The sequence below is a fragment of the Streptococcus cristatus genome, from assembly GCF_003943815.1.
Lineage (GTDB): Bacteria > Bacillota > Bacilli > Lactobacillales > Streptococcaceae > Streptococcus > Streptococcus cristatus_F.
On record NZ_RJNA01000006.1, the window covers coordinates 57672 to 115342 of the forward strand.

The 57671-nt window shown below is 42.8% G+C and carries 55 protein-coding genes and 4 pseudogenes (2 of these 59 cut by a window edge); 10 read left to right on the forward strand and 49 right to left on the reverse strand.

What is annotated here, in order from left to right; all coding sequences use genetic code 11:
• On the reverse strand, positions 1-145 hold the beginning of the coding sequence (gene metG, locus D8872_RS05195) for a methionine--tRNA ligase (protein ID WP_125390205.1). The gene continues 1853 nt to the left of window position 1, outside the view; the window shows 145 of its 1998 coding nt (coding positions 1-145); the start codon lies at positions 143-145; the stop codon falls past the left edge of the window.
• 365 nt (positions 146-510) lie between these two features.
• Here metG and D8872_RS05200 point away from each other — a divergent pair, with 365 nt between their 5' ends.
• Positions 511-981, forward strand: a complete 471-nt coding sequence (locus D8872_RS05200; protein WP_125390206.1) for a DUF805 domain-containing protein — start codon at positions 511-513, stop codon at positions 979-981.
• A gap of 124 nt (positions 982-1105) precedes the next feature.
• Here the strand turns inward: D8872_RS05200 and D8872_RS05205 are convergent, their stop codons facing one another.
• From D8872_RS05205 to D8872_RS05365, 32 genes and pseudogenes are all read right to left on the reverse strand, one after another.
• Positions 1106-1573, reverse strand: coding sequence for a hypothetical protein (locus D8872_RS05205; RefSeq protein ID WP_260471673.1), 468 nt, complete (start codon positions 1571-1573; stop codon positions 1106-1108).
• A gap of 163 nt (positions 1574-1736) precedes the next feature.
• Positions 1737-2573, reverse strand: a complete 837-nt coding sequence (locus D8872_RS05210) for an energy-coupling factor transporter transmembrane component T family protein (protein ID WP_125390208.1) — start codon at positions 2571-2573, stop codon at positions 1737-1739.
• A pseudogene (locus D8872_RS11180) lies at positions 2566-3369 on the reverse strand (energy-coupling factor ABC transporter ATP-binding protein); the annotation flags it as partial. The pseudogene D8872_RS11180 and the gene D8872_RS05210, both read right to left, overlap by 8 nt.
• Positions 3370-3396: 27 nt before the next feature.
• Positions 3397-4251: pseudogene (locus D8872_RS11185) on the reverse strand (ATP-binding cassette domain-containing protein); the annotation flags it as partial.
• Between the two features lie 6 nt (positions 4252-4257).
• On the reverse strand, positions 4258-5019 hold the full coding sequence (locus D8872_RS05220; protein ID WP_125390210.1) for a nucleoside phosphorylase: 762 nt from the start codon (positions 5017-5019) through the stop codon (positions 4258-4260).
• Between the two features lie 614 nt (positions 5020-5633).
• A complete protein-coding gene (locus D8872_RS05230) occupies positions 5634-5993 on the reverse strand; it encodes a TfoX/Sxy family protein (RefSeq protein ID WP_125390211.1) in 360 nt (119 codons plus the stop codon).
• A gap of 9 nt (positions 5994-6002) precedes the next feature.
• A complete protein-coding gene (locus tag D8872_RS05235) occupies positions 6003-6419 on the reverse strand; it encodes a VOC family protein (RefSeq protein ID WP_125390212.1) in 417 nt (138 codons plus the stop codon).
• Positions 6420-6475: 56 nt separating this feature from the next.
• Complete coding sequence (locus D8872_RS05240; RefSeq protein ID WP_125390213.1) at positions 6476-7279, reverse strand: helix-turn-helix transcriptional regulator; 804 nt, start codon at positions 7277-7279, stop codon at positions 6476-6478.
• 158 nt (positions 7280-7437) lie between these two features.
• Positions 7438-8424, reverse strand: coding sequence for an oxygen-dependent tRNA uridine(34) hydroxylase TrhO (gene trhO, locus D8872_RS05245; protein ID WP_125390214.1), 987 nt, complete (start codon positions 8422-8424; stop codon positions 7438-7440).
• 136 nt (positions 8425-8560) lie between these two features.
• Entirely contained in the window at positions 8561-9052 is a 492-nt protein-coding gene (locus tag D8872_RS05250) for a DUF6773 family protein (RefSeq protein WP_125390215.1), read from the reverse strand.
• Positions 9053-9061: 9 nt separating this feature from the next.
• Positions 9062-9571, reverse strand: coding sequence for a CPBP family intramembrane glutamic endopeptidase (locus D8872_RS05255; protein WP_260471674.1), 510 nt, complete (start codon positions 9569-9571; stop codon positions 9062-9064).
• Between the two features lie 164 nt (positions 9572-9735).
• On the reverse strand, positions 9736-10212 hold the full coding sequence (locus tag D8872_RS05260) for a DUF6773 family protein (RefSeq protein ID WP_125390216.1): 477 nt from the start codon (positions 10210-10212) through the stop codon (positions 9736-9738).
• 44 nt (positions 10213-10256) lie between these two features.
• Entirely contained in the window at positions 10257-10751 is a 495-nt protein-coding gene (locus tag D8872_RS05265; RefSeq protein ID WP_125390257.1) for a DUF6773 family protein, read from the reverse strand.
• Between the two features lie 19 nt (positions 10752-10770).
• On the reverse strand, positions 10771-10968 hold the full coding sequence (locus tag D8872_RS05270) for a helix-turn-helix transcriptional regulator (protein WP_005591814.1): 198 nt from the start codon (positions 10966-10968) through the stop codon (positions 10771-10773).
• Positions 10952-11152, reverse strand: coding sequence for a potassium transporter (locus D8872_RS05275; RefSeq protein WP_125390217.1), 201 nt, complete (start codon positions 11150-11152; stop codon positions 10952-10954). The genes D8872_RS05270 and D8872_RS05275 overlap by 17 nt, the downstream gene beginning before the upstream one ends.
• Before the next feature lie 134 nt (positions 11153-11286).
• Positions 11287-11829 carry an ECF-type riboflavin transporter substrate-binding protein gene (locus D8872_RS05280; RefSeq protein ID WP_125390218.1) on the reverse strand — a complete coding sequence of 181 codons (543 nt, stop codon included), beginning with the start codon at positions 11827-11829 and terminating at the stop codon, positions 11287-11289.
• 10 nt (positions 11830-11839) lie between these two features.
• Positions 11840-12685, reverse strand: a complete 846-nt coding sequence (locus tag D8872_RS05285; RefSeq protein WP_125390219.1) for an SAM hydrolase/SAM-dependent halogenase family protein — start codon at positions 12683-12685, stop codon at positions 11840-11842.
• A gap of 227 nt (positions 12686-12912) precedes the next feature.
• Positions 12913-13506: an MptD family putative ECF transporter S component gene (locus tag D8872_RS05290; protein ID WP_125390220.1), complete on the reverse strand. Its 594-nt coding sequence runs from the start codon at positions 13504-13506 to the stop codon at positions 12913-12915.
• Positions 13507-14018: 512 nt separating this feature from the next.
• Positions 14019-14711, reverse strand: a complete 693-nt coding sequence (locus D8872_RS05300; protein WP_005591809.1) for a methionine ABC transporter permease — start codon at positions 14709-14711, stop codon at positions 14019-14021.
• A 1-nt stretch (position 14712) separates the two neighbouring features.
• Positions 14713-15777 carry a methionine ABC transporter ATP-binding protein gene (locus D8872_RS05305; protein WP_005591808.1) on the reverse strand — a complete coding sequence of 355 codons (1065 nt, stop codon included), beginning with the start codon at positions 15775-15777 and terminating at the stop codon, positions 14713-14715.
• On the reverse strand, positions 15767-17143 hold the full coding sequence (locus tag D8872_RS05310) for a M20/M25/M40 family metallo-hydrolase (protein ID WP_125390221.1): 1377 nt from the start codon (positions 17141-17143) through the stop codon (positions 15767-15769). The genes D8872_RS05305 and D8872_RS05310 overlap by 11 nt, the downstream gene beginning before the upstream one ends.
• Before the next feature lie 195 nt (positions 17144-17338).
• Positions 17339-18214: a MetQ/NlpA family ABC transporter substrate-binding protein gene (locus D8872_RS05315; protein WP_125390222.1), complete on the reverse strand. Its 876-nt coding sequence runs from the start codon at positions 18212-18214 to the stop codon at positions 17339-17341.
• 85 nt (positions 18215-18299) lie between these two features.
• Positions 18300-19133, reverse strand: a complete 834-nt coding sequence (locus D8872_RS05320; RefSeq protein ID WP_045500765.1) for an amino acid ABC transporter substrate-binding protein — start codon at positions 19131-19133, stop codon at positions 18300-18302.
• 204 nt (positions 19134-19337) lie between these two features.
• Positions 19338-20474, reverse strand: a complete 1137-nt coding sequence (locus tag D8872_RS05325) for an amidohydrolase (RefSeq protein ID WP_125390223.1) — start codon at positions 20472-20474, stop codon at positions 19338-19340.
• Positions 20475-20583: 109 nt separating this feature from the next.
• A complete protein-coding gene (locus D8872_RS05330; protein ID WP_185761395.1) occupies positions 20584-21678 on the reverse strand; it encodes a DUF4352 domain-containing protein in 1095 nt (364 codons plus the stop codon).
• Between the two features lie 257 nt (positions 21679-21935).
• A complete protein-coding gene (locus D8872_RS05335; protein ID WP_125390225.1) occupies positions 21936-23693 on the reverse strand; it encodes an ABC transporter ATP-binding protein in 1758 nt (585 codons plus the stop codon).
• Positions 23683-25450: pseudogene (locus tag D8872_RS05340) on the reverse strand (ABC transporter ATP-binding protein). The gene D8872_RS05335 and the pseudogene D8872_RS05340 overlap by 11 nt, the downstream one beginning before the upstream one ends.
• On the reverse strand, positions 25443-25901 hold the full coding sequence (locus tag D8872_RS05345) for a MarR family winged helix-turn-helix transcriptional regulator (RefSeq protein ID WP_005591800.1): 459 nt from the start codon (positions 25899-25901) through the stop codon (positions 25443-25445). The pseudogene D8872_RS05340 and the gene D8872_RS05345 overlap by 8 nt, the downstream one beginning before the upstream one ends.
• A gap of 240 nt (positions 25902-26141) precedes the next feature.
• Positions 26142-26711: a hypothetical protein gene (locus tag D8872_RS05350; RefSeq protein WP_125390226.1), complete on the reverse strand. Its 570-nt coding sequence runs from the start codon at positions 26709-26711 to the stop codon at positions 26142-26144.
• A 29-nt stretch (positions 26712-26740) separates the two neighbouring features.
• Complete coding sequence (locus D8872_RS05355; protein ID WP_125390227.1) at positions 26741-27151, reverse strand: peptide deformylase; 411 nt, start codon at positions 27149-27151, stop codon at positions 26741-26743.
• A gap of 80 nt (positions 27152-27231) precedes the next feature.
• A complete protein-coding gene (gene scrK, locus D8872_RS05360) occupies positions 27232-28131 on the reverse strand; it encodes a fructokinase ScrK (RefSeq protein ID WP_125390228.1) in 900 nt (299 codons plus the stop codon).
• Positions 28132-28290: 159 nt separating this feature from the next.
• Positions 28291-30303: a sucrose-specific PTS transporter subunit IIBC gene (locus tag D8872_RS05365; protein ID WP_125390229.1), complete on the reverse strand. Its 2013-nt coding sequence runs from the start codon at positions 30301-30303 to the stop codon at positions 28291-28293.
• A 199-nt stretch (positions 30304-30502) separates the two neighbouring features.
• Between D8872_RS05365 and D8872_RS05375 the strand changes: the two genes are divergently transcribed.
• Together D8872_RS05375 and D8872_RS05380 are read left to right on the forward strand one after the other, a co-directional pair.
• The gene (locus D8872_RS05375; protein WP_125390230.1) at positions 30503-31957 is read left to right on the forward strand and encodes a sucrose-6-phosphate hydrolase; all 1455 of its coding nucleotides are present in this window, start codon (positions 30503-30505) and stop codon (positions 31955-31957) included.
• Entirely contained in the window at positions 31938-32903 is a 966-nt protein-coding gene (locus D8872_RS05380; RefSeq protein WP_048764853.1) for a LacI family DNA-binding transcriptional regulator, read from the forward strand. Before D8872_RS05375 ends, D8872_RS05380 begins: the two co-directional genes overlap by 20 nt.
• 277 nt (positions 32904-33180) lie before the next feature.
• Here the strand turns inward: D8872_RS05380 and D8872_RS05390 are convergent, their stop codons facing one another.
• From D8872_RS05390 to D8872_RS05435, 11 genes and pseudogenes are all read right to left on the reverse strand, one after another.
• Positions 33181-36999, reverse strand: coding sequence for a pullulanase (locus D8872_RS05390; RefSeq protein ID WP_125390231.1), 3819 nt, complete (start codon positions 36997-36999; stop codon positions 33181-33183).
• 394 nt (positions 37000-37393) lie between these two features.
• On the reverse strand, positions 37394-37600 hold the full coding sequence (locus D8872_RS11010; protein ID WP_048764457.1) for a hypothetical protein: 207 nt from the start codon (positions 37598-37600) through the stop codon (positions 37394-37396).
• A 47-nt stretch (positions 37601-37647) separates the two neighbouring features.
• Entirely contained in the window at positions 37648-37863 is a 216-nt protein-coding gene (locus D8872_RS11015; protein ID WP_048764458.1) for a hypothetical protein, read from the reverse strand.
• Positions 37864-38088: 225 nt separating this feature from the next.
• Positions 38089-38625 (reverse strand): GNAT family N-acetyltransferase, encoded by a 537-nt coding sequence (locus D8872_RS05405; RefSeq protein ID WP_048764461.1) that lies wholly within the window; start codon positions 38623-38625, stop codon positions 38089-38091.
• Positions 38626-38653: 28 nt separating this feature from the next.
• Entirely contained in the window at positions 38654-38740 is an 87-nt protein-coding gene (locus D8872_RS11190) for a CD1845 family protein (RefSeq protein WP_221760745.1), read from the reverse strand.
• A 158-nt stretch (positions 38741-38898) separates the two neighbouring features.
• Positions 38899-39192 (reverse strand): annotated as a pseudogene (locus tag D8872_RS05410) (transposase); the annotation flags it as partial.
• Positions 39193-39846: 654 nt separating this feature from the next.
• Positions 39847-40284: a transcription antitermination factor NusB gene (gene nusB / locus D8872_RS05415; RefSeq protein ID WP_048764465.1), complete on the reverse strand. Its 438-nt coding sequence runs from the start codon at positions 40282-40284 to the stop codon at positions 39847-39849.
• Positions 40277-40666 (reverse strand): Asp23/Gls24 family envelope stress response protein, encoded by a 390-nt coding sequence (locus D8872_RS05420; RefSeq protein ID WP_045500744.1) that lies wholly within the window; start codon positions 40664-40666, stop codon positions 40277-40279. The genes nusB and D8872_RS05420 overlap by 8 nt, the downstream gene beginning before the upstream one ends.
• 30 nt (positions 40667-40696) lie before the next feature.
• Entirely contained in the window at positions 40697-41257 is a 561-nt protein-coding gene (gene efp, locus D8872_RS05425) for an elongation factor P (RefSeq protein ID WP_005591786.1), read from the reverse strand.
• A gap of 61 nt (positions 41258-41318) precedes the next feature.
• The gene (locus tag D8872_RS05430; RefSeq protein ID WP_048764469.1) at positions 41319-42380 is read right to left on the reverse strand and encodes a M24 family metallopeptidase; all 1062 of its coding nucleotides are present in this window, start codon (positions 42378-42380) and stop codon (positions 41319-41321) included.
• Positions 42381-42446: 66 nt separating this feature from the next.
• Positions 42447-43853 (reverse strand): Cof-type HAD-IIB family hydrolase, encoded by a 1407-nt coding sequence (locus tag D8872_RS05435; protein WP_125390233.1) that lies wholly within the window; start codon positions 43851-43853, stop codon positions 42447-42449.
• A gap of 66 nt (positions 43854-43919) precedes the next feature.
• Between D8872_RS05435 and D8872_RS05440 the strand changes: the two genes are divergently transcribed.
• Complete coding sequence (locus D8872_RS05440) at positions 43920-44882, forward strand: asparaginase (protein ID WP_048764472.1); 963 nt, start codon at positions 43920-43922, stop codon at positions 44880-44882.
• 315 nt (positions 44883-45197) lie between these two features.
• Here D8872_RS05440 and D8872_RS05450 read toward each other — a convergent pair whose 3' ends face one another.
• Genes D8872_RS05450 through D8872_RS05465 form a run of 4 tightly spaced genes read right to left on the reverse strand, consistent with a single transcriptional unit; the run spans position 45198 to position 49217 of the window.
• A complete protein-coding gene (locus tag D8872_RS05450) occupies positions 45198-45455 on the reverse strand; it encodes a DUF896 family protein (RefSeq protein ID WP_039975732.1) in 258 nt (85 codons plus the stop codon).
• Positions 45456-45475: 20 nt separating this feature from the next.
• Positions 45476-47515, reverse strand: a complete 2040-nt coding sequence (gene glyS / locus D8872_RS05455) for a glycine--tRNA ligase subunit beta (protein WP_048764716.1) — start codon at positions 47513-47515, stop codon at positions 45476-45478.
• 2 nt (positions 47516-47517) lie between these two features.
• Positions 47518-48435, reverse strand: a complete 918-nt coding sequence (gene glyQ / locus D8872_RS05460) for a glycine--tRNA ligase subunit alpha (RefSeq protein WP_002893545.1) — start codon at positions 48433-48435, stop codon at positions 47518-47520.
• A 20-nt stretch (positions 48436-48455) separates the two neighbouring features.
• Positions 48456-49217, reverse strand: a complete 762-nt coding sequence (locus D8872_RS05465; RefSeq protein ID WP_125390234.1) for an elongation factor Tu — start codon at positions 49215-49217, stop codon at positions 48456-48458.
• Between the two features lie 580 nt (positions 49218-49797).
• Between D8872_RS05465 and D8872_RS05470 the strand changes: the two genes are divergently transcribed.
• From D8872_RS05470 to serS, 5 genes are all read left to right on the forward strand, one after another.
• Positions 49798-50787 (forward strand): PTS sugar transporter subunit IIB, encoded by a 990-nt coding sequence (locus D8872_RS05470; RefSeq protein WP_125390235.1) that lies wholly within the window; start codon positions 49798-49800, stop codon positions 50785-50787.
• Positions 50788-50831: 44 nt separating this feature from the next.
• Positions 50832-51635 carry a PTS mannose/fructose/sorbose transporter subunit IIC gene (locus D8872_RS05475; RefSeq protein ID WP_005591779.1) on the forward strand — a complete coding sequence of 268 codons (804 nt, stop codon included), beginning with the start codon at positions 50832-50834 and terminating at the stop codon, positions 51633-51635.
• A gap of 18 nt (positions 51636-51653) precedes the next feature.
• Positions 51654-52565: a PTS system mannose/fructose/sorbose family transporter subunit IID gene (locus D8872_RS05480; protein ID WP_045500727.1), complete on the forward strand. Its 912-nt coding sequence runs from the start codon at positions 51654-51656 to the stop codon at positions 52563-52565.
• 70 nt (positions 52566-52635) lie between these two features.
• On the forward strand, positions 52636-53007 hold the full coding sequence (locus tag D8872_RS05485; RefSeq protein ID WP_048764725.1) for a DUF956 family protein: 372 nt from the start codon (positions 52636-52638) through the stop codon (positions 53005-53007).
• Positions 53008-53219: 212 nt separating this feature from the next.
• The gene (gene serS / locus D8872_RS05490; RefSeq protein ID WP_125390236.1) at positions 53220-54497 is read left to right on the forward strand and encodes a serine--tRNA ligase; all 1278 of its coding nucleotides are present in this window, start codon (positions 53220-53222) and stop codon (positions 54495-54497) included.
• Between the two features lie 280 nt (positions 54498-54777).
• Here the strand turns inward: serS and D8872_RS05495 are convergent, their stop codons facing one another.
• On the reverse strand, positions 54778-56736 hold the full coding sequence (locus tag D8872_RS05495) for a peptide ABC transporter substrate-binding protein (protein ID WP_185761397.1): 1959 nt from the start codon (positions 56734-56736) through the stop codon (positions 54778-54780).
• Positions 56737-57015: 279 nt separating this feature from the next.
• Here D8872_RS05495 and pbp3 point away from each other — a divergent pair, with 279 nt between their 5' ends.
• On the forward strand, positions 57016-57671 hold the 5' portion of the coding sequence (pbp3, locus tag D8872_RS05500; RefSeq protein ID WP_125390238.1) for a D-alanyl-D-alanine carboxypeptidase PBP3. Its footprint extends 622 nt past the window's final position; the window shows 656 of its 1278 coding nt (coding positions 1-656); its start codon is at positions 57016-57018; its stop codon lies beyond the right edge, outside the window.

The following is a 57671-nucleotide window of genomic DNA, read 5'->3' on the forward strand; positions in this document are numbered from 1 at the left end:
TCAGATAGAAAACATCATAGCCCATGAGGCGCTTGTAGCGAGCCAAGACATCACAGGCAATGGTCGTATAGGCAGACCCAATGTGGAGCTTGCCAGACGGGTAGTAAATAGGTGTCGTAATATAAAACGGTTGTTTTGTAGTCATTTTTTAATCCTTTCAAGGCTAATGAAACCTTTTTTGATAACACTTCATTATATCATATTTCCTAGCGATTGAAAGAGGGGAACTGACATTGATTTTAGGCCTTCTTCTCTTAAAATAAATAAGGACGATAGGTTTTATTCCATAGTTTCTTTCGACGATAGTAATAGTAAATAACAGCTCTATTCATCAAATCAGTTGAGAGACAAGCATCTTAGTTTGTTCATAATTCTTTTCTAGGGCTATAATAAAACACCTTGATTTAGCCATCTATTTTGTTCTGGCCAAAGATCGCTATTTCCCCAAAACTTGCCAATTCTTGCTAAATTATAGTAGACTATATAAAAAATATTTAAGGAGATTACTACATGATTGATGCATATAAAAAATTTTGGAAGGGCTATGTGGATTTCACCGGTCGCTCAACTCGCCCAGAATATTGGTGGCCAATTCTCTGCCATTTTTTAGTAATGATACTAATACTTTGTACTGCTCTTCTGATTGAGACGGTTTTGAACTCTGAGACTGGAGGAGCCTTATCTACCGCCTTTGCTGGCCTGATGGTTATCTATTACATTGCAATTCTGCTTCCCTCTCTCGCCATTCAAGTTCGACGATTGCGAGATGGTGGCTATCATTGGGCTCTTCTCTTTTTGTACTTGGTCCCACTTTTTGGCCATTTTATTCTGTTTATTTTTTATTGTCAGCCTACAAAATATGAACTTGTTAGCAATGATTCCTATAATAATACAGACTACCAAGATCAGCAATTTAGCCAAAATCCTTATCAAGAGAAGCAAAATTACCAACAAAATTTTGTAACAACTGGAAACGAGTAAAGTCCATTGAATCAAACAAAAAGCATTCTACTTTAACAGGCCTCCCGAAAAGTTAGATTTTTTATGTCTAACTCTTTGGGAGGCCAGTTAAATTCACCTGATTTTTTATGTTTGTTAGACCATGCTATTTTTCCACAGCTTCATTATAGATTCGAATCCGAGGGGCAACTTGATTTATCACATCTAAAAACTGTAATAAGTCAACATATTTTTGATCCGTATAAGGTCCAAAAGCTAGACGAATATCTTTGTTAGAACTCATTGGATTGTAATACAGATACAGGTGATGAACTTTTGCATACTTTGTTTCTTCCACTTCCTCAATCTTAATGGTCACATCAGCTAAGTCAGAAAGCATGAGAAATTGGAAATAAGCATCAACCCGTATGATGGCATCCTTGTAGAGATAGAGAGATAGGCTTTCACGCACATAACGAGAATCGCTATAAATCAGTTGAAATTCCTTTTCAAGCTCTGGAAAGTGAGAATAAAGTTCTTGACAGTATCGCAAACTCTTTTCTCTATTGACTATAGTAAGGCAAGTAAAGAGACCACTCATCGCCATCAGCAAGATGATTGAAATCAGGGCCATTCTCCCCCCAACTTCATCTGTCTGAGACAAAGCCAAGAGCAAAACGAAAGCCCCTAGACCACAAAAAACAGGAAAAACTAATTCCTTATAAAATTTAACATTTATTTTTTCTTGCACCGATTAATCCTCTCAATCCAAACCTAGCTAGTTTTCCACCTTTAGCCTATGTCCAAGGATTATAAAAGCGTCCTTGATTGACAGCAAAAAGAAGAAGGCTGAGGGCTAGTAGAAGGACGGACACCACGATTACAAGTTTGTCTAGCTTGCTGAAGGCTTGCTGGGTGTACCAGGTCCGCTTTTTGTTTTTCCCAAAGCGGCGTAGCTCCATGGCCGTCGCGATGGTGTTGATTCGCTCGAGCGAGCTGAAAATCAGGGGAATGACAATTTGCAGATTGCCCTTGACCCGCTTGCTGAGGGGAGCTTTTTGGGATAATTCTTGTCCACGCGCCTCTTGAGACATCTTGATGAGGTAAAATTCCTCCTGCAAATCTGGAATATAGCGCAGGGTCAGACTGACCGCATAGGCAATCTTATAAGAAAGGCCGATTTGATTTAGACTGGAAGCAAATTGACTGGGATGGGTGGTCATGAGAAAGATCACCGCTAGGGGAATCGTTGAGAAATACTTGAGCAAAAGATTCAAGAGATAAAAGAGTTCCTGAAGCGTGAGATTATAAGCTCCCCATCCTGTCCAGAGCAAATTCTTGGCTCCATAAATCTCCACCCCATACTGCGGGGCAAAGAGATAGACCATGAGAATATTCAGTGCTGCAAAGGTTCCCGCAAAAGCCAAAACGAAAGAAATGTCTTTCAGCCGAATCTCAGACACTCTAAATAAAATTAGAGAAGCTAGCGCCACAAGAAGGAGGAAGCGCGTATCGTAGCTCATCATGGCCGCCACCGAAACCAGGATAAAAAAGATCAGTTTGCTGGCACCAGAAAGAGCATGGAGAAAAGTCTTTCCGGCATGGTAGCCAATCAATTTCTGTTGATTAAACATGACTTTCCTCCTTTTTTCGCATGTAAAATTGAGTCAGAGCTAGCGGATCCACTCCCAGCTTCTCAGCTAGACTAAAAATTGAAGTTTCCTTTAGATTGGCCGCTGCAATCAACTCATGATCGGACAGAACCTGAGCAGGCGACTGGTCTGCTAAAATCTGACCGTCCACCACCACGATGGCCCGATCCGAATAATCCAGCATGAGCTGCATATCATGGGTAATCATAATAATCGTGTGTCCCTGCTGGTTTAGCTCATCGAGAAAGTCCATCATTTCTGTATAATGGCGCTGATCCTGACCAGCTGTTGGCTCATCCAAAAGGATAATCTCTGGATTTAACACCAATATAGAAGCAATGGTCACCCGCTTCTTCTGACCAAAAGACAGGGCTGAAATCGGCCAACTGCGGAATTCATAGAGACCACAAGTTTTGAGCACAGCATGAACCCTTTCTTCAATTTCCGCCTCTGCCAAACCACGCAACCGCAGTCCTAGAGCTACTTCATCAAAGATCATTGTGGTCGAAATCATCTGATTAGGATTTTGCAGGACATAGCCAATTCGCTCCGCTCGCTCCTTGATAGAGTCGCCCTTGATATCCTGTCCCTGCCAATGATATTGCCCTTCTGTATCAATAAAACGACAGAGAGCCTTGGCTAGCGTAGACTTGCCAGCTCCATTTTTCCCAACGATGGCTATCCGCTCACCCTTGAAAATCTTCAGACTGATATCCCGCAAAATAGGTTGATTACTCTGATAGGCAAAGGAAACATGATCGAGCTCTAAAAGAGCTTCGTGACGATTGTCAATCTGCTCTGTTTTTTGCTCGGTCAGACTCTGCGAAAGTTCAGCAAGTTCCAGCTTGGTTAAATCAGCCAGATGAGTCGCGCTTGCCACATCAAAACCAAGCTGCCGCAAGGCTGTGATATAGAGAGGTTCTCGGATTCCATTTTCTGCTAAGAGGTCCGTCTTGAGCAGATCATCCGGCGCACCGTTAAAGAGAATCTCCCCATCATTGACGAGGACAACTCGATCAACAGGTCGATAAAGAACGTCTTCCAAACGATGCTCGATAATCAGAGTTGTCGTTGCCGTCTCCCGATGAAGCTGGTCAATCAAGTCAATCGTATCCTGACCAGACTTGGGATCGAGATTGGCCAAAGGCTCATCAAACAGCAAAATTGGACTCTCATCGATCAAGACACCCGCCAGACTAACCCGCTGCTTCTGTCCGCCAGACAAGTCTTGAGGACGATGGTCCAAAAGCTGCTCTAAGTCTAGCTGCTTGGCCCAATGCAGGACTTTCTCTCGCATCAAGGGCAAGGCCACCATATCATTTTCCAGAGCAAAGGCCAGATCCTCTGCCACACTGAGCCCGATAAACTGACCATCCGTATCCTGCAAGACCGTGCTGACAAGATTTGACTTGTCATAAATACTGCTATCAAAGGCTGGCTGTCCCTTAATCAAGAGTTGTCCACTGGCCTGTCCCTTGTAAATATTGGGAATAATGCCGTTGAGACACTGACCCAAGGTTGACTTACCAGAGCCAGACGGCCCAATCAGCAGCACCTTTTCCCCCTCATAAATGGTCAGATTGATATGCTTCAAAGTCGGCTCCGACTGAGCTTGATATTGAAAACTAAAATCTTCAAATTGAATAATTGGTTTTTTCATGTTTTTCTATAAGGCCAGAGCGATCTGAATCGCCAGATTGGCCACCTTGTCTTTCTCGTCTAAGTCAGCGTGATTAGCCAGATTGCGCATGTCCCAAGCCTCCTCAGACAGATGATCCGCCGCATAAAAGAACTGGCAAACTTGAACGCCACGAAAGGCCGCTACAGCCGCTACGGCCGAGCACTCCATGTCCACACAAATAGCTCCCGCCTCTTTTCGCCTGCGCAGCTTGTCCGCAGTCTCTCGGAAAATGCCATCGGTCGTCCAGACCTTGCCTAAACTATGGGAAATCCCTCGCTGCTCAAGGAAATTTACCAGAAAATCCTGCGAGCCGACATTGACTGCTATCTCCGAACTAGCCGGCTGGTAATGATAGCTAGTCCCCTCATCACGCAAGGCTGCTGTCGGAATAATAACGGATGTTGCTTTGATATCCTCGTCCAGCACACCACAAGTCCCAAAGAGAACCAGCTTTCTCATACCAAAAGCAATCAAATCCTCCAGAATCGCCACACAAGCAGAAGCCCCAACTGGTGCATTGAAAAGAGCTAGCTCCTGTCCATCCGCAAAGACCCGATAGATAGGAATTTCAATGTTGGCCATAGAGGTCGTCGTAATCAACTCATGGTCAAAATCCGCCAGCATTCGGGCAAAGGTCTCCCGAGCAAAGCAGGACACTGCCGTCTGCGGAAAGCCTTCAATAGGCTCTATCAAATCCTCTGGATTGATGATGGCCTTACGGTTTTGATCAAACTCTTCAAGAATCATCGACTTGTTTTGTCCCTTTCTTTAGCATGAAATAGCCAGCTAATGTCCACTGACTCTATCCTACTATTGTATCATAAAAAGGCTGTCTACTGACTATCACCAGCATATTTTCTAGCTAGCCAAGGATATAGGCAGGCTCTATAGCAAGGATGGGTTCAAGCGCATTTCAAAACAAAAAAGAGATACTCATCATATTGACTATTAAATCATAATCTCTGATTTCCACCAAGCACCTTAGATATAATGTCTTCATGTTTCAAAAAATTGAATTTCTGAATTCCAATAATTACGGTGCACATCTAGAATTTTTCAGAAAAGTTTGTAGGTGCTTAATTATCTAGTATTTCTATCTAAACCAACGTGTATATACGCTGAGTACTTCTGTTCTAAAGAATTAAAATCCAAACTCAGTGTGGTTATAAACCACCTTTGCTCCCATACTTCTAAAACATGCTCCTTCTACAAAACGAACTCTGGCATTGGCATAAAATCTGTGCAACAAAATACGAAAAAACTGTATCCATGAAGAGTCTTTCCGACTGAAAGCTTCATCAATACAGATTCTGAGAATATATTTGAATTTCTAAGAAAGCAAAACTCATTCTGAGCAATTCTTACTTTTTATCATGCTGCGCCAGCTCCTGATTGTAGGACAAGGCTAACTTGATCCAGTAAGACAGTTCTTTTTGTCCTTCGCCATCTAAATCAATATAGCCATGATAAAGCCTCCCCTTCATTAACGTCACACTGGCACCATTTTTAGGCAGGACCTGCTTTTCCAGTTCCTTACCTATGCGGACCATGACAAGCTCTTGACCTCTCGAACTCACAGTAACAGACATCTTGCCTCGGATCATAAAAGCCAATCCACCAAACATCTTCTTCTCTTCTACCTCTTCTTCAAAAACATGAGGGGGAAGTTCAGTAGCTAAAATGGTACGAATCTGTTGAGCTAAAGATTTACTATATGCCATCGCTCTCCCCTATTTCATCATCACATCCCAGCCGATACCAAAACGGTCAATCAAGCGGGCATAAAACTTAGCAAAAGCTTGATTCTCTAGAGTATAGAGAATCCGTCCACCTTCAGTAAGCTTAGTCAAGAATTCATCGGCTTCTTCTCTACTATCTGGACTCAGAACCAACCATTGATTAGGCTGATGATTGCTAGGAATAGATAGGTCATTAAAAACACCTACATCTTCACCATTCAGGGTTAAGTTTTCCGTATCTAAGGCAATCCAGGCAAGCTTATCCCGTTTTTCTGCAGGAAGGTTTGCTGGGTCCATCATCTCACTGGCTCGGACAAGTCCCTTTATCTCTGTCTGAAAAAGATCTGCATAGAAACGAAAAGCTTCTTCGGCCTGACCATTAAAACTTAAAAACACGTCTAATTTCATTATTGTTCCTCCAATTTTTTATATCTGAGAATAAATCTCTAGTATCAGTTTATCAATTAGGATAAAATTTTTCTTATTCTCAATTGCGCTTGTTTGGCTAGGGAACGCATAATTAAAACTGGAAGATTAACTGTAATAGGTGGATCGCTGGGCAAGGGCCTGCGCATGCTGATTTCCTCCTGATAGATGTTATCGCCTGAAAAAGTGAGAGGCTCATCGCTGCCCCAGCGAAAGTTATGCTTCAAGACATAATTTTTAGACAGGCGTAAATCCTCCAGCAATTCACAGGCCAAAAGATAGTAGTGACCATCGGGTACATTTTCAAAAGTAAACTGCCTCTTCTGACTAAGTGCTACTCCGATAACTGGCTCTTCTTTAGGTATGCGGGTTTTAAAAAGCCCGACACAGCTGATACGAGGTTCATACCCCTCAGGATAAGATAGCGCCACGGTCAAGCGATTGCCACTTTTACAGTCGGGATCCTGATGCAACAAAGCTCCCTTCTCATCCAGCTGTTTGACCATAAAATCATAAGCCTTGGTTGATTCTTGATAATATTTTTTAGGCGAAAGTCCAGTATGCCGCTTAAAAGTATTAGAAAAACTGCCTAGACTATCATAACCAGCTTCCATAGAGGTCTCGGTCACATTTTGCCGGCCTTCTACAATCTCCTGAATCCCTTTTTCCATCTTAAGAGCTTCCGCATATTGCTTGATAGAAAAGCCCATCTTTTTCTTGAAAGTTCTGGATAGATGGGAAGGGCTATAGTGGAAATGCTGAGCCAAATCGGTCAGACTCAGCTCTTCATCTGCATGCTGACGCAAATAGGCTGCCACTTCTTCCATGATAGCTTTAGACATAGACTTGCTCCTTTCCCATTTATTTAAGCCCATTATATCACATCAAAAAGAAAGGACAAAAAAATCGAAACCTGAATAAAGAAAAGCTAAGCTGCAACTAAATAATGAAAAAACTTTAGATGCTTGAAACATCTAAAGTTTTTATCTTTACTATGCGATTACTGAGCTACCAATGTTTCCAAGCTTTCCCCAATCGCAACCAAACGCTCCACCACTTCTGCCTGGCTAAAGCCATTTTCAGCCACATAGCGGTTACGAGGGTGAACGCGACATTCGTGAGAACAGCCACGGAGGTACTTGTCTTCATTTTCTTCTGAAGTCAGGATGCGACGGTTACACTCTGGATTGCCACAGTTGACATAGCGCTCGCAAGGAGTACCGTCAAACCAGTCTTTCCCAATCACAACTGGATTGACATGGTTGATATCAACAGAGATACGCTCATCAAAGACATACATCTTGCCGTCCCAAAGCTCACCTTGAACTTCTGGATCCTTACCGTAAGTTGCGATACCGCCATGAAGCTGACCGACATCCTTGTAGCCTTCACGAACCATCCAGCCTGAAAATTTCTCACAGCGAACACCACCGGTACAGTAAACAACCACGCGCTTGTCCATGAACTTCTCTTTGTTATCACGAACCCATTGCGGTAATTCACGGAAGTTGCGGATGTCTGGACGAATGGCTCCACGGAAGTGACCTAGATCGTACTCATAGTCGTTACGAGTGTCTAGGACAACAGTGTCTTCGTCAAGAAGGGCTTCTTTAAACTCTTTTGGAGACAAGTAAGCTCCTGTCGTCTCCAGCGGGTTAATGTCATTGTCAAAGTCATTGTCTTCCAAGCCCAAGTGCACAATTTCTTTCTTGTAGCGAACAAACATTTTCTTGAAGGCTTGCTCATTTTCTTCGTCAATCTTGAACCAAAGGTCTTCCATGCCTGGAAGGCTGTGAACGTAGTCCATGTATTTTTGAGTGGTTTCATAGTCACCAGAAACCGTTCCGTTGATTCCTTCATCTGCTACTAGGATACGGCCTTTCAGACCGATAGATTTACAGAAGGCCAGATGATCAGCTGCAAATTTCTCAGCATTCTCAATCGGAACATATTTGTAGTAAAGTAGGACGCGAATATCTTTTGCCATAAGATTTCAACTCTCATTTCTCTATAAATTTTCTGAATTTTTTAATTCATCTATTTATTATAACCTGATTGAAAAAACTGGGCAAAAAATTTGTTTGGAAAATAGCAGAGCTGGAATCTCTACGCAGAGAAGCAGGTTAGCCCTCTTTCTCCAATTCTTCCAAATACTTATCGAAGCGATTCTTCTGCCACTTGCTGAGGCTCTCTAAGAAAATATTGACCAGCAGCATCAAGGGAAGATGAATGCAAAATGTAACCAAAATGACCAAAAGAAACATAGGGTGAAAAATACTATTATGATAAATAGCATGATTGAGCTGAAAATTCTGGCAAGCAATCAAAAGGGTCAGAAAGCCTGTCGCAGCCAGCACACCCCAGATAGTCAGACTGAAACTATTATAATAATTAGCCCCCAGATACTGAGCTCGACACATAAAATAAAAGCTACTGATGAGAATCAAAAGCAAGAATGGCTGATAGTGAACGACTCCCCCATTCATAGCTACAGAACCCATATATAAAGCTAAACTGCCACATAGCATGAGACTGAAACTCTCCATACCAGCCTTGTTGACCAGCTGATCTTCCCGTTCGTCTAAAATTTGACGTTTAATAAGTTTTATTTTCATTTCAAGCTCCTATACTTCTACTCCAAAAATAGTAATTAACAACATAAGAATGGCAGGAAGTCCGTTATTTAACATGTGAACTGCAATACTGACTTCCAAGCGCCGAGTTCGACAAGCCAGCAAGGTCAAAATCACAGAAGCACCGCCATAAATCACAAAAGACATGATATTGGTTGGACCATGAAAAATCGCAAAGAGCAGTCCGCCTATGATATAGCCCCAGCTTTCATAGCCTTTAAAGATTTTTTGAGGAATGATACCACGGAAAATAATTTCTTCTGCGATAGGCGCTAAAACTCCAAGCATGATGGACAATAAAATGATATCTCCTCTTCGGAACTCCTCCATCAGAGACGCCTGATTAGCCGTTGTCGCTTCTCCATGTAGCCACCGGAGTAGTACCGTCCCAAAGACAGATATGAGCAACATGCCTAAGAGGCCTAGAGCAATTCGCTTCCCATCTCCTTTTTGAAAAATTTTTCCAGATGGAGATAGGATGCCAGTTTTCTTTGCTGCCACGACAAAGACCAGTAAAATGAAGATTATCAGCAAAAGCCCAAGACCAATGGTCCATTGTTTAGGAAATTGATAAATGATTGCTACCTGCTAAAACAGCATAGGGAGGACATACAAGCCCAAAGCTAAGAAAGCGCAGCCAACCCAGATCAATCGTTTCCACCAAGTCATTCTTCATCCTCCAATTCCTGATCTAGCTTTGCCTGACCTTTACTGTTTAGATAAAGACTGATCTTGTCCATGGTCAAGCTTCCAAGCATAAACAGTATCATTGCAAGAGCCAGCTTGAGCAGATACAAAATGCTGAACATGCTGGCCAGACTTTCTCGCTGACCAAAGAAATCAATGCCTATAACAATGAGAGCAAAGACGACTCCACCGCCAAATCGCTCTGGCCATTTTTCCTCTCTCACCATATCGCGAACATCAACGCCTAGGCTTACGCGACGAAGCAAGGCATATAGACCTACTAGGGTAAGCAGAATACCCTCTGGCAGATAGGCCAGCAAGCTTAGATGGAGGATATAGGCTTTGAAAAATACAGAGATAGCTAAGAAGAGAAACATTCCTAGTACTAACTCTCCTGCAACTTTGCCGTCCAATTTTTCTGTTCGTTCATCTTTTATAACAGGCTGCTTCTTCATTTTCTTTCTCACTTTCTTATTTATAAGTTAAAGATTCATTGATTCTAATTCTCATCATTTTCTAGTTCTTGGTCCAATAAAACCTGTCTCTTCTGATAAAAATAATCGACCAACTGATCAAATATACTAGAAAAGGCAGTTATCAAAGCTAAAATAAAAATAAATTGCAAAATTGGATGATGGCGAAAGAATGGTCGAAGAGCTGAATTTCCACTCCACATCTGAACAGCCACGATTACAATTGCTAAGATAGCTCCGTTAGCCAAACGACTTCTGAAACTCCTTTGCCCAATAGATGGCTTGTAGCGTCTGATGTCAAGGCCCAACTGCCAGCTACGAATTCCAGCATAGATTTCCATCCCCAAAATAACTAGAATTTCCGGTAAGTAACCTTCTACTGGCACATGCCAAATCATGATTTTGATAAAAATAGAGATAAGGAGCAAGATAATCGCAAAAAATGCAACTTCATTTCCTAATTTTCGTTCAAGTTGTAGAGTCCGCTCGTCTGTATAGACTTTTTGTGGTTTGTCCTTCATTTTCTTTCTCACTTTCTTCCTATTCTTCCCAAAACAACTGATCCAGCGTTTTATTGAGGCATTTGCAAATGGCCAAGCATAGACTAAGACTGGGATTGTACTTGCCTGCCTCAATCAGGCCAATGGTCTGACGAGTCACACCAATGGCATCAGCCAAGTCGCCTTGAGTCATGTCATGCTCAGCCCTTGCCATTTTTAACCTAAGATTTTTTGCCATGGTCACCATCCTTTTCGTATTTCTTTTGCTCGCCTATGGCGTAGAAAGTGCAGCCAAGGACGACATTACTAAAAGCAAGTATGATAAAGGTTTGATTTTTCTGAATCATGCCAACAACTAGTAGAATTGCCGCCGATACAAGACAAATAAGCAGTATAAGCAGAGCATTCACTTTTTTATTCATATCTACGCTCCTTTCAGTTTCATAAGTCCATTATACAATATATTTTAAATAATGCAATATATAAATTACATTTTGTTTTTTATTTTGTACAAAAAAAGATTGGGACTTTCCCAATCTTGTAGTAGCTAGTTCGATTAATCTTTCTTAAGGCTACCTGAGCGAGTCTGAGTACGAGCATAGGCGCTTAGCAAAACAGTACCAATGACTGCTACTGTCACAGAATTCACCAGAATTGCCACAATACTTTGAGCAATGACTTTATTGACCGGCTCACCAGATACAATTACATCACCAATCGGCCCAATTAACCAAGCGATTGCATTGGCTCCAAACTGGATTAGGTTAAAGCGGATAATATCCTTGACTTCAAATTTGCCTTCTTCCACTTGGAAGAATTTTCTAAAGAAGCCAACTAATAGACCGAAGACCCCGCTGCCGGCAATCCAGAACCACCAAAGTCCACCACCGCTCATAGCGTCTTTAATGGCGTGGCCAATGAAGCCCATAAGGAAACCGACGATTGGTCCAAAGATAATACTAAAAAGAGCTTGCAAAGGGTATTGGAGCTGGATGCTAGTATTGGGTACAGGTGTTGGAATATTTATCATTCCGATGACCACAAATAGGGCCGCTCCAATTCCTGTTGCTACTACGTTTCTTATTGTATTATTTTTCATGTTTTCTCCTTTAATTTTCTATACGTTTAATCTCAATATGCCATTGAGCACCAACACCGACATTGTAGGCTTTGGCGAAGGAACCTTGGTTAATAGCCAAGCCCACCCGATAGAGGGAATTGATGTACAAAATCGGCTGACCAATGCGGACATCTGCAAAGGACTTGCCATAGGTCACTTGGTTTTGATAGACCAACATATCATTATTGTAGATAGTGACTTCAAAGCGGTCGCCAAAGTTGGGCTCTAAGGTACAGAACTCCTCGCGCGTAATCGAAGTCCAAAGCGAGCCAAAGCGAACATCCAAAATATCAATAGCTCCGCTGACAAAATTATCCGCCAGCCTTGTTTCGACAACAGGGATTTCAACAATTTCTTCGACACTCAACTCTGGGCCAACTTCCTCAAAACTGATGTGGCCGCTAGCCAGCTTGGCACCTGTGTAGGCATAGACATCTCGCCCATGGAAGGTATAAGAATGCTCGGTATTCTTGCGGCGATTTTCCACTTCTGAAATCTCACGAATAGCTATGATACCGACATGCTTTTTGATAAAGGACAGAGTACCATTGTCGGGAGTCACGATATATTGGTTTTTACTGGTCTTGGCAACTACGCTTTTCCGCTTGGAACCCACTCCCGGATCCACGACCGAGACAAAGGTCGTTCCCTCTGGCCAATAATCTACCGTCTGAAAGAGACGGTAACTGCCCTCAAAAATATTGTACGGGGTGATATCATGGGTCAAATGATGGATTTTCAGCGTTGGTGATTCCTCCAAAGCCACTCCAATCATAGCCGACACTGCTCCATCTACCAGACCGAAGTCCGACTGCAGCACTAATATGTTGTTCATCTTATTCCTCCCAGGCCTTGAGCCTGATATTCTCCAAGTCTTCTAATCTTACCAAAATTAGGCTCTTTTCGCTAGAGCTGGAGGCATAGGATTTTTTTATAACTGTCTATTTCTCAAAGATATAGCATGCAAGCTAGGGCATTTTTCTGGATCAAACTTATGCCAGAACAATTCCTTGAGCAAGCTAAGATAGGAAAGTCCGGCAGCTTTCATCTTGCTTAACTTTTTTATGACTGAAAATCAGCTTTTTCACTGCGTTTCTTTACCAGATATTGACCCAGCAGGCCACCAATTAAAGCACCTGCCACTACCATCACGATAAAACTAGCGATGGTCGGAAAATCCAACGGCAGCAAAATCCGATTGATGTATTCTGCTGTCTTACCACGCGCTAACAAGCTATCAATATAAGCTTGACGCGCTAGCCACATGAGGATAATAGGCCCCGAATTGACAAAAGAAAAACAAACAAAGGAAATCAGATTCAAGAATTTATTTTCGTATTTGCCCAAGCCTGCAATCGTGTCCGCCAAGAGACCGAACACCAAACCCGGCAAACCAGCAATCATAAAATGACCAGACAGGAGGAAAAAGCCTCCCATTATTAGGCCTACTAAGCTGATGGCTCCAAATTTTTTAATCTTGCTTTGCAGGCACATATAAACGTTTCCACCAAAAACTGCGGCAAATACTGGAGCATAAAGCATATTGCCAGCATTGTCAAAAAAGTGCCCTACTAGTACTCCTAGTCCGACACAGAGAAAGTAGAGCAGAGCAAAGACTCCCGTCCATTTCAACTCTTTCAGCGTTAACGATGTCATTATTGAATCCTTTCTAATTGTGAAGCTAAAACTTCATAAAACTATTGATAGCTATATCCTTGATACGTGCAAATGCGCATTTCATGCTTTGCCATCCTTCCTGCAGGAGGAAGTTCTAGCAAGGTTTGTAGATCTAGCATCCTTGATAAGCTTCCTTCCTAGGAAAACTAGTTGTTTATTAAAGCAACTTTCCTCGGCATGGGCAAAATCCAGCACTGCCAAGAAGTAATGTATTATGCTATTTTTCTATACTTAGCTTTATTTATTATAGCATTATGAAAATAGAATGTAAATTAAATTTTCAGACTTTTCAAAGGATGATAGTTGACAAAAGGAGGCTGGGACAAAAGTCCTAGCCTCTAAATTGTCTTTGGATTGTCGAGCAAGACGCAGTGGTTGAGTGGGTTCTATTACGCTGATGAAATCAGCGTAATAGAACCCACTCAACTGCGCGGAGGTGGGACGACGAAATCGAATTCTAACGAATTACCGATTTCTGTCCCACTCTCTGTCTAGCGATGGCTGATTTTTCTGGTTAAGAAATCACCCAAAAACTGGATAAAGAAGATAAGAAGCAAGAGCAAAACAGTCGCTAAAATGGTCACGTCTTGGTTGAAACGTTGATAACCGTAGGCAATCGCTACGTTCCCAAGGCCGCCTGCACCGATCGCTCCCGCCATAGCCGTTTCACCTACTAGCGAGATTAGAGTCACTGTTGTCACCCGAATCAAGTCTGGTAAGCCTTCACGCAGGTAAACGCCAATGATATCCCATGAGTTAGCCCCAACTGCCTGCGCTGCTTCAATCACACCGCGGTCTAATTCTGATAGAACCACCTGCACCTGACGGGCAAAGAAAGGGAAGACTGCCAAAGATAAGGGTACCAGAGCCGCTGTTGGACCAATCCCTGTCCCCACAATCATCCGTGTGAAAGGATTGATCAAAGCTAGGAGAATGATAAAGGGAATTGCTCGAAAGATGGACGTGACCTTATCCAAGATGAAAAAGGCTGTTTTATTTTCTAAAATACCACCTGGCGCTGTCAATACCAGGAAAAGTCCAGCGATCAAGCCTAGAATGCCACCGATCAGGAAAGAAATAATCGTCATATAAAGGGTCAGATAAATCGCTGTTCCCCAGCCAGCCTGACCAGCCCAGCCCATCTTATAGACATTGGGCAAAAATGTTTTAATCAAGTCTATCAATCTAAATTCCTCCCTTAAGCACCTTTAATTCTACGCCAGCAGCTTGCAAATTACTTTGAGCAGACGCAAGGTTTTCTGCATTTCCTGACAAAATGACTACCATCTCCCCAACAGGCACATTATCTAAAATCTCAATGTTAGCATGTAAAATATTGGCTGAAACTTGATACTGCTTGTAGATATCGTTGATAATGGCTGTATCTGTCACTGTACCAGCATACTTCAAATGCGCCAAGACAGAATCCGCTGGCAAATCTTGCACAATCTTCTGTTGATTGATTTTAACCATCGCTTCAGTGATACCTGTTGCCGTTGTGATAAAGTCTTGGGTCAATTCGTTCTGTGGATTGGTAAAAATATCCAAAACTGAGCCTTCCTCGATCAATTTCCCATTCTGCATAACAGCCACACGATTGGCAATATCTTTGACAATCTGCATTTCGTGCGTGATGAGTACAATCGTCAGCCCCAACTTTTGATTCAAATCCTGAAGCAAGGCCAAAATTTGCTTGGTTGTTTTAGGATCCAATGCCGAAGTCGCTTCATCTGAAATCAAGATTTTTGGATCATTGGCCAGAGCTCTAGCAATCGCCACGCGCTGCTTCTGCCCACCAGACAGTTGAGACGGATAATTATCCGCTCGATCTTCCAGACCAACCAGTTCTAAAAGTTTGCGAACCTTCTCCTCTTTTTCAGCAGCAGACAGAGTTGAGTGCTTCAAGGCAAACGCGACATTTTCCTTGGCCGTCATCTGAGCCATCAAATTGAAATGCTGGAAAATCATGCCAATGTCCTTGCGCTTTTCCCGCAGTTGAGCCGCATTCAGCTGGACAGTCTCCTTGTCGTATAACACTGTTCCATCCACAGTAATGCGACCAGCAGATGGCTTCTGCAAAAGATTAATAACCCGCACCAAAGTTGACTTTCCGGCACCAGAATAACCCACGATACCGTAAATATCCCCCTGATTGATATGAATAGTCACATCTTCAACTGCCTTGATGACACGATTTTTCTGCGTGAAAGTGACATCAATACGGTCTAATTTGATAATTTCATTGCTCATAACTTCTGATTAACTCCTTGATTAATTCAATATGGGTATAATAATCGGCAATCTTGACATTTTCATCGCCACCATGATCTCGACTGTTGGCATTTCCCAAGCCAAAGGCAGCCATCGGAACTTCCAAAGCCTCAAAGACTGTATGCATGGGGCCTGTTCCTGCCGAGGTCGGAAGCACCGAGACGCCTTCTGGATAAAAATCCTTAGCTAGTTCTATTACATTCAAGATAGAAGGGGCACTCATATCACTACGATAGCTCATTTCTCCCAATGTATAAGTTAATTCTACCTTATCATAGCCATTTTTGTCCAGTTGCTTGCGAATCTTGTCCAAGACATCATGGGGCTCTAAGCCCGGTACCAAACGCACTTCCATCTTGGCAGATGCATATGCCGGGAGAATGGTTTTGACTCCTTGTCCCTGATAGCCTGAACCGAATCCTTCAATGTTAATGGCTGGCTCAAAATAGAAGCGACGCAGAAATTCCTGCCTGTCCTCTTTCAAGACTGGAAGCTGGAGGCCGTAAATTTCCTTCAACTCTTCTGGTGTCTTCAGAGCGTACTGGGCAATCAAAGCCAGCTCTCGCTCATTGGGCTCCTGTACTTGTTCGTAGATGCCCTCCACTAAGATTCGACCGTCAGCACTACGCAGGCTAGAAATAGCATCCATCAAGTACCAAGAAGCTGAATTAATGACACCGCCATAGCTAGAATGGATATCGACTTCTGCACTGCGAACAGACATATCAAAGGTGACAATGCCCTTATTTCCACCAGAAATCTCTAGCTGGCCTAGATTATTACGCGTGCCCTGCTCCCAAACCAGCAAATCTGCTCCCCGCAAATGTTTCTTATGCTTGACCAGATATTTATCCAAGTCTGTCGAAGCTGACTCCTCCGCTCCCTCCATCATGAAGATGATATTGACTGGCAGCGAACCGTGCTCTCGGATATACTTACGCACCGCTGTCAAACGTGCAGTGATGTGTCCCTTGTCATCATCGACCCCGCGGCCATACATGACACCGTAGTGGACCGATAGAGTAAAGGGGTCGTTGGTCCAAGGCTGGTCATTATCGGCCGGCACTGTATCATAGTGGTGATAGAAAATGATAGTCTTGGCTTTAGGATTGTCCGACTGAAACTCTGCCAATACAAAGGGAGCCGTGTAACTGTCATCAATCATCACTTTAGCACCCGCGGCAGTGAAAATTTCTCCCAGATAGGTAGCTACCTCCTTGAGCCCAATTTGCTGGGCAAAGATAGACTTTTTAGAAATCAAGGTCCGCAACACCTCAAAATAGTGTTGGGCCACCTCGTCATTTTCAAACTTTTTAATTTGTTCACTCTCAGTTGAGAAAGGCATGTATAACTCCTACTAATCGCACTGTTTAAAGATGATCTGCTATGAGTCACGAAAGCTGCTAGCTTGTAAGTCTACAGCTCTCCATCAAAAATGGCCAAATCATCTCTGCCAATAAAAACTCTAACTAATAGCAGATAAAGGGCTGGAGAAATCCATTCCCCGCCCTTTCTATCTTCAATTATTTTCTATAAAATCTTACCAAACTGGTTGATCCATACCATCTGAAGACTCTTCAATGACTTTTTTAACTTCGTCAGTATGGTAAGCCTTGATGATTTTCTTGATGGCATCTGCCTTGTCAGATTTTTCCCAATCTTTCTTAGCAGCAATCAAGTTGTACCACAGTTTAGAATTTTCATCTGTCTTTTCTTTGTAAAGAGCGCTCTTGTAGTCAATACCAGCTTCGCGAACGAAGGTATTGTTGACAACCGCTGCATCTACAGAAGTAAGAGAAGCTGCTGTTTGAGAAGCATCCAATTCAGAAATTTTCAAGTTTTTCTTGTTTTCTTTGATGTTAGCAACAGTCGCAAGCTTCGTTGAATCCACGTCCAACTTAATCAAACCAGCTGCTTGAAGAAGGTTCAAAGCACGGCTTTCATTTGTTGGGTCATTTGGTACGGCAATGCTTCCGTTTTCTGGAATGTCTTTCACATCAGTATATTTGTTTTTGCCATCTTTAGTACCAGAGTAAAGGCGAATTGGTGCGATATACGTATCTGCTACAGACACCAAATCAGCATTGTTTTCTTTATTCCAGTTTTTCAAGTAGTAGTAGTGTTGGAAGGCATTGATGTCTACATCGCCATCGCGAACTGCTTGGTTAGGTTGAGAATAGTCTGTAAATTGGGTGAACTCCAATTTAACACCTGCTTTATCCTTATCAAGGATTTCTTGAACCTTGTTCCAACGTGCTTCTTCTGTATCGCTGAGGCTCATCACACCAACTTTTACAGTCACTGTTGCACTGTCTGCTGACTTAGCGTTTTTTGATGTTGAAGACGAGCAAGCTGCCAAACCAAATGCTGCTACAGCTAAGAGTGCTGTTGCGCCAAACCATTTTTTCAATTTCATGAGATAATCTCCTTATAAAATATATTTTTCTTAATGAAAGGGTTGTAAGTTATTTCCGATTGCCTAGGGCAAAGAAAATCAGAACTTACTTGATATCCTTGGCATCTGGCAAATAAGTGCCGCCAAAGAATTCTTTTGATAATTTTTCAAGTGTTCCATCCTCGTAGAGTTCCTTGATCCGCTTGTTCATGAAGGTTTGAAGCTCTTCTTGTCCTGAAGCAAGGATTGGATAGACATACGGTTGTTGGTCACTTGGAAGTTCAATCACTTCGACATTATCTAAACCTTGGTCTTTGATGATGGTATCTACTGTGATACGCTCAAAGATCTTGTAGTCTGAGCGGCCATCATTCAAATTAGCCAAGATTTGCTGGATTGTACCATCTGTATAGTTGATAGTTGTTGGGTTTGAACTGTGCTCTTCATTGTACTTTTCCAACTGTTTAGCTGTTGAAGTACCTTGAACAACCTCAGTAGACTTGCCTCCGATATCGTCCAGCGACTTGATATTCACTCCTTTACGAACCACCAAGACGGTTGGGTTTTTAGCGTAAGGGTTGGTATAGAGGTATTTACCAGCACGGTCTTCTGAATAACTGATGTTATTGGCACCGATTTGGTAGCGGTCACTGTCCAAGCCAGAGAAAACAGAAGCCCATTTGGTTTTGTTGAAGTTGACTTCGTACTTATCTGAACCTTTAAAGATTTCACGAAGCACTTCAATTTCGTAACCAGTTAGTTTTCCGTCCTTATCCTCATAAGAGAAAGGCTTAGTTGTTCCAACCGTTCCGACTTCAATCGTCTTTTTCTTTGTAGTACTATCTTTACTTGCAGAAGACGAGCAGGCTACAAGCAGCCCAACTGCAAGACTTCCTACCACAGCAGTGGCAGTGTATTTCAATATTTTTTTAATATTCATATCTCTATCTCCTCCTAAAGAGCATGTTTCTATCATACCAAAAGTCGAAAATCCTGACCATTATATATTTTTTATCAAGGTGATAGATTTTCTTTATCACTGATTCGATTATTCAAACTATTTGAAAATATCAAAATCTTGTTTTTCTATGATAACAAAAGAAGAGGAGCTTGCCTAGTTCTTATTTTCTATGAAAGACTATAGTTATTTCTTATAGTGTTTGAGGAGGAAGAGGGCATTTTCGACATAGTAAGGCACAGAAACCTGAAAGGCCGCATCGTCAATCGTCATGCTATCATGGTGCAGGTCAGGCGCATCTGCTGCACCATTTGAGCCGATAAAAGCAAAGACACCAGGGATTTTTTCTTGGTAAAAGGCAAAGTCTTCGCCAGCTGAAGACGGCTGAGCAGGCAGTAGCTCCCCGATATTCTGAGAATTTTTAAAAATAAGCTCGGCTAATTCTGGATCATTATAGGTCACCGGTGGAGTCTGATCCCAGACAATGGCGACCTTAGCACAGAAGTTCTCCGCCGTATTCTCCACAACACGGATAAAATCCGCCTTCAAACGCTTTTGCAAATCAGGGTCAAAACAACGAATGGTGCCTTCAAAAAAGCCATTTTGCGGCAAGACATTCCAAGTCGCCCCAGCTTCAATGTGGGTCACCGATAAAACAACTGGCTCAAAGGGCGAGACTGTCCGAGAAACCAGAGCTTGGAGATTTTGAATCATGCTGGTCAGGGTCAGCACCGTATCCACTCCCAGGTCCGGCCGAGCCGCATGGCTACTGACTCCCTCCACAGTCACCTTAAACTTCTCTACGCCTGCCATCATAGCTCCCGGCTTCAAGGCCATTTGCCCAGCTTTTAACTGGGGCATATTGTGAAAACCAATAATCGCAACTACATCATCCAGCAAGCCCGTAGCCAGAACTTGACTGGCTCCTTGGGAGGTTTCCTCAGCTGGCTGAAAAATCAATCGAATGGTTCCCTGTAAATCTTCTTCCATAGCCTTGAGCAACTCCGCCGCTCCCAGAAGACTAGTCTGATGAAAATCATGACCGCAGGCATGCATGACACCAGGATTTTGGCTAGCGTAAGGCAGACCTGTCTGCTCTAAAATGGGCAGGGCATCAATATCTGCTCTCAAGGCGATAACTGGTTCTCCCTGACCAATTTCGGCAATCAAGCCCGTCTCTAAGCCAGTGTCCAAAATTTTTATCCCCAAGTCTTGCAAATAACTTCTTAGAAAGGACGTCGTTTCATACTCTTGGCCAGACAGCTCTGGATGCTGATGGAGATAATGCCGTGTGTTTACTAATGTATCATAGAATTTTTTCATGCTAGACTCCTTTACTCTACATATCTACCCTCCAGTATAGCACAAAGCTAGGCTAGGAAACAAAATAAAATAGAGAGCAGAATGAAGCATCCGCCCTCTCATCTTGCTATTAGGATATATCGCCCTCAAAAGCTCTGACGATAGATTCATAAGAATAATCACGCTCTAGGACCCACTTGCCATCTGTTTTGACAAATTTCAACTGATAATCTCGTTCTGGCGTAAGAAGAGGACGTGAATCCATTCCAGCCATCATATCATTAGCATAGCTCTTATCGGTAGCTTTATAGACGTCACTCAGGCTTCCATATTCAGAACGATGCTTATCATAAAAATCTTGACGGTAGGTATACATGGTTTTATTTAGACTGACCGTTCTCGGTTTGATCTTGATAACGATTGAATTTGGCATGTACTGCGCTACTGTGTAATCAATTTCTGAGCGTTTGGCATTACTTTTCACATAGGCATCAATGAAAGCATTGATTTCATCATCACTAAATGGATAATCATGCAATTTACGTGTAAAATCTGCTGCAAAAGCTGCTCTATAATCTTTCTTATCTTGCTCCAAATCGCCACCTAAAACCAAATCGCCTTTGTCTTTGGAGGATTTTGTCTTTGCTTCTCCTCCCAAGAAAACAGCATTGAGGTAATCAGAAGCTAATTTCTTTGATTCGTCAACGTGATTCGGGTATTTCGCAGGATCAACTTTTAGTTTGATAGGTTCTGCTTTTTCATCGGAGCCGTAGGTTTTCTTCTCATATTGAAGTTCATATTTCTTGCCATCTTCAACTTTAAAGACCAGATTACCAGAAAGAGTCTTTCCTTCCGCTAAATCTTCATAGCTCAGTGTTTTAAAGTTTTCTTTGTCGTCATAGACTCCGACCGGCTGGATCTTCTCTCCCTCTGAATCATAAAAACCAATGTCTGAAGAGGAAATCATGATCTTATCATTTGTTTTATTTTTAATTTCCAAAGACAAGGCCAAGTATTTGGCATCAGCTGATCCGTTGCTTGGCATAATGAACTGGCCATCCTTAATCTGGATATCAACCTGCCCATTGCTGGCTGATTTTTTGACAGTCGTTTCCTGGCTTGGCTTACCAGAATGTTTTTTATTTGGACTTGGAAGCAAGGCACAGGCTGTTAAGCTCACACCTGCCACAAGCAAGGCTGTGTATTTAAATACTTTTTTCATCATTGTCTCCTTAATTTCTTAATACTGTGACTTTTCTATTTTATCATACTTGACTAAACTGGTAAATAGCGTTTGAAATTATAAATATATAAAAATGCATCCTTGCAATCTCTAAAATGACCAAACAGATCAAATGAAAATTCTAAAGTGCGGCCTTAAATAAAACATGCAAAATTTCTAACTTTCATATAAGGAATTGGTTACAAAAAGGCACAGCCTAAGCTGTGCCTTTTTTATAGTAGAATATTCCATTGCTATCCTTAAGCTACTTCACCTTCCTCAAACTGACTATTATAGAGGTCCGCATAGAAGCCATTCTGCTTCATGAGTTCATCGTGGTTGCCCTGCTCGATGATATTTCCATCGCGCATGACCAAGATAAGATCTGCATTACGGATAGTGGACAGGCGGTGAGCAATGACAAAGGAAGTCCGGCCCTCCATAAGTTTGTCCATGGCCTTTTGAATCAGTTCCTCCGTCCGCGTATCGACTGAAGAAGTTGCCTCATCCAAGATCAAGAGCGGCGCATCTTTCAGTAGAGCACGAGCGATTGTCAATAGCTGCTTCTGACCGACCGATAAGTTGACCGTGTCATCCAGCACCGTATCATAGCCCTGCGGCAGAGTCATGATAAAGTGATGAACACCGACCGCCTTTGCTGCGGCAACAACTGCTTCATCTGTCACATGCTCCTGATTATAAATCAAGTTCTCTCGGATAGTTCCTTCAAAGAGCCAGGTATCCTGCAAAACCATTGAAAAGGCATCGTGAACCTCGGAGCGTTTCATATCCTTAATATCTATACCATCAATGCTGATACGCCCTTTATCAATTTCATAGAATTTCATGAGCAGATTAACGATAGTCGTCTTACCAGCACCCGTCGGACCGACAATGGCAATCTTCTGTCCAGCTTTGGCCTGGGCTGAGAAATCATGAATAATCGTCTGGTCTGGCTTGTAGCCAAAGAAGACATCTTCAAAGGCAACATCTCCCTTGACAGCAGTAAGCTGCTGCTCTTTATGCTGCTCGTCTTCCATCTCAGGCTCAGCTAGAAATTCAAAGACACGAACTAGTGCTGCACCAGCCTGCTGCAAGACAGTGATTCCTTGGGCAATCTGTGACAAAGGCTGAGAGAAGGTCCGCACATAAACCATAAAGGCAACGATAATCCCGATGCTAATAGAACCATTAATCGCCAGAGCAGCACCGACCAAAATAACCAGCACATAGGCGAAATTACCTGTAAAGAACATGAGCGGCATCATCATGCCAGAGATAAATTGCGATTTCCAAATACTGTTATAGAGATTATGATTGAGAACTGCAAAGTGCTCCTTTGACTGTTCAATGGCATTGTAGCTGATAACAACATTATGGCCGGAGTACATTTCCTCAACATAACCGTTAACAGCAGCCAGATCGTTTTGTTGGGCAGTGAAATAGCCCTGAGACTTGCCCATGATGAGGCCGACAAAGACAAAACCAACTACAGTAGCCAAAATGGTCACCAAAGCCAAAATCCAGTTCATAAAGAACATAGTCAAAACCACAGCCACCAAAAGCAAGCTAGAAGAGATAACACCTCCCAAACTCTGGTTAAGAGATTGGCCAACCGTATCCACGTCGTTGGTCACGCGCGATAGCGTATCTCCCTGAGAATGGCCATCGAAATAGCTCAAGGGAAGCTTGTTAATTTTCTCCGCAATGGCCGTCCGCAGCCGCTTGGAGAAATACTGGACAACCGTACTGATGATAAAGGACTGACCGTAGTTGAGCAGAGCTCCGACTGCATATAGAATAGCGAGGAGAAAGGCAATCTGAGACACAGCTTTTAAATCAATATTGCTGCCCAGACCCTCTGAAATAAGATTAGTAATTTCTTTTAATTTATTTGGTCCATAAACCGTGATAATATTCGACAAGACAGCTCCCACAAATGCCAAAGCAAGAGGAAGCTGGAAACCTTTGAGATAAGGCCGCATCTGGTTAAATAATGAAAACTTCTTATTTTCCATTTTCTAATTCCTCCTTGGATAGTTGTGAGTAAGCAATTTCTTGATAAACCGCGTTATTTGCCAAAAGTTCTCGGTGGGTACCTTGACCAACCACCTTGCCAGCATCCAAGACCAAGATTTGATCCGCATCCATGATGGTAGAAATCCGCTGCGCCACGATTAGCTTGGTCATATCCCGCGTTCGCTCAGCCAGTTCCTTGCGCAAAATGCGGTCTGTCTTATAGTCTAGGGCTGAGAAGGAGTCGTCAAAGATGAGGATTTCTGGCTTACGAGCCAAGGCTCTAGCAATAGCCAAACGCTGACGCTGGCCACCAGAGAAGTTGGTCCCGCTCTGAGCCACTTCTGACTTGAGTCCCTTTTCTTTCTCTTGGACAAAGGGCTTGGCTTGTGCCAGGTCAAGAGCCTCCCACATCCCCTGCTCATCCAGCGGACTTGCTTGACTTTGACCGAAGTCCAGATTGCTCTCAATATCACCAGAGAAGAGCACCGCCTTTTGCGGGATGTAGCCGACCTTATTGCGTAGGTCTTCTAGCTGGTAATCCTGAACATTGACACCATCTACCAGAATCTCTCCTTCTGTCACATCGTAAAAACGAGGAATGAGATTGACAAGAGTAGATTTCCCCTGAACCAGTTGAGCCGATAAAGGCTACAGTATCACCAGCCTTCGCTGTAAAGCTGACATGCTCAATGACCGCTTCAGAATTCTTAGAATAGCGGAAAGACACATCTCGAAAGACCACTTCTCCCTTTCTTTCTGCTGCTGCCTTAGGCTGTTCCGGACTGGTGATAGAAGAATGCAGATCCAGCACTTCATTAATCCGGCCAGCCGATACAATGGTCCGAGGCAGGACGATAAAGAGGGCACCCATGAGCAAGAAGCCCATCACAACCTGCATAGCATAGGACATAAAGACGACCATATCACTGAAGAGTGGGAGACGCTCCTGCAGCCCAGCCTCCTGAATCAGATAAGCACCAATCCAGTAAATTGCCAGTGTCAAACCGCTAGAAATCCCCATCATAACTGGATTCATTATGGCCATCAGACGATTAATGAAGAGGTTAAGGCGAGTCACTTCATCATTAGCTGCTGCAAATTTCTCATCCTGATAATCCTCCGCATTGTAAGCCCGGACCACGCGAATCCCAGTCAGACTCTCTCTAGTGACGCTATTTAGCTTATCGACCAAACGCTGCGCCACTGTTTGCTTGGGAAAGGCCAGTGTAACCAAAACTACTGTCATCAGGATATTAACAAGAACAGCAATCAGAACAGCAATCAGCCAGTTCTCGGACTTGCCAATAATCTTGGTCATGGCCCAAATCGCCATAATCGGCCCCCTGGTCACTACCTGCAACCCCATTGTGATTAAGGTCTGCACCTGAGTAATGTCATTCGTTGTCCGAGTTAGCAGACTAGGAATCGAAAATTTCTTAATCTCCGTCTGCGAATAGTCTAGCACACGGTTGAAAATATCGCTCCGCAGACTCTGGGTAAAGCTAGCTGCTATACGAGCGGCAAAAAAGCCAACTACGATAGCTGACAGCAAACTAGCAAAGGATAAGCCAAGCATTTTCAATCCCGGTTCCCACAAATCTGCTAAAACTGTTCCCGGCGTTTGTAGTAGCTCTGTAATCGTCGAAATATAGGTCGGAACTTCTAATTCCAAATATACCGTCAGGAAGGTGAAGAGTACACTGAGAACAATCATGCTCACTTCCCTTACCGTCAGCCGTTTAAATAGCTTAATCATCTTTCCCTCCATTTTCTAAACTTTCGATATTCTGATAGAACTTGGCCATGACTTGTGAAAAAATCAACAGCTCCTGCTCAGAAACACCATTCAAAATAGATCGGTCTATTTCACCAAAAAAGTCACGGATTTTCTTCATTCTTTCCTGCGACTGCGGGGTAAGGCGGATATACTTGGCCCGCTTGTCTGTCTTGCTAACTTCCAGCTGGATAAAGCCATTCTTCTCCATCCGTTTCATTAAGTTAGAGGCAACCGATTTGGAGATATCCAACTCCTGCTCAATATCCTTGATAAGCGTGTCCTTGCCTTCTTCCGCGCGATGGGCAACAATATGCAAGACCTGTCCCTGCGGCCCAGCCATGGACTCAATTCCTTGCTCCTTGGCAAGTTTCTCTACCATGAGATGAATCTTTCGACCAAAACGCTTCATTTCTAATAAAGGCTTTTCCATCAATCCTTCCTTTCTAAATTAATTCTCATGAGAACTAATTAGTTTTCATGAGAACTATTTTACCACATGAAAAGCAGATGTCAAGAAAAAGTTTCTATGAGAACTATTTTTAAGAAAAAAAATAAACTGGAACCAAGAGTCCCAGTTCTACCAATCCAAAGGCTTTTTAATCTTAATATTTTTAACCGAAACAATAGTAGCAAATCCCTACTCTATAATAATCTTCCTCGTCATTCATTTCTATGGAAAGAGCCATTTGATATGAGGAGCAAGTTGAGAAATTTCTTGATGAAGTTCATTGAAGCTAGTATTTTTCACATCTGCCAAGTCTAAAAAGACAGCACTCTCCTCTTGATTTTTAGGATAGAAATATAAAATTCGACTGGTCGGTTCGGAAGATGTCATCCTAGGTCGAGATATATCGTATTCAATTTGCTCAATCTCCTGCCACAAGAAGTACTTCTCTCTTTTAGCAGATAAACCTCTCAGCCTTATTCCCATCTCATCCATCTCTAAAATCGGTGGTTTATGATTCGAAATATAGCCTAGAACGATCATAAAAATAGCGGTTATGCCCATTCCCCAATAGAGCGAATTGAGCATATTGTTGCTTTCTTCAGTAGTCTGCCTGCTTCTTTGGTCTTCTTTGCTGGTAGGACTCCTATGAACCAGTTGATTAGCACTATTTTGACTTGTTGACTCAAGAGAAGCCTGATCCATAGATACAAAAGCCATGATAAAAAAGATAGCAAAGAGTAAGAGAAAGCCTATGGCATAAAATGTTGCTCCATCGCGCTGGTATACTTTCATTCTATTCCTATCCTTTCCAGGTACATTTCCTATATGAGAATTCCTTCCAAATGATCCAATTCGTGCTGGCAGATTTGCGCTGGAAAATCCTCTAACGTGATGGTCTTCTTTAGCCAATTCTGATCCAGATATTCGACCGTGATTTTCTGGTAACGAATGGTTGACAGACTGCCTGTCAAGGACAGACAGCCTTCTTCCGTTTCATAAGCTCCTGATTTCTGAATGAGAACTGGATTAAACATGACCATGGGCAACATACCATACATAAAAATAATCACCCGCTTTTGGAAACCAATCATATTGGCAGCAAGACCGACACAAGACTCTCTATGCGCCAATAAGGTATCCTGCAAATCCTGAGCCAAAAATAGATCAGCTTTCGTGGCAGGGACTGATTTTTGCTGTAAAAAGAAAGGATCTTTCACAATTGCTTTTTGCATATTTCACCTCAAATGGAAGAGGCTGGATTCCCTATCTCAGCCTCCTTAGTTTATTTGAAAACTCTCAACGCCTTGTTTACTTATTTTGCATAGCGTTCGCTAATATCTTTTGCGAGGACAAAATTTCCTAGTGTAGCTGAGCCATTTCCTGCGATAGCCGGTGTGACAATGTAGTCACGCACATCTGGCACTGGCAGGTAACCATTGAGCAGGACTGTGAATTTCTCACGAACACGGTCCAGCATGTGCTGTTGCGCCATCACACCACCACCAAAGACAATGACATCTGGACGGAAGGTCACCGTTGCTTGAATAGCTGCCTGCGCAATATAGTAAGCCTGAATATCCCAGACAGAGTTATTGAGCTCGATATTTTCACCACGCACACCCGTCCGCGCTTCTAAGCTAGGACCAGCTGCTAAGCCTTCCAAACAGCCCTTGTGGAAAGGACAAACGCCATTAAAGCCTTTTTCCACATCCATTGGGTGCTGAGCTACATAATAGTGTCCCATCTCTGGATGGCCTGTACCCCCAACAAATTCACCACGTTGGATAGCACCAGCGCCAATCCCTGTTCCAATCGTATAATAAACCAGATTTTCAACGCGACCACCAGCATTGTTACGGGCTACAACTTCACCATAAGCTGAGCTGTTGACATCTGTCGTAAAGTAGATTGGCACATTCAACGCACGACGAAGCGCTCCCACGATATCTACATTGGCCCAATGTGGTTTTGGAGTTGTCGTAATGTAGCCATATGTTTTTGAATTAGGGTCAATATCAATTGGACCGAAAGAGCCGACTGCCAGACCTGCTAAATTGTCAAAACGAGAGAAAAACTCAATCGTTTTATCTAACGTTTCAATCGGCGTGGTCGTAGGAAACTGTGTTTTTTCTACAACATTAAAATTTTCATCGCCCACAGCACAGATAAATTTGGTTCCACCGGCTTCTAAACTTCCGTACAATTTTGTCATTTCAAACACCTCTTGTATTCTTTATACTCCATTATAGCATATTTCCCTATTGGAAATGGCTCTATATTTTAGATTTTCCTCTGTAAATCTTAGCACTCAAGTAAAAAACGAACAAACATAAGTTGTTCGTTTTCCTTTGTTGACTTTCTCTAGCTAAGATTAAGCTTTCACTTCAATAATCGCATCGCCTTTAGCAACAGTTCCTTCTGCTACTGGAGTCACAGAAGCGTAGTCAGCTGTGTTAGTCACGATAACCATAGTCGTGTCATCCAGACCAGCTGCTGCGATTTTAGCTGAATCAAAAGTTCCAATAATATCGCCAGCTTTGACTTTAGAACCTTGAGAAACTTTTTGATCAAATCCTTCGCCATTCATAGACACTGTGTCAATACCAACGTGGATCAGGATTTCAGCACCATTAGCTGTCTTCAAACCATAAGCATGGCCTGTCGCAAAAGCAATTATCACTTCTGCATCAGCTGGGGCGTAAACGACACCTTCAGTTGGTTTAATCGCAATTCCTTGACCCATAGCTCCGCTTGAGAAAACAGGATCATTTACATCGCTCAAAGCTACTGCACTACCAACGATTGGAGAAATGATTGTTTCATCTTGGAGAGCCGCTGGAACATTACCAGTTGTTTCTTCTTCGACAAGTTTTTCAGTTTCAGCTTTTTCTTCAGCAGTTTCTTCGTCTTTGTATCCGAACATATAAGTCAGAACAAAACTCAAACCAGTTGTCAGAACAACCATAAAGATATATTGCAACAATTGACCATTCAGGTAAAGGAGTGTACCTGGAATAATTGTGATACCGAAACTTGTACCTGCAAGCCCCATAATAGAAGCTAACCAACCACCAACAGCACCAGCACCCAGTCCAATTACAAACGGTTTAACGAAGCGCAAGTTAACCCCGAAGATAGCTGGCTCAGTAATACCCAATCCTGCAGAAAGTGCTGCTGGGAATGCAAGAGCCTTGAGTTTTTTAGATTTTGTCTTCACAGCTACAGCCAAAGTCGCACCAGCCTGAGCTGTCATAGCAGCAGTGATAATCGCATTAAATGGATCTTTCCCAGTCTGAGATACCAATTGAGATTCCAGTAAGTTGAAGATGTGATGAACACCAGTTACGACAATCAGTTGATGTACTGCACCAATAATCAAACCAGCAAGACCAAACGGAAGGCTAAGAAGGAACTCTGTACCATTCAAAACATATGACTCAACAATGTGGAAGACTGGACCAATCACAAAGAGTCCCAAAATAGACATTACAAGAAAAGTAAGGAATGGAACAAGAAGAAGGTCCAAGACATCTGGAATTTTCTTGTGCAGCCATTTTTCAAATTTCGCACCAAACAAACCTACAAAGAAGGCAGGAAGCACCGAGTTTTGGTAGCCAACCACCGGAATAAAACCAAAGAAGTAAATTGGATGAGCTTTTGTTGCTGTAACTTCGCTAGCAAATTTTAGACTTCCAAGAACATCCATATTAGCAATCTTGTCTAAAATATCCTTAGAAGGATCAACAGCAAATTTAGTAGCCTGACCAGCTACATCCCAAGCATTTGGAAGTGCTGAGTTAACCATCATTAGACCAAGAACCAAACCAATGATGGGGTTCCCGCCAAAGACTCTAAAAGCTGACCAGCAAATCAAAGCTGGGAAGAAAGCGAAGGCTGTATCAGTTAATACTACTGTATAAGTATAGAAGTCAGTCGATTTGAAAGCATCCGCTGTGGTACCAAATAAAGATAAAACTTGATCCTGAGCAATTGCTCCACGAACTCCCATGAAAAGACCTGTCGCAACAATAGCTGGGAGAATTGGTACAAATACGTCACCGAATGTACGGATGGCGCGTTGGAACCAATTCCCTTGCTTAGCAGCTTCAGCTTTCATGTCATCTTTTGATGAAGTTGGCAAGCCAAGTGCTACAACTTCGTCATAAATCTTATTAACCGTACCAGTACCAAAAATGATTTGATATTGGCCTGAGTTAAAGAAAGCTCCCTGAACTTTTTCTAGATTCTCGACAGTATTTTTGTCGATCTTTCCTTCATCTTTAACCATGACGCGCAGACGAGTCGCACAGTGGGCTACACTGTTAACGTTCTCACGTCCACCCAAGGCTTCGATGACCTTTTTTGCAATTTCAGTATTGTTCATTTGCAAAAATCTCCTTATAAAAATATTGTAAAACTTTTTGAAAGCGATTTTATCACCTTTACGAATATTATTTTACCATGATTCAGAGATATGTCAAGCGTTTTGCAGAAAAAATATTTTTTTACTGTTAAATGTTGATTTTTCAGCAGAAAACGTTTACTATAGTAATAAGAAATAATATGATTCGGAGGACAAAAGATTGGCTTGGACGACTGAAAAACGCTACAAACGCTATGAAGACTGGACTCAGGAAGAGGTGCAGCAGATCAAAGAAAACATCGCTAAATCTCCTTGGCGGGCCAGCTATCATGTGGAGCCTCAGACAGGTCTGCTCAATGACCCCAATGGTTTTTCTTATTTTGATGGCAAGTGGGTGGTTTTCTACCAAAACTTTCCTTTCGGGGCAGCCCACGGTCTTAAATGCTGGGTTCAATTAGAAAGTGATGACCTAGTTCACTTCACTGAAACCGGCCTTCAGGTGCTGCCAGATACTGCTTTGGACAGCCACGGCGCCTACTCAGGCTCTGCCATGCAGTTCGGTGACAATCTCTTTCTCTTCTACACCGGCAATGTTCGTGATGAGAATTGGGTGCGTCATCCTTATCAAATCGGTGCCTTGCTAGATAAATCAGGCAAGCTCGAAAAAATCGACAAGGTCTTGATTGAGCAGCCTGCTGAAGCGACCGACCACTTCCGCGATCCCCAGATTTTCAACTACAAAGGACAATTCTATGCTATCGTTGGAGGACAAAATCTAGACAAGCAAGGTTATGTTAAGCTTTACAAGGCTGTTGATAATGACTATACCAAGTGGGAAGTCGTCGGCGATTTAGACTTCGCCAATGACAAGACAGCCTATATGATGGAGTGTCCTAATCTAGTCTTTATCAACGACCAACCAGTCCTGCTCTATTGCCCTCAAGGTTTGTCTAAGGACGTGCTGGATTATGGCAACATTTATCCAAACATGTATAAAATGGGTCAATCGTTTGACATAAGTAACGCTGCTTTGATTAATCCTAGCCCTATCCAAAATCTGGACTACGGTTTCGACTGCTACGCGACCCAAGCTTTTAACGCGCCTGACGGCCGTGCACTAGCTGTCAGCTGGCTAGGCTTGCCGGATGTGGAATACCCATCTGACCGCTTCGACCATCAAGGAGCCTTCTCCCTCGTCAAGGAATTAACCCTGAAAGACGGCAAGCTCTACCAGTACCCAGTGCCTGCTATCAAGAATTTGCGAGCAGAGGAACAACCTTTCGCTGCTTTGGTAGAAAGCAAGAATAGCTACGAACTAGAGTTGAATCTCGCTGCAGACGCCGAACACGAAATCATTCTCTTTGCGGACAAGGATAGCAAGGGCCTACGCATCAATTTCGACCTCAAGGCAGGTCAAGTGACTGTTGACCGCAGTCAAGCGGGTGAGCCATTCGCTCTGGACTTTGGAACCAGCCGAAGCTGTAATATTGACAAAGAAGCAACTAGTGCTACTATCTTCATCGATAAATCAATTTTTGAAATTTTCATCAATAAAGGAGAGAAAGTATTTTCCGGTCGTGTCTTCCCGAGAGAAGACCAGACAGGCATTGCCATTACCAAAGGCAATCCAACCGGTACTTACTATGAATTAGATTATGGTCGCAAAGCTAACTGATGTAGCAAAACTAGCAGGAGTCAGCCCCACAACTGTTTCCCGCGTCATCAACAGAAAAGGCTACTTATCCGACAAAACGATTTCTAAGGTTGAAGCAGCCATGCGAGAATTGGCCTACAAGCCTAACAATCTGGCGCGTAGCCTCCAAGGAAAATCAGCCAAGCTGATTGGACTCATTTTCCCTAATATCAGCAATGTCTTTTATGCAGAATTAATTGACAAGCTGGAGCATGAGCTCTTTAAACAAGGCTATAAAACTATCATCTGCAATAGTGAGCATGACTCAGACAAGGAGCGTGAATACCTTGAGATGCTCGAGGCCAATCAGGTGGATGGTATCATCTCCGGCAGTCACAATCTAGGCATCGAAGACTATAATCGCGTAACTGCTCCTATCATTTCCTTTGACCGTAACCTTTCACCAGATATTCCAGTTGTCTCCTCAGACAACTATGGCGGTGGAGTGCTGGCTGCTCAGACCTTGGTCAAGGCTGGCGCTCAAAATATCATCATGATTACTGGTAATGACAACTCCAATTCCCCAACTGGGCTGCGCCATGCTGGCTTCGCCTCTGTTCTACCAGACGCTCCAATCATCAATGTCTCTAGCGATTATTCTCCCATCCGCAAGGAAATGGAAATCAAGCATATTTTAACCCATGAAAAGCCAGACGCCATCTTTGCTTCAGATGATTTGACAGCCATTCTAGTGATGAAAGTCGCTCAGGAGCTGGACATCCAGATTCCTAAAGATTTAAAAGTCATCGGCTACGATGGAACTTATTTTGTCGAAAATTATTATCCTCAACTAGCGACTATTAAACAGCCACTGAAGGAGATTGCCAAACTTCTTGTTGATTTACTGCTACAAAAGATTGACAAGCAAGAAGTCACAACGACCGGCTACTTCCTGCCTGTGAACCTCTTGCCTGGCAAGAGTGTGTAATTTTCATTCAATCCCTACTAAATAAGAAAATACGACTTCCAAAATGGAAGTCGTATTTTTATCTATCACGGCTGAGAAACATGGATTTCTACAACTGCTGAGTTTGGGACAAAAGTCCTGGCCTCTCAATTGTCTTTGGAATGTCGAGCAAGACGCAGTGATTGAGTGGGCTCTACTACGCTGATCTCATCAGCTTTTACAGCCCTACTCAACTGTGCGGAGGTGGGACGACGAAATCGAATTCTAACGAATTACCGATTTCTGTCCCACTCTCACTTTATTGCTTCTTTCTAAAAGCGAGCAAGCCAGCCAAGAAGGCAAGAGAAGCACCTAAAATCGCCAGCAGAGAAGTTTCTGTGCCCGTTTTCGGCAAGACTTTTTCTGTCGAAGCAGTCTCAGTAGGACTTACTTTGTCCTGCTGTTGCTTTGCGGCAAGTGGTTTTTGACTCTCTGACGATGGAGATGTAGATGGAACTTGAACAAGCTTATTCGATAAGCTAGGGCTTGGGCTTTGTTCTTTTTGAAGCTCCTTAACGCTACCTTGAGACGGATTTTGCTGGATATCTTTACTTGTATCTTGAGGCTTTTCTTCTTGAGCTGGACTCGCCTTTTTAATCCGCAAAATTGTCGCTGTCAGCGGAGCTAGAGTCAAGCCATTGCTGCTTCTAGTGACACCTGCTGGATTTGAAATAGCTGAAACGCCTGCGCTATTGCCATCAGCCACAACCTCTGCACCTGCTAGATGTTTGTAGGTTTCACCAAAGTTGAAATTTCGCTCCTTTTTGTCTGCATTGACAAAGACTGCATAAATATCGCCATTCGAAGCAACCACTTGGTAGCCAAGGACAAGGTCTTCTTTCTCAACGCCATCCTTGCCAGGCTGGGTGATGAGGGTCACATTTTGATCCACTTCTGCTTTGGAACTGCGAGTGAAGGCGTCCGTTGATTTCCGCAGACTAATCAAGCCTTTCATATAAGCACGGCTCTTGGCATTTTCAGGGAATTTCTCCGAATCAGTCGCCTTGGTCCAATCAAAATGATTGACCGCGTCGCTTGAATCATAAGAATCATGAATGAAATACGGGTATTCAAACGGCGTGCCATCCTCATTGGTCAACAAATGCGCTTTGTTTGGAACCTTGTCTTCTGAGACAGGATATTTATAGGCAGGATCACGGAATTGCTTGGTCCGGCCGTACTCTTGACCAGAGTGGATAAATGGTGTCCCTTGCGAAGTCAGAATCATCAGATTTCCCAGACGTAGGCGACGATGAATCTCTTGATAATTGGCAGCCACTGCCGGATCTTTCTTGATCGACTGGGCAATGATATCAAAGAGCGTCAGATTATCATGGGCTGCGATGTATTGGATCACATCCCCTGGGCTATCCGCCTCAAAATTGGTTGGTTGCGCCTTGATATTTTTGAAGACATTATCCACACTGCGTTTGCCACCGGTGATAAAGGCTGGTGTTCCTTCATTTGGATAACCTGATTTCAAGGTATTGCGAATATCATCTGAGAAGACCGCTACCGTGTCTGTTGACTTCATCCAAGATTGGTCAGCAGGCTGGACAGCTTTATTTTCATCACCTGCATAAGTCTTCCAGCCCTCACCCAGCATAATGAGATTTGGATTGAGCTTTTTAGCTTCTTCAAAGGCTTTTTGAATGGACTCAGCATCGTGGTCTCCCATCATATCAAAGCGGAAGCCATCTACCTTGTACTGCTCTGTCAGGTACTTGATTGAATCCACCAAGACCCGTCTGCTCATATAGTGAGTAGTACCCAAGCGGCCGCCACCAAAGCTTGATCTCGGTGTACCATCCGCATCCATAAAGTGGTAGTAATTGGGCTCCAAATCTTCAAAGATTGAGGTCTTGGCCGTATGATTATAGACCACATCCAGGATAACGCCCATGCCACGCTTGTGAATTTCATTGACAAGGTTTTTAAATTCCTCAATGCGCTTGGCTGGATCTGTCGGTGCACTGGAGTACATACCTGTCAGCGAGAAGTAGTTTTGCGGGTCATAGCCCCAGTTATAGTTGCTGTTGCTAGAAGCGTACTTGTCCATGCGCTCAGCATTTTTCAGCTCATTTACAAAATAATAACTCAAAACGGGCAAGAGCTGAACGTGGGTCACTCCTAAGTCTTTCAAATAATCTAATTTCTCAATGAAAGCTGAGAAGGTTCCAAATTGAGATTTCAAATCCTTTGAGATAGCTGGATCAGAGGTGAAATCACGAACGTGCGCCTCATAAATCAAGGCATCTTCTCGCTTCTTAAAGTTCGGAATAGTAGCATAGGTCAGGTCTTTCGGTCCATATTCACTTGGATCTACAAAGGCTGCCTTGGCAATCTTGTAGGCATCCCCCTTGTCCGCATCGTCACTGTTCCAAGCAGCTAAAGACTTGGCATAAGGATCCAGCACAAGAACCTTTTTGCCACCGCGAGTAATTTCATAATGATAGAAATACCCTCGATAGTCAGAAATCCCCAGACCGCTCTCAGGGGTCAAGCTGCCAGTCCATGTGCCAGATTCACCTTTTTCCATAGCCAGGCGACCAATGACCTTGTTCTGATCCTCTTTGTCATAGACTACCAATTCAACTTGGTCGGCACTTGGAGACCAGAAGGTTACATCCACTTGTTTGCCCGCTTGAGAAACACGCGCTCCCAAATCACCATCATACTTATAGATACTATCCTTCAGCTGCCAGTTCATGCTGGTTTTGAATTGATCGTTGCCATATTTGATAAGGTAAGGTGACTGAGCTTGATTAAAATCACCGATTAACTTTGCGCTTTTATTCTTAGAGTCCAGAACCACATCTTTAACAGTGACTTCTCCGCCATCTTTGTTGGTAATTTTTAGGTTTTTCAGAATGTCTTCTTTTTTAGCGTTTTCTAAGGTAGAGAAGGTCGCCTCAATCTCTGTCAAGCTAACATGCTGGGCTCCTGTCATACGAATATCATTGACAAAGTATGGGTTGGTATAAACCGTTGGATCCGCATCACGCAAGAAAATCTGGCTAGTCTTACCCAAATTTGCAAAATTATAATCCTGTTTTTGAATCTTCACATCATCTCCTGACTTGCTTTCATCTAAAAGCAGGAAACCAACCATCTTTGCAGCCTCTTTCAGAGGAACATCTACGTAGCGACCGTATTTTCCAGTCTTTTCAAAGTCCACGCCATCAGGCCAATTTTGACCTGGATTTTGCACATCTCCCCAGAGCCAAAGGGATTTCTTATCATACTGACCATCTGTACGATAATAATTGATGCGAAGCATTCCTTCTTTCAAGGGCTCGGAGGTATGAGGATTATAGTCTTTGTCAAACCAAACTTCATTCATCTGAGGGCTGAGCAGCTCAACCGTCTTATCACCCGTAATGTTTTGACCTGCTGTATTGTTGATTAAGAGACTAACCTTGCTTCTTTTCTCTGCCATCTTGACATCAAGGTAATAGCCATAATCATCTTTTTTAGCTGTCGCAAAACTGGTCGCACCAGTCGGCCAGCCTCCCTTTTTACCAGAAGGCGTTTCAACATCATCCCAAGTCCATAAACCTAAGCTATCCAGATTCTCGGATGGTAGATTTTTGAAATGGAAACGCATATGGCCATCTGCGATAGCATCCTTGGTCGATGTCTCTGACTGATCAGTTGACGCTGGCTTTTCTTTCTCGTCAGATGCAGCTGTTTCCTTGACTTCTTTCCCAGCTGCTTCTGGAGTCGCACTAGAGTCTGCCCCCTCTGTCGGCTGAGCAGCTTGATTTACTACTGCCTCAGGCTGGGCGCTTTTCTCGATATTGCCTTTTTGTTCGCTTTCTTTTTGCGCTGAACTATCCACTTCCTCGGCTTTTGCTTCATCTGCTGGCTTAGGCAAAGCTTCTGAATTAGCAGCTGATACTGTTTCCGTTGCTGGGCTAGTCGTAGCCTTTGTCTCATCCGCTTTGACTAACTGGGCACCTCCAAAGAGAAAGCCAGACGCAATCACGACAGATGCTACTCCGACTTTTAAGCGACGAATCCCGAAATAATGACGCTTTTCACTGGTCCGAGACTGTAGATGATAGTTTCTTTTCATAAATAAAAAAACTCCTTTATTTTTTCCTATAGAAAATACGCATGCAAACGTTTTCTGTATTTATTATACAGATTCTCTATCGAAATGTAAAGGTTTTCATAGATCATTTTTTTATTTCAAAGCTTTATGTATGATTTCAGATTCCTTTCATACGAAATCCACCACCTCTCTCTTTGTTGTTTAAGATGATGAAACTAAAAATTTCTTTAGGCTCATCAAAAAAGCATTTCTTCCGTAAATCTTTTCTTTAAAGGGCTTTTTTAATACAGTCCAATCCCTGATTACTTTTTGATCTCATAATCACTACCGCTTCCCTTAGGTATCGCCTGCATTCAATAGCACTGTTCGTTTTTTTAGAAAGATAAAGTTTTCCCAAATTCTAAAGGAAATCAAACTAATCTACATAGAAAAATCTTCTATAAATTCGCGCAATCGTTAAAATTATGATTAAAAGTATAGCTATTATAGACAATACTATTTTCCCAAAACTGACTTCCGAACGGATTATAAAAATGTGAAAGAGAGGTGCCAATCCTACACCTATAGCAATTAGATAACTAGCAAAGTTTATGGCACCAAGCCCTGCAAAAAAATGTTTCATTTTAAATACCTAACTTTCATTTTATAGTGACTCTCTCTAAATCAGTTTCATTGCTTACTTCTCACCTTTTCAAAGAAATTTGATAGTAAATATACTCCACTGAAGGCAATTACTATGTCAATTGGTAAGAAATAGTAATCCCATATAAAATGAGACAAAATCAATGATAGAAATAAAATACAATCAATATAACTATTCTTAAAATGTTCTGCGATTTTATGATATAGAAATGCAATAATAACTGAAATCAAAACAATCGTCATGCTTATCCTCCTGTAATCTGCAAATAATCCTTGTATTCACCTGCTCTAAGCTATTCCTCTTCTTGGAATTTTTCAAGTACCTTAAAGCTCTTAATAATACAATCTATTAGATACTCCATTGGGGCGATCTCATATTCAAACATAATAAATGCAACACTGACCGTTATTAGCATTATCTTTAAGATAGTCATTAAGCACCGCTCTATTGCAATTCCAACTTCTAATTCAATCTATTCTTTTTTCAAACCGAAACATTCCGTCTGGAAATTGCTCATCAAATTCCTTAACATCCGCTTCTGGCTCATTTGGGTCAGGATGAAATTTATTAAAAAATTCAACAATATGAAACCCACATCTATTTACATAAAAATGTATATTACGCTGCTCAAAGTATGGTGTCATAGTCTCCCAAATTTTGACTTCTGGATGTAACTTTTCAATTTGACACCAAGCAGCATATCCAACTCCCTTACCGTGAGCATCTGGGGAAACGAATAGCAGGTCTAAACTTCCTTTTTCTCCATCAACTTTAATTACAGCACCGCCAACTTTTTTCTCTTCAAGAATAATACGATAAGCCTTTCCGTGGTCAATGGACTGTTCGATGGTCTCTCGTGAAATGATTTGACCATCTTCTTCAAAGTGGTTATCTCTACACCCAAACTCCTCCAAAGCCCCGTAGTTAAAAGCTTCCTGATTATCCAAAATAAACAGCTCTCGGTCATCTTCTTCCATCAAACATAACTGTATATCTTTTTCCATTTCAACACATCTACAATCTCTAATTTGTCTACACCGCTTTAATCTTCTCATTTATCAATTCAATAAAAGCGATCACAGTCGCTCCTATCATCGGAAGACCATCAGGACTAAATATATATTCTACCTATTATACCATTCTTATTACTTTATTTTATTATTTCTTACAAGCTTTTAGATAATTGTAGATACATTCTATAATTTTGTGTAAACGCTCAAGTAGAGTTACGAAGTGTTATCAAATAAGCTTTCAAGGGTGTCAGAACATTTCCAAGTATCATCGCGACGTCCATAAGCGGGGATCAAAGCTGGACTAAAGTTCCCATTACGATCTCTTGGAATGCTTAACTGAACAGTCCCATATTTGGTTTCAAATTTCCGTGAATAGGTTCCGTTACGACTATTTCCAGTATGATAGCCTACTTTATCGTAAGGCTCATCCCCTAAAAAGGCTGATAACTCCGCTTGAAGCAGATCATTCATGGCTGTTTCAAGAGAAGAACGGCAACATTCATCAATATCTTGCTGTTGGGCTAGGAAGTTAAGTAGTTCTGTGGTAAACTGAGTCATAGAAATAAATCTCTTTCTAGTAATGTTTCGCAACTCTACTATAACGGATTTATTCCTTTTTTGTGTTTACACAACTTATTTTACACTACCACTATACAAAAACAGACAGGAATTTTTTCAACATTATCAAGTTTACCAGCAATTTAAATTTTCCCGTATAGCCCTATTCAAATAGGTATTAAATCCAAAGATTCCCCTCAAAAACTCTCTTCTAAAGAATTGCTCTTTAGGCGATTTTCTATTATCTCTTTCTTTTCTTGCTTAGACTGACTAGACGATTCCTCACCTCTAAAAAACCTAGTAAAAATCGTAAGAAACGAAAGCGATTTATCCTATAAACAGAGATGAAAAGAGCGTCCTAGGTCTATATTGCCATGAATCTATAGGAAAAGTAAACAGCCAAGACCTAGATTCCTATGAATTTATAGGAAAAGTGAACAGCCGAGACCTAGATTGTCATGAATCTATAGGAAAAGTGACCAACCGAGACCTAGATTACCACGAATCTATAGGAAAAGTAACCGGCCGAGGCCTAGATTGTCATGATTCTATAGGAAAAAGGACCAGCCGAGACCTAGGTTGCTATAATGGAAAATTTTTAAGCATTATCAGCGACTACAACTATCAAAAACCAAAAAAGCTGAGACAATCGTCTCAGTCTTTTTCTTCTGTTATAAATTGGCTTAAAATACCATTGATAAACTTACTTGATTTTTCATCAGAGAATTGCTTGGAAAGTTCAATGGCTTCATTGACCGCTACTCGCTCAGGAGTATCAAACTCTGTGATTTCAAAGATGCCTAATCGCAGGATATTCTTTTCCACCAAGGTCAGACGCTCAACTGTCCAACCTGCTTTCAAGTGCTGGGCGATTTTCTTATCTAACTCTTCCTTGGACTGGGATACTCCTGTGACCAAGTTGAGTAGAAAAGCTGGGATATTGACCTCAGCATCTGTCAGCTCTTCGCCCTTATCATAGGTATAGGCAAAGCGACAAGACTCAATGGCATCCCCTTCATACTCTAGGCTCATCAAAGCCTGAAACGCCCGCTGGCGTAGCTCTCTTCTAGATTCTAACAAAACATCAGTCATTGAGGAAATCCTCATCAAACAGATCTTTCAAATCTGGTTTTGGTGATTTTTCTGGAACAATACCTGCCACATGGATATTGACAGCAGACAGCTCTACTTCAGCCATATCGTTCACAGCACTTTTGACCGCCTTTTGGATCGCAACTGCAACTGTTGGCACACTAATACCGTACTCCAGATAGAGGTAGATATCAACTGATATGTCGCCACTTTCATCCGTATGCAGCGCAACACCGCGTCCAAGCGTACGCATAGAAAGGCTATCTGACATGCTTTTATTTGCAAAAGAATGAACGCCCTCTACCTTAGCCGTAGCAATGGCAATAATTTTTTCCAAGACTCGTGGCGCAATAACGATTTCGCCTAATTGTTCGTTTGCCATAAGAATTCCTTTCTATATGAAAGATTGAAATTACGCACGAGAAACGTAAGTTCCTTCTGCTGTATTGATGACCAATTTTTGTCCAACTTCGATGAAGTCTGGTACGTTGACAACAAGACCTGTTTCAAGAGTTGCTGGTTTACCAGAACCTGTTACAGTAGCACCTTTGATAGATGGTTGTGTTTCTGTTACCACCAATTCAACAGTTGTAGGTACTGTTACACCGATCACTTCTGATCCGTAGAATTGGATTTTCACGTCTGAGTTTTCAAGGATGTATTTCAATTCTTCCTCTACATTAACGACTGGAATTTCGTATTGATCGTAAGTCTCAGTATTCATGAAATACGCAGTACCATCCATTTGGTACAAGTATTGTGCTGGTACTGTTTCGATGATAGCTTGCTCAAATTTTTCTTCTGGACGGTAGCTAGTCTCAAATGTAGAACCAGTACGAACATCACGCAATTTCATACGCATAATAGTATTTCCCTTACCTGGTTTGTGGTGACTTGCTTCCAAGACACGGATCAATTTACCATCAGCAGTTTCAAAAGTCATTCCAGCTTTCAGCTTGCTTGCTTCAATCATTTGTTTTTTACCTCTTTAATAAATAATTTACTCTTTATTCTACCATAAAGCTTGATAATTCTCAAATCACAATCAATTCTTTTGGAGCAAGGGTCAAGACCTCACAACCAGTCTCTGTAATCAGAAGGTCATCTTCGATGCGAACGCCGTATTTGCCATCCAGATAGATACCCGGTTCATCCGTCAGGACCATGCCAGCCTTGATCGGCTCTTCTGACTTACCAAAGTAAGGAATCTCATGGATATCCAGCCCAATTCCGTGGCCAATTCCGTGGCTAAAGTAAGGACCATAGCCTGCGTCGTTGATAATTTGACGAGGAATCCGGTCAAAATCAATACAGCTGAGTCCAGCTTTAGCCGCTTCTATCAGGGCTTGATTGCTGCGCAGGACAATGTCATAAATCTCCCGCTCTTCATCCGTCACCTGCCCCACATGAACAGTCCGTGTCATATCGCTGACATAGTGGTTATAATAGCAGCCAAAATCCATGGTCAGGGTCTCACCATTTTGGATAACCTTGTCACTAGCCACACCGTGCGGCATAGCAGAGCGGTAACCCGAAGCGATGATGAAGTCAAAAGAGGCACCTGAAGCACCTAGCTGCCGCATACGGGCATCTAAAAAGTTCATAACAGCCAGCTCTGTCGTCTCACCAGGCTTGATAAAATCCAGCACATCTAGGAAAGCTTGATCCGAAATCTGACAGGCCTTGCGAATGGTCGCGATTTCTTGCTCATCTTTAATCATGCGCAGATTTTCGATAAAACCTGTCATCGGCACCAACTCATGACCAGCAAACACACTTTCCAGCATCTTGAAGTAAGCATAGGAAATCTCATCATCAAAACCGATTTTCGCCAACTGATCGTCTGCAATGATATTAGCAATTTCACCAACCGCATCCCGCGTTTCAACAATATCAAAGCCTTCAACCACGCCCTTGGCAATCAAGGTATAGCGAGAATCCGTCAAGAAAATCCGTCGTGATTTGCTGATGAAAACTGTCGCTTCTGTGCCACTAAAACCAGTCAGATAGTAAATATTTTTCAGATTGGTTACTAGGACAGCATCGCATTCTGTCTGAGCCAAGGCTGCTTCAAATTTTTCAACTCTTGATAACATGAGAAAACCTCCGTAAAATAATTCGATTGAGTATCGTAAAATAAAAATTCTGCTGATGAAGAGTCACTACTCTTCGTCTTTTGTTTCTTTTTGCGTCTTTTCCACATTACGCTGATAGGCCTGAATCTGTCGTTCCAACTCCCGTTCGATCGCTGGTTCTGGCGCATATTTTTCTTCCCAGTCATCTGGTTTGAGGATTTTATGGGTCACTGGATCAAAATGCGCTTTTCCATCTGGGAAAATTTTCCCTATATTGGCCTGATGGACAATATCGAAAATCCGCTCAGGATCAACTCCCATCAAGACAAAGCTACCGTAAGTAAAGTAGAGCGTATCGATCAGAGCATCCACTTGACCAACTAAGGAGATTTCTGCCTTGCTCTTGCTACGAACCTTGGCAGCAGCCTTATCTAAAGCCTCGTGCATTCTGGACATCGACTGGTCAAATTCTTCCTCTGAAGAGCTGGCAGCTCTGAGAAATTCAACCAACTCTTCCAACTTGAAGTCAGCACGGTGCCGAGCTTCCTCTGGTGTCCAAGCAATGGGTTCTTCCTGCGTAGACTCATCCATAACACTATGGAAGGTCTTGACCTTATTGAAGTGGTGATCGCGAGACACAAAGACTTTCTCACTCGCTAAAATACCAAAATGTTCTAGTGCCCGATGAATCCCGTCCTGACTATTGCTGCTAGTCGTATGCTTGGCTACTTCTTTGACAGAGCTGGTGCCATTTCCCATAGCAATAGACAAGCCAACTCCCGACAGCATTTCCAAGTCATTGTCAGAGTCGCCGAAGGCCATGACCTGATGAATATCAAAGCCATACTCTTGACCGACTAGACGAATCCCCTCCAGCTTGGACATCCCTTGATTGATGATGTCCACTGCATAAGGACTCGAACGAGTAAATTTTAAATGGGGGAAATCTACTTCAATCTTTGCACTCTCAGCCGGATCCGCCAAAATCAGCACCTGAAAAATGGGCTCTTGAATCAATTTCAACAGGTCTTCTTCATGCTGAGGCAGGGCCTTACTTACAATCTTGTTAAAACCATGGCTCACCGTCCGAGTCATCTTTCTAGGAATAAACTGGGTAGCCCACTGTGAAAAAGAACTCATACCAAAGGTCATAATTTTTGAACCTTGCATAGCCTGTTCTGTTCCCAAGGAAATCTCTTTCCGGTGCTCCTTGGCATAAGTAATCAGATCACGCAGGCTCTGCTTATCAATCGGTGTGGCAGAAATAACCCTGTCCTTTGAAAAAATATACTGACCATTGTAGGTGACAGCAAAGTCTAAATCCAGCTTATCCATAAAAGGCTTGACAAAGAAAGGGCCCCGACCTGTTGCTAAACCGACCAAAATCCCCTGTTCCTGCAAACTCTTAATGGCAGCTTCTGTCGATTTCAAGACGGTTCGACTGTCATTAATCAAGGTTCCATCTATATCAAAAAAGACGGCTTTTATTTCCATTGATTTTCTCATTCTTTCCTTTTATGATACAATAAATTATAACACAATTCACGGAGAAGCTCATCTATGAATAAGCAAATTTTAGTTTTACATACGGGTGGAACCATTTCCATGCAGGCTGACGGAAGTGGTGCCGTCAATAGTAGCCAAGACAATCCCATGAACCATGTGGCTGTTCCTTTAGATGGTATTGAAGTGACGGTGGTTGATTTCTTCAACGTTCCCAGTCCTCACATCACTCCCAAGCACATGCTCGACCTCTACCAAAAAATCAAAGCTGACGCTGACCAATACGACGGTGTGGTCATTACCCACGGAACCGATACTCTAGAGGAAACGGCCTACTTCCTTGATACCATGGACCTGCCTGACATCCCTGTCGTTTTGACCGGAGCTATGAGAAGTTCAAATGAACTCGGCAGTGACGGAGTTTATAACTACCTGACTGCTTTACGGGTAGCCAGTGACGAGAAGAGTCGAGGCAAGGGCGTTCTCGTCGTTATGAATGATGAAGTGCATGCTGCCAAATATGTCACTAAAACCCACACCACCAACGTCAGCACCTTTCAAACTCCGACGCACGGCCCTTTAGGCCTGGTCATGAAACAGGAAATCCTCTATTTCAAAACAGCAGAGCCTCGCGTCCGCTTTGATCTGACTAGCATTTCGGGACTGGTACCCATCATTCCAGCCTATGCCGGTATGAAAACAGAACTGCTTGATATGCTGGATTGGCAAAAGCTAGACGGTCTCATCATCGAAGCCTTTGGCGCAGGCAATCTGCCAAAAGAAACTGCGGAAACATTAACAGAGATGGCAGAAGCTGGTCTCCCCATCGCTCTCGTTTCACGTTGTTTCAACGGCATTGCTGAGCCTGTCTACGCCTACGAAGGTGGCGGTGTCAAGCTACACCAAGCCGGAATCATGTTTGTCAAAGAGCTCAATGCACCAAAGGCTCGCATCAAGTTGCTGATTGCCCTCAATGTCGGCCTAAGTGGTCAAGCATTAAGAGACTATATAGAAGGATAAAAAACCAAGCTTGTCTACTCGCTTGCTAGGCATTATTTCTTGATTTTCCTTTATAAATGCTGTATCCCTCGATATAAAGTCCATAAATATTCTTAGCCTTAAGCTAAGTTATAAATTCAAAAAAAGAGTCTGGGACAAAAGTCCTAGACTCTTCAATTGTCTTTGGATTGTAGAGCAAGACGCAATGGTTGAGTGGGCTCTACTATGCTGATTTCATCAGCTTTTACAGCCCTACTCAACTGTGCGGAGGTGGGACGACGAAATCGAATTCTAACGAATTACCGATTTCTGTCCCACTCTCTCTTTTTCTTGTTTTTATGAATTTGGATCATCTAGACTGCGGCCATGAAGACCTTTCTCGCGCTGAACTTGGCGCAACTTTTCAGGCGTCACATCATTGCCATCCTCATCAACGATCTTGATGCCCTCAATATGATGGCGAACAGAACGACGGTAGCCTTCGATGTACTCTTCACGAAGCTTGGCTTGTTCTACTTTTTCCTCAGCAGTTAGGCCTTCTGTTTTTTTCTTTTTAGCCAGTTCGTTGATGCGTTCAATTTTTTTAGGATCCATGATTCTACCTCTCTTACCTTTCATTTGGTATTAATCTGATTAAACTGCGCCAGCTGTCCCGCTTTGGCTGTCAAAGAAGACAGGAGAGCTAGACGGTTGTTACGCACAGCCTCATCTTCTGCCATAACCATGGTATGGTCAAAGAAAGCGTCAATAGCTGGACTGAGGGCAAAAAGTTGATCCAGATTAGCAGCTAAGTCAGGCGTCAGCTCCACTTTTTCAATAGCAGCTGCCAAGTCTTTTTCCTCTTGATTTTCAAAGAGTGCTGAATTAACAGCTGTCTGCCCTTGGGCTTTCTCAGCTAGATTAAAGACACGAGACAGGCTTTCGACTGCTGACTTAAAGTTGTCTTCCTGAGCTTTCTCAGCTAGAAGTGCAGCTGTTTCTACCAAATCGCGTACGACAAAGTTAGTGCTTTGAAGAACAGCTGTCACGATGTCTTTTGGAATGCTGCGATCCATCATTTTCTCAACGCGGGCACGGAAGAAGTCCAGCACGGCCTCTTGATTTTCATAACTTAGACTATCAAACTTCAGTTTGTAAAGTCGACCAAGAAGCTGAGCCAAGTCAATGTTCCAGCCAAACTTGTCCAAGATACGCACGACACCTTGAGTCGCACGGCGTAGTGCATACGGGTCATTGGAACCGCTCGGAATCAAGCCAACTGAGAAGAAGGACAGAATAGTATCCAACTTATCAGCCAGAGCCAAGACCGCACCGACCTTGGTGTCAGGCAATTCGCCATCGGCGGATGTCGGCATATAGTGCTCCCGAATGGCAGCTGCCACCGTAGCATTCTCACCAGCCAGAAGAGCATACTTCTCTCCCATGATACCTTGCAGCTCATCAAACTCACCAACCATGCCAGTCAGCAAATCAAACTTATAAATAGCCGCTGCACGAGCCAAGTCGGCTGTCTCATCCGCATCCAATCCTGCCTCTTGCGCCAAGAGAGCCGCAATCTTGCCCGTCCGCTCCATGTGCTCTGCCAGAGAACCAATCTTTTCATGGAAGGTCACATTGCTCAGCTTTTCAACCAAGTCAGCAATCGCCAGCTTTTGGTCTTCCCGCCAGAAGAATTCCCCGTCTTCCAGACGAGCCACCAAGACTTTCTCATTTCCCTTGATGACATTTTCCAGATGCTCTGCATTTCCGTTGCGGACAGAGATAAAGTGTGGCAAAAGCTTGCCTTCAGCATCGCGTACAACAAAGTAACGCTGGTGCTCTTTCATGGAAGTTACCAAGACTTCCTCAGGCACCTCTAAATATTTGGCATCAAAATTACCCAAGAAAGCAGTTGGATATTCTACCAGATTCAACACTTCATTGAGCAAGTCTTCGTCAATCTCGATAGAAACACCGTGCTCCTGCTCTAACGCCCGAATCTGTTCGATAATCATATTTTCCCGCTCAAGAGGACTGGTAATGACAAACTGAGCCCGCAAGTCATCTTCATAGGAATTTGCTGAAGAAATCTCCGTTTCTTTCCCCAAGAAACGGTGTCCACGGCTGGTACGACCGCTCTTGATGTCCAAGAAATCCAAATCAAAGGCCTGCTCATCTAAGAGTACAGTCAAGGTGTGAACTGGGCGGATGTATTCAAAGGTGTTGTTAGCCCAGTGCATGCTGACAGGGAAGGTCAGAGCTTGCAGAACTTCCGTCACTGCTGGGATGATTTCCTCTACTGGGCGGCCGATTTCTTCCTTGGTCACATAGACGTATTCTTCTCCCTTGATTTCGCGGAAAGTAATGTCCTCAACCGTTAAGCCCTTGCCACGGACAAAGCCTTCTGCAGCCTTGGTGAAGTTGCCGTCAGCATCCAGAGCAATTTTCTTAGAAGGGCCTTTGAAATCTTCGGTCAGATCAGACTGCTTGTCCGCCAAGCCCACCACGCGCACCGCCAGACGACGCGGTGTGGAGAACATTTCAATTTTCTCAAAGGTCAGACGATGGTCTGTCAGGAAGGCTCCCATCTTGTCGCGCAGCTGCTTCATGCTCGGTGTCACGACATAGGCTGGCATTTCCTCCAAGCCTAATTCAACTAATAAATTTTTTACCATGATTATTCTCCCTCCTCTGCCAAGAGTTTCTCGCGAGTCTCTGCATCCAAAAGTGGATAGCCTAGACGCTTTCGCTCAGCCACAAAGGTCTTGGCCACGACACGCGCCAGATTACGAATACGTGCGATATAACCAGCCCGCTCTGTCACAGATACAGCGCCACGCGCATCCAAGAGGTTAAAGGTATGCGAGCATTTGAGAACATAGTCATAGGCTGGGTGCACCAGATGCTCGTCCAGACAGCGCTTAGCTTCCGCTTCAAACTTCTCAAAATTCCCCAAGAGCAAGTCTTGGTCGCTGACCTCAAAGCTGTACTTCGAATGCTCATACTCAGGATGAGTGAAAATTTCGCCGTACTTAACGCCATCGGCCCACTCAATGTCGTAGACTGAGTCCACTTCTTGGATATAAGAAGCCAGACGCTCCAGACCATAAGTTACCTCAGCCGTTACCGGTTGAGTTGGAAGACCTCCGACCTGCTGGAAGTAAGTGAACTGAGTGATTTCCATACCATCCAGCCAGACTTCCCAGCCCAGACCAGCTGAACCAGTTGACGGATTTTCCCAGTTATCCTCAACAAAGCGGATGTCGTGCTCCAGCGGATTGATGCCCAAGAGCTCCAAAGACTGCAAGTAAAGTTCTTGGATATTGCTTGGAGAAGGCTTCATAACCACTTGAAATTGATGGTGCTGGTACAGACGATTCGGATTTTCCCCATAACGCCCATCTGCCGGCCGGCGAGACGGCTCGACATAGGCCGCATTCCATGGCTCTGGCCCAATAGCCCGCAGGAAAGTATAGGGACTCATGGTTCCCGCTCCCTTCTCATTATCATAAGCCTGCATAAGCATACAGCCCTGGTCATTCCAGAACTGCTGTAAAGTCAAGATAATTTCTTGAAATGTTAACTTTTTAGACATTTGTTACTCCTTTAGTTTGTTTATATCTCTTTGTCTATTATTTTCTGCTGTATGAACCAATCCAACAAGGGAAGTGTTTTATCTGTATTCGTCCAACGATGATAAGAATCACAGACCGCTTGCACACTGCCTAGATTTTCTACTAACTTGTCAACTGTCAAAAAACTGCGCCAGTATTCGTAAAAAATACTAGCATAATTCCCTTGATAAGTTGAAGTGCCAAAATCATTCAATGAGTGCCAACCGTGCTTTTTCTGAAAGAGCTTTACGAGAGACTGATTACAAGCTTTTTCCACTCGAAATTCCTCATTTGTAAAGAAATACTTGCGACTAATATACTCAACCATCCCTTCTTCAAACCAGATATAGGCACCGTATCCATCAAAGTCATCTAAAAAATGCTCCGACCAATGAGCCAACTCATGGCCGACAATCTGTAAGAGAGAATTTTCAGACAAAGACTGATAATGGCCTTCTATTGCTCGAGTTTGGTGAGAGGACTCGTAATTCTCCAACTGAAGGAGATACAAAGCTTTCCAAACCGTCAATTCGGGAGTCATAACCATCCGCCTATCATTTGTATAGGCTGGTACAGGAATTTCCCGAATGATCTGCGTAGCAGAATCAAAATCGGACCAAATGATGGCTTGCGGCAAGTCATAAACCGCAAACTCGTCTTTTAAAAATGTTAGATAATCCTGCAACTTTGCGGAATTCTTTGCGACGAAATCTTGAAAAGCTGCGAATTGGTTCTCGTCTTTTACAAGATAAAAGTTCTCCACGAATCTCCTTTCTTTCGAACAATAGGTTCAGTACGCAAAAGAACCACATCCGACAGTCCTAGGCTCTTCAACCTAGGGGCGTCAAGACGCGGTTCCACCCTAATTTATTACTTCATTACGTTTAAAAATGTTAACCAAAAGCGCCATCTGCTCTGCTTCCCTATCTGGCTCACACTATCCCAGACTCGCTAAAAAGTAGACAAAGAGATTTCTTTCTAAAAAAGATTATAGCAGAAAATAGATAATTTGTAAAATACTTCTTGGACTTCAGCTATAAATTCTTCCTATATAAATTTACTTTCTATCAATTTATCAGATAAGCATTTTCATAGAAATTTTCATTTACTTTCATATATTAACCTAGTTACATTAGCAATCTAATCTTCATCTAATTATTTAGTGAGAAGAAAAGATCAAAAAAGGCTGATATAACAGCGTTTTTCACTAGAAATAGAATTTGAAAATAATTGTCGCCTCGATTCAGGTACTTGCATTTTTCATGAAAACGTTTTATAATAATAGTTAGCCTTAAAGTTTTCTTAAACTTAAGTCAAACATTTTATAAGGAGGAAAAACAATAATGAGTATTGGAATCATTATTGCCAGCCACGGTGAATTTGCTGCTGGCATTCATCAGTCAGGTTCTATGATTTTTGGTGAGCAAGAAAAAGTTCAAGTTGTAACTTTCATGCCAAACGAAGGTCCTGATGATCTGTATGCAAAATTCAATGACGCTGTGGCTTCGTTTGATGCGAACGATGAGGTATTGGTCTTGGCTGACCTTTGGAGTGGGTCTCCATTTAACCAAGCTAGCCGTGTCATGGGTGAAAATCCAGACCGCAAGTTCGCGATTATTACAGGTTTGAACCTGCCTATGCTAATTCAAGCCTACACAGAGCGCATGATGGATGCAAACGCTGGCGTAGATGCTGTCGTTGCAAACATTATCAAGGAAGCTAAGGAAGGCGTAAAAGCACTTCCAGAAGAGCTAAGTCCAGTCCTAGAAAGCGCTGCTCCTGCTGCTGCACCAGTTGCTCAAGCAGCTATCCCAGAAGGAACTGTTATCGGAGACGGCAAGCTCAAAATCAACCTTGCTCGTATCGATACACGTTTGTTGCATGGACAAGTTGCGACAGCTTGGACTCCAGATTCAAAAGCAGACCGTATCATCGTTGCTTCTGACTCAGTAGCTAAAGATGAACTTCGTAAAGAACTCATCAAACAAGCTGCACCTGGTAATGTTAAAGCAAACGTTGTTCCAATTGATAAATTGATTGCTGTTTCAAAAGATCCACGTTTCGGTAATACGCACGCTCTTATCTTATTTGAAACTCCACAAGATGCCCTACGCGCTATCGAAGGTGGTGTGCCAATCAAGACCCTCAACGTCGGCTCAATGGCTCACTCAACTGGTAAAACAATGGTCAACAACGTTCTGTCAATGGACAAGGACGACGTGGCAACTTACGAAAAATTGCGTGACCTCGGAGTTGAATTCGACGTACGTAAAGTACCAAATGATTCTAAGAAAGATTTGTTTGACTTAATTAACAAAGCCAACGTTCAATAATCTGAACCGTTTCGCTCTCATATTATTATGAAAGGATTTAAAACATGTCTATTATTTCTATGGTTTTAGTAGTCTTTGTTGCCTTCCTAGCTGGTCTTGAAGGTATCTTGGACCAATTCCAATTCCACCAACCATTGGTTGCATGTACCTTGATCGGTCTTGTAACTGGTAACTTAACTGCTGGTGTTATCCTTGGCGGATCTCTTCAAATGATCGCTCTTGGTTGGGCTAACATCGGTGCTGCCGTTGCTCCTGACGCTGCTTTGGCTTCAGTTGCTGCTGCTATCATCATGGTTCAAGGTGGAGACTTCACTGACAAAGGTATCACAGTTGCAACTACAATCGCGATTCCTCTTGCCGTAGCTGGTCTCTTCCTGACTATGATTGTGCGTACTATCTCTGTTGCCTTGGTTCACGCTGCAGACTCTGCTGCTAAAAAAGGCGACTTTGCTAGCGTTGAACGCGCGCACTTTGTAGCTCTCCTTCTCCAAGGACTTCGTATCGCTATCCCTGCAGCCCTTCTTCTTGCTATCCCTGCAGAAGCAGTGCAAAAATTGCTTGCTATGATGCCTGATTGGTTGGCAGGCGGTATGGCTGTCGGCGGGGGAATGGTTGTTGCCGTTGGTTACGCTATGGTTATCAACATGATGGCAACTCGCGAAGTATGGCCATTCTTTGCTATCGGTTTTGCTCTTGCTGCTGTTAGCCAATTGACTTTGATTGCCCTCGGTGCTATCGGTGTAGCAATCGCCCTTATCTACCTCAACCTTTCTAAGAAAGGCGGAAACGGTGGTGGCGGGTCTGCTACATCTAACGACCCAATCGGCGATATCCTAGAAGACTACTAAGAAAGGAGCTGCTATATCATGACTGAAAAAATTCAATTATCTAAATCAGACCGTCAAAAAGTTTGGTGGCGTTCTACTTTCTTGCAAGGTTCTTGGAACTATGAACGTATGCAAAACTTGGGTTGGGCTTATTCTTTAATTCCAGCTCTCAAGAAACTTTACACTAAAAAAGAAGATCAAGCTGCTGCTCTTGAGCGTCACTTGGAATTCTTCAATACTCACCCATACGTTGCTGCTCCAATCATCGGTGTAACACTCGCCCTTGAAGAAGAAAAAGCAAACGGTGCAGAAATTGACGATGCAGCTATCCAAGGTGTTAAAATCGGTATGATGGGACCTTTGGCTGGTATCGGTGACCCAGTCTTCTGGTTCACAGTTCGTCCGATCCTTGGAGCACTCGGTGCATCTCTTGCTCTGTCAGGAAATATCATCGGCCCACTTCTCTTCTTCGTTCTTTGGAATGCAATCCGTATGGCCTTCTTGTGGTACACTCAAGAATTGGGCTACAAGGCTGGTTCTGAAATCACTAAAGACATGTCTGGTGGTATCCTCCAAGACATCACTAAAGGTGCTTCAATCCTTGGTATGTTTATCTTGGCTGTTTTGGTAGCACGCTGGGTAAACGTTAGCTTTGCGCTTCAATTGCCATCTACAAAACTCTCTGAGGGAGCTTACATCAACTTCCCTAAAGGTGCTGTAACTGGCGAGCAACTTCAAAAAATCTTGGGTGATGTTGCAGGCGGATTGAGTTTGACTCCTGAAAAAGCTAATACCCTTCAAGGACAAATTAACTCTTTGATTCCAGGTTTGATGGGACTTCTCCTTACCTTCCTCTGCATGTGGTTGCTTAAGAAGAAAGTTTCTCCAATCACAATCATCATCGGACTTTTCGTTGTTGGTATCGTTGCCCGCCTTATTGGTTTGATGTAATTAAAAAGAAGGTTTCGGCCTTCTTTTTATTATGGTATAATAGCTATAGTATTTAAAAGGGAGATGTTCTATGGCGCAATCGCAAAATAAATCGATTGAATTTCAAACGACAGGGGTTTCCTATCTGGGTTTAGGTGGCAAGGTTGGGAAGTTTTTAGTTGGTGATGTTGCACTGGAATTCTACGCTGATGCTAATGTAGAAGACTATATCCAGCTACCTTGGTCTAGCATCCAGCAGATCGGTGCCAATGTCTCTGGGAAAAATGTCAGTCGCCATTTTGAAGTGTTTACAGACAAGGGCAAGTTTCTCTTTGCCTCCAAGGACACTGGAAAGATTCTCAAAATTGCACGGCAACATATCGGAAATGAGAAAGTTGTCAAATTGCCTACCTTGATCCAAACAATTGCCCAATTCTTTAAAAATCTATTTGCAAAAAAATAGAAAATCCTGTATAATCTAGGAAACGGATAAGTAAGACTATCGCTTCTTTCAGAAAGTCTGCGGGTGTTGCGAGCAGATAGGAGCCTAGTGTGAAATTCTACCGTTGCAATACAACTACATACATAATCAAGTGCACACCTGTGAAGTTGGATGGAACCGCGGCCTAGCCGCTCCAACAGTCTCCTCGGTGTGCTTTTATTTTTGGAGGTCTTATGTTAGATTTAAAACGTATTCGGACAGACTTTGATGCTGTCGCAGAGAAATTAGCTACCCGTGGCGTAGCAGCTGATGTGCTCAATCGAATGAAGGAAATTGATGAGCAACGACGTGATTTATTGGTAAAAGTAGAAAATCTCAAAGCAGAACGCAACACTGTTTCTGCAGAGATTGCCCAAGCCAAACGCAACAAAGAAAATGCAGATGACAAGATTGCAGCCATGCAAAAACTATCTGCCCAAGTCAAGGATTTGGATGCTACTTTGGCTGAATTAGATGCTAAATTGACCGAGTTCACCACAACTCTGCCAAATATTCCGCACGATAGCGTGCCAGTCGGGGCAGACGAGGATGACAATGTAGAGGTCCGTCGCTGGGGTACACCGCGCCAATTTGACTTTGAAGCTAAGGCTCACTGGGATTTGGGCGAAGATTTGGATATCCTGGACTGGGAACGTGGAGCAAAAGTTACGGGAGCCCGCTTCCTCTTCTACAAGGGCTTGGGTGCTCGTTTGGAACGTGCTATCTACAACTTCATGCTGGATGAGCATGGCAAAGAAGGCTATACAGAAGTCATCACTCCCTATATGGTCAACCATGACTCTATGTTTGGTACCGGGCAATATCCTAAGTTCAAAGAAGATACCTTTGAGCTAAGCGATACCAACTTCGTTCTGATTCCGACTGCCGAAGTTCCACTGACCAACTATTATCGAGACGAAATTCTAGACGGCAAGGAATTGCCAATCTACTTTACAGCTATGAGCCCATCTTTCCGTTCTGAAGCTGGTTCTGCTGGTCGTGACACACGTGGTCTCATCCGCCTGCACCAATTCCACAAGGTTGAAATGGTCAAATTTGCCAAGCCAGAAGAATCTTATGAAGAGCTAGAAAAGATGACTGCCAATGCAGAAAACATCCTACAAAAGCTCAATCTGCCTTACCGTGTCGTTGCTCTTTCTACTGGTGACATGGGCTTCTCAGCTGCTAAAACCTACGACTTGGAAGTCTGGATTCCAGCTCAGAACACCTACCGTGAAATCTCTAGCTGCTCTAACACAGAAGATTTCCAAGCTCGTCGTGCCCAAATCCGCTACCGTGACGAAGCAGATGGCAAGGTCAAACTCCTCCACACTCTCAATGGATCTGGACTGGCTGTCGGACGTACAGTCGCTGCTATCTTAGAAAATTACCAAAACGAAGATGGCTCTGTAACCATTCCTGAAGTCCTACGTCCTTACATGGGTGGCTTGGAAGTCATCGCACCAAAATAAACAATGAAAGGTCCGAAACAATCGGACCTTTTCTTATACTTCTTAAGGAGAAACTCAACAGTTCAGAAAGAGAAACGAGATATAGGATTTTCTACTTTAAAAGAGAGTGGGACAGAAATCGGTCATTCGTTAGAATTCGATTTCATCGTCCCACCTCCGCACTGTTGAGTAGGGCTGTAAAAGCTGATGAAATCAGCGTAGTAGAGCCCACTCAGCAACTGTGTCTTGCTCTACAATCCAAAGAAAAGAGGATAGGACTTTTGTCCCAGCCTCTTTCCTTTTATTTAACGTGACTTGCTAACTCTTCTTGAGCTTTTTTATTTGATTCTTCTTTTTCTTTTTCCCATTTTTTCAAAGCTTTTTGATAATCAGATACTGTTAGGACCTTATCTTGAAGCTCCATTCCCTTAAATACATAGACATCACCCTTGATACCTACATAAGAGTAGGCTTTGGTAAATGGTACGACCTTTTGAACCATTGGTGAAGCACCTGCAGAAATAGACGGGATCACAATAGAACTATCTGTTAACCAAGCCTGCGCTGCTGCATACTTCGTATAGCGAGCATTGGTATCTTGCTTTTCTGCATCTGCCTGATCCAAAAGCGCTTTGTAGTCCGTTAAACCAACCTTGGAAGCAAGATCTTGGTTTTGGCCTTTTGTCAGACCAATATTATCCAAGCTATCCCCTGTTTCTGGGTTAAAGATATTCAGATAAGTTACTGGGTCTTGGTAGTCTGCTGACCAACCAGACATATTGAGGTCATAGTCCTTTTGGGCAGCTGTTTCTGCAAAGTAAGTAGAGTTATCAAAATCGTCTGATGACATTTGGTGCACGTCAATCACAACGTTTTCTTGGCCTAGAGCTGCCTCAACAGATTGTTTGAAGGAATTGGTCCGCTGCACCATGATTTTATCTGTCTGGTCAACTGGTACATCTAGATGAATTGGGAATTCAGCCCCCTGTGCTTGCAGAGCTTCTTTTGCTTTAGCAAATTCTGCCTTGGCCTTATCTGGGTTGTAAATGCTGTCCTGGGCATCAGCTAATTTGACACCTTGCCATTCATCCCCATAAGAAGCCAGTTGTGATTCAACGACATCCGAGAAGTCCTTGCCATCTACTTGCACAAAACTAGGAGGCACAAGCAAGCTTCTGATAATTTTCGTTGCTCCTTCATTACCATTCATCTGGGCACCAAAGGATTTACGGTCAAAAGCAAAGTTGATTGCTTGGCGGAAGTCCTTATTTTGAATTGCTTCTTTGCTGGCAGCTTTTTGGGCATCTGTCTTAGAAGTGTGGCTATAAGCCTGACGATTCAAGTTAAAGGCATAGAAATAGCTAGTTGAGTTTTGTGGAGTAAAGATGATGTTGTCTTTGTATTTCTTTTCTACTGATGCGTAGTTTGAGCTAGTCGGATAGAGACGAGCTTGCGTGTAAGCACCATCAGTAAAGTTACGGATCAACGACTCTTGGTCAGAACCATCGTAGTAAGTCAACTTGACATCTTCGATCTTCACATTGTCCTTGTCCCAATAGTTTTGGTTTTTAGAATATTCGATAACAGACTTAGAAGTAAATGACTTTAATACATATGGACCATTGTAGAGGATACCGGAAGGTTTCACGGTACCAAAGTCTTTGCCTTCTTTCTTCAGAAATTCTTCGTTAATCGGGAAGAGAATGCCCATCGTTGTCTTAGAATTCCAATAGCTTTCTGGCTGATTCAGAGTGTATTGAACTGTATTGTCGTCGATTGCCTTGACACCGACAGTAGAGAAATCATTGCTTTCTCCTTTGATATAAGCATCCAAGCCCTTGATAGAGTTTTGCACGATTGGTAATGCTTCTGATTTTTCATCTGCAGCGTGCTTGAGCCCTGTGACAAAATCTTGTGCCTTGACAGCAGCATATTCTTCACCTTCTGCTGTGTACCATTTAGCATCCTTACGCAACTTATAAGTATAAGTTAGGCCATCTTTAGACACAGTCCAGTCTTCAGCCAATGAAGGGATAAGATTCCCATATTGATCATTTTCTAAAAGACCGTCGACCAAATTGGCAATAACGTCAGAAGTAGAGGAGCGATTGGAGTTTACATAATCCAATGTATCTGGATCTGTATTATAGACATAAGAATATGTCTTTGCCGAGCTAGTGCTTGACTTGCCACAAGCAGCCAAGAATAGCGCTGATGCTGCAACCAAACCAGTAATAGCCAACCATTTAGATTTTTTCATGAGCAAATCTCCTTCTTTAGATTATGTATTATTATACATCATTTCTAGACAAATACAAGTCTTATTTAAGAAAATTTTAAAATTCTATGCATTTTTCTTATTTTTATTGAAACAAAGTATAGGAAAATTTCTATGCATTTTCATATATTTTCATAAACATGCAGAAAATCTTATAAATAAAAATTTGTTCAATATTTTACAAGGATTTTTGAATAGGATTATCAAAAATATCGGCTTTTTTATGTTACAATAGATTTATTACTAATCTAGGGGAAAGAAATGAAAAAACTTTTTGTATTCTTACTGCTATTCTTTGGCCTGATTGCCAAGCCTGTTCTGGCAGATGACTATGAAATTGCCGCTAAAAGCGCCATTGCTGTCGATGCAAACTCAGGAAAAATCCTCTATGAAAAGGAGGCTACAAGCCCACTAGAAGTCGGTGCTATTACTAACATTTTGACTGCTTATCTGGTTTACGAAGCCATTGCTGATGGCAAACTGAGTCTAGAAACTGAGGTTGATATTTCTGATTATGCTTACCAGCTGACAGTAAATCCAGCTATCGCAAACTTGCCTCTGGAAGCGCGACGCTACAAGGTAAAGGACTTGCTAAATGCTTCTCTTTTAGCAAGCGCCAACAGCGCTACCATTGCTCTGGCAGAAAAAGTTGGTGGAAGCGAAGAAAATTTTGTCAAGATGATGAAAGCCAAACTCAAGGAATGGAATATTTCTGATGCAATCATTGTAAATGCTACTGGTACGGATATTCGTTTACTAGATGGTTCGCTAGACACTACCAATAACGAAGAGGAGTCCGCAGAGAATTCTAAAAGCAAGAAAAAACAAGAAACTGCTAATAAGTTCAGTGCTTATGATATAGCCGTAATTGCTTCACATCTGATTGATGACTACCCAGAAGTCCTTGGCATCACTTC

Excerpts from the sequence above, each read along its gene's own strand:
- D8872_RS11015 (WP_048764458.1), bottom strand. The coding sequence starts at position 37,863 with ATGACGATTGTTTTGATTTCAGTTATTATTGCATTTCTATATCATAAA.
- serS (WP_125390236.1), top strand. The coding sequence starts at position 53,220 with ATGTTAGATTTAAAACGTATTCGGACAGACTTTGATGCTGTCGCAGAG.
- D8872_RS05470 (WP_125390235.1), top strand. The coding sequence starts at position 49,798 with ATGAGTATTGGAATCATTATTGCCAGCCACGGTGAATTTGCTGCTGGC.
- trhO (WP_125390214.1), bottom strand. The coding sequence starts at position 8,424 with ATGGCAAAAGATATTCGCGTCCTACTTTACTACAAATATGTTCCGATT.
- scrK (WP_125390228.1), bottom strand. The coding sequence starts at position 28,131 with ATGACAAAATTGTACGGAAGTTTAGAAGCCGGTGGAACCAAATTTATC.
- D8872_RS05320 (WP_045500765.1), bottom strand. The coding sequence starts at position 19,133 with ATGAATATTAAAAAAATATTGAAATACACTGCCACTGCTGTGGTAGGA.
- D8872_RS05345 (WP_005591800.1), bottom strand. The coding sequence starts at position 25,901 with ATGGAAAAGCCTTTATTAGAAATGAAGCGTTTTGGTCGAAAGATTCAT.
- D8872_RS05330 (WP_185761395.1), bottom strand. The coding sequence starts at position 21,678 with ATGATGAAAAAAGTATTTAAATACACAGCCTTGCTTGTGGCAGGTGTG.
- glyQ (WP_002893545.1), bottom strand. The coding sequence starts at position 48,435 with ATGTCTAAAAAGTTAACATTTCAAGAAATTATCTTGACTTTACAGCAG.
- D8872_RS05310 (WP_125390221.1), bottom strand. The coding sequence starts at position 17,143 with ATGCCTTTCTCAACTGAGAGTGAACAAATTAAAAAGTTTGAAAATGAC.
- D8872_RS05285 (WP_125390219.1), bottom strand. The coding sequence starts at position 12,685 with ATGAACAACATATTAGTGCTGCAGTCGGACTTCGGTCTGGTAGATGGA.
- D8872_RS05350 (WP_125390226.1), bottom strand. The coding sequence starts at position 26,711 with ATGAAAGTATACCAGCGCGATGGAGCAACATTTTATGCCATAGGCTTT.
- D8872_RS05430 (WP_048764469.1), bottom strand. The coding sequence starts at position 42,380 with ATGTTATCAAGAGTTGAAAAATTTGAAGCAGCCTTGGCTCAGACAGAA.
- D8872_RS05495 (WP_185761397.1), bottom strand. The coding sequence starts at position 56,736 with ATGAAAAAATCTAAATGGTTGGCTATTACTGGTTTGGTTGCAGCATCA.
- D8872_RS05210 (WP_125390208.1), bottom strand. The coding sequence starts at position 2,573 with ATGTTTAATCAACAGAAATTGATTGGCTACCATGCCGGAAAGACTTTT.
- D8872_RS05205 (WP_260471673.1), bottom strand. The coding sequence starts at position 1,573 with ATGGCCCTGATTTCAATCATCTTGCTGATGGCGATGAGTGGTCTCTTT.
- D8872_RS05240 (WP_125390213.1), bottom strand. The coding sequence starts at position 7,279 with ATGTCTAAAGCTATCATGGAAGAAGTGGCAGCCTATTTGCGTCAGCAT.
- D8872_RS05325 (WP_125390223.1), bottom strand. The coding sequence starts at position 20,474 with ATGAAAAAATTCTATGATACATTAGTAAACACACGGCATTATCTCCAT.
- efp (WP_005591786.1), bottom strand. The coding sequence starts at position 41,257 with ATGATTGAAGCAAGCAAGCTGAAAGCTGGAATGACTTTTGAAACTGCT.
- D8872_RS05235 (WP_125390212.1), bottom strand. The coding sequence starts at position 6,419 with ATGAAATTAGACGTGTTTTTAAGTTTTAATGGTCAGGCCGAAGAAGCT.
- D8872_RS05250 (WP_125390215.1), bottom strand. The coding sequence starts at position 9,052 with ATGAAAATAAAACTTATTAAACGTCAAATTTTAGACGAACGGGAAGAT.
- D8872_RS05355 (WP_125390227.1), bottom strand. The coding sequence starts at position 27,151 with ATGCAAAAAGCAATTGTGAAAGATCCTTTCTTTTTACAGCAAAAATCA.
- D8872_RS05380 (WP_048764853.1), top strand. The coding sequence starts at position 31,938 with ATGGTCGCAAAGCTAACTGATGTAGCAAAACTAGCAGGAGTCAGCCCC.
- D8872_RS05390 (WP_125390231.1), bottom strand. The coding sequence starts at position 36,999 with ATGAAAAGAAACTATCATCTACAGTCTCGGACCAGTGAAAAGCGTCAT.
- D8872_RS05420 (WP_045500744.1), bottom strand. The coding sequence starts at position 40,666 with ATGGCAAACGAACAATTAGGCGAAATCGTTATTGCGCCACGAGTCTTG.
- D8872_RS05305 (WP_005591808.1), bottom strand. The coding sequence starts at position 15,777 with ATGAGCAATGAAATTATCAAATTAGACCGTATTGATGTCACTTTCACG.
- D8872_RS05260 (WP_125390216.1), bottom strand. The coding sequence starts at position 10,212 with ATGAAGAAGCAGCCTGTTATAAAAGATGAACGAACAGAAAAATTGGAC.
- D8872_RS05480 (WP_045500727.1), top strand. The coding sequence starts at position 51,654 with ATGACTGAAAAAATTCAATTATCTAAATCAGACCGTCAAAAAGTTTGG.
- D8872_RS05405 (WP_048764461.1), bottom strand. The coding sequence starts at position 38,625 with ATGGAAAAAGATATACAGTTATGTTTGATGGAAGAAGATGACCGAGAG.
- D8872_RS05200 (WP_125390206.1), top strand. The coding sequence starts at position 511 with ATGATTGATGCATATAAAAAATTTTGGAAGGGCTATGTGGATTTCACC.
- D8872_RS05280 (WP_125390218.1), bottom strand. The coding sequence starts at position 11,829 with ATGAAAAATAATACAATAAGAAACGTAGTAGCAACAGGAATTGGAGCG.
- D8872_RS05365 (WP_125390229.1), bottom strand. The coding sequence starts at position 30,303 with ATGAACAATACTGAAATTGCAAAAAAGGTCATCGAAGCCTTGGGTGGA.
- D8872_RS05265 (WP_125390257.1), bottom strand. The coding sequence starts at position 10,751 with ATGAAGGACAAACCACAAAAAGTCTATACAGACGAGCGGACTCTACAA.
- D8872_RS05475 (WP_005591779.1), top strand. The coding sequence starts at position 50,832 with ATGTCTATTATTTCTATGGTTTTAGTAGTCTTTGTTGCCTTCCTAGCT.
- glyS (WP_048764716.1), bottom strand. The coding sequence starts at position 47,515 with ATGGTAAAAAATTTATTAGTTGAATTAGGCTTGGAGGAAATGCCAGCC.
- D8872_RS05315 (WP_125390222.1), bottom strand. The coding sequence starts at position 18,214 with ATGAAATTGAAAAAATGGTTTGGCGCAACAGCACTCTTAGCTGTAGCA.
- D8872_RS05270 (WP_005591814.1), bottom strand. The coding sequence starts at position 10,968 with ATGGCAAAAAATCTTAGGTTAAAAATGGCAAGGGCTGAGCATGACATG.
- D8872_RS05440 (WP_048764472.1), top strand. The coding sequence starts at position 43,920 with ATGAATAAGCAAATTTTAGTTTTACATACGGGTGGAACCATTTCCATG.
- D8872_RS05290 (WP_125390220.1), bottom strand. The coding sequence starts at position 13,506 with ATGACATCGTTAACGCTGAAAGAGTTGAAATGGACGGGAGTCTTTGCT.
- D8872_RS05220 (WP_125390210.1), bottom strand. The coding sequence starts at position 5,019 with ATGATTCTTGAAGAGTTTGATCAAAACCGTAAGGCCATCATCAATCCA.
- D8872_RS05485 (WP_048764725.1), top strand. The coding sequence starts at position 52,636 with ATGGCGCAATCGCAAAATAAATCGATTGAATTTCAAACGACAGGGGTT.
- D8872_RS05275 (WP_125390217.1), bottom strand. The coding sequence starts at position 11,152 with ATGAATAAAAAAGTGAATGCTCTGCTTATACTGCTTATTTGTCTTGTA.
- D8872_RS05450 (WP_039975732.1), bottom strand. The coding sequence starts at position 45,455 with ATGGATCCTAAAAAAATTGAACGCATCAACGAACTGGCTAAAAAGAAA.
- nusB (WP_048764465.1), bottom strand. The coding sequence starts at position 40,284 with ATGACTGATGTTTTGTTAGAATCTAGAAGAGAGCTACGCCAGCGGGCG.
- D8872_RS05435 (WP_125390233.1), bottom strand. The coding sequence starts at position 43,853 with ATGGAAATAAAAGCCGTCTTTTTTGATATAGATGGAACCTTGATTAAT.
- D8872_RS05335 (WP_125390225.1), bottom strand. The coding sequence starts at position 23,693 with ATGGAAAATAAGAAGTTTTCATTATTTAACCAGATGCGGCCTTATCTC.
- D8872_RS05230 (WP_125390211.1), bottom strand. The coding sequence starts at position 5,993 with ATGGCATATAGTAAATCTTTAGCTCAACAGATTCGTACCATTTTAGCT.
- D8872_RS11010 (WP_048764457.1), bottom strand. The coding sequence starts at position 37,600 with ATGAAACATTTTTTTGCAGGGCTTGGTGCCATAAACTTTGCTAGTTAT.